53 protein-coding genes, 1 tRNA gene and 1 pseudogene (1 of these 55 only partly in view) are annotated in these 57105 nt (G+C 68.4%); 24 read left to right on the top strand and 31 right to left on the bottom strand.

Translation table 11 applies throughout. From position 1 onward, the window contains the following. The 3 genes from QZZ29_RS02255 to QZZ29_RS02245 form a co-directional block, all read right to left on the bottom strand. Positions 1 to 935 carry the 5' portion of a PilT/PilU family type 4a pilus ATPase gene (locus QZZ29_RS02255; RefSeq protein ID WP_291381042.1) on the bottom strand. 154 nt of this gene lie to the left of the window's left edge, so 935 of the gene's 1089 nt are visible here — the first part of the coding sequence; the start codon lies at positions 933 to 935; its stop codon lies off the left edge, out of view. Positions 936 to 1264: 329 nt separating this feature from the next. Beyond that, complete coding sequence (gene rsrA / locus QZZ29_RS02250; RefSeq protein ID WP_291381041.1) at positions 1265 to 1510, bottom strand: mycothiol system anti-sigma-R factor; 246 nt, start codon at positions 1508 to 1510, stop codon at positions 1265 to 1267. Positions 1511 to 1581: 71 nt separating this feature from the next. Next, a complete protein-coding gene (locus QZZ29_RS02245; RefSeq protein ID WP_291381040.1) occupies positions 1582 to 2160 on the bottom strand; it encodes a sigma-70 family RNA polymerase sigma factor in 579 nt (192 codons plus the stop codon). Between the two features lie 175 nt (positions 2161 to 2335). Here QZZ29_RS02245 and QZZ29_RS02240 point away from each other — a divergent pair, with 175 nt between their 5' ends. Both QZZ29_RS02240 and aroA read left to right on the top strand, forming a co-directional pair. Next, complete coding sequence (locus QZZ29_RS02240; RefSeq protein ID WP_291381039.1) at positions 2336 to 2812, top strand: hypothetical protein; 477 nt, start codon at positions 2336 to 2338, stop codon at positions 2810 to 2812. Beyond that, positions 2809 to 4161, top strand: a complete 1353-nt coding sequence (aroA, locus tag QZZ29_RS02235; RefSeq protein ID WP_291381038.1) for a 3-phosphoshikimate 1-carboxyvinyltransferase — start codon at positions 2809 to 2811, stop codon at positions 4159 to 4161. Before QZZ29_RS02240 ends, aroA begins: the two co-directional genes overlap by 4 nt. Before the next feature lie 30 nt (positions 4162 to 4191). Here the strand turns inward: aroA and QZZ29_RS02230 are convergent, their stop codons facing one another. Next, on the bottom strand, positions 4192 to 5175 hold the full coding sequence (locus tag QZZ29_RS02230; RefSeq protein ID WP_291381037.1) for a Gfo/Idh/MocA family oxidoreductase: 984 nt from the start codon (positions 5173 to 5175) through the stop codon (positions 4192 to 4194). A 93-nt stretch (positions 5176 to 5268) separates the two neighbouring features. Here QZZ29_RS02230 and rsgA point away from each other — a divergent pair, with 93 nt between their 5' ends. After that, entirely contained in the window at positions 5269 to 6288 is a 1020-nt protein-coding gene (gene rsgA, locus QZZ29_RS02225) for a ribosome small subunit-dependent GTPase A (RefSeq protein ID WP_291381036.1), read from the top strand. 95 nt (positions 6289 to 6383) lie between these two features. Further along, the gene (locus QZZ29_RS02220) at positions 6384 to 7202 is read left to right on the top strand and encodes an inositol monophosphatase family protein (protein ID WP_291381035.1); all 819 of its coding nucleotides are present in this window, start codon (positions 6384 to 6386) and stop codon (positions 7200 to 7202) included. Between the two features lie 103 nt (positions 7203 to 7305). Here the strand turns inward: QZZ29_RS02220 and QZZ29_RS02215 are convergent, their stop codons facing one another. Genes QZZ29_RS02215 through QZZ29_RS02205 form a run of 3 tightly spaced genes read right to left on the bottom strand, consistent with a single transcriptional unit; the run spans position 7306 to position 9618 of the window. Further along, complete coding sequence (locus QZZ29_RS02215) at positions 7306 to 7737, bottom strand: hypothetical protein (RefSeq protein WP_291381034.1); 432 nt, start codon at positions 7735 to 7737, stop codon at positions 7306 to 7308. Between the two features lie 49 nt (positions 7738 to 7786). Next, positions 7787 to 9001, bottom strand: coding sequence for a hypothetical protein (locus tag QZZ29_RS02210; protein WP_291381033.1), 1215 nt, complete (start codon positions 8999 to 9001; stop codon positions 7787 to 7789). Then, positions 8998 to 9618: a hypothetical protein gene (locus tag QZZ29_RS02205; RefSeq protein ID WP_291381032.1), complete on the bottom strand. Its 621-nt coding sequence runs from the start codon at positions 9616 to 9618 to the stop codon at positions 8998 to 9000. Before QZZ29_RS02205 ends, QZZ29_RS02210 begins: the two co-directional genes overlap by 4 nt. A 111-nt stretch (positions 9619 to 9729) precedes the next feature. Between QZZ29_RS02205 and QZZ29_RS02200 the strand changes: the two genes are divergently transcribed. Then, positions 9730 to 9945 (top strand): helix-turn-helix domain-containing protein, encoded by a 216-nt coding sequence (locus QZZ29_RS02200; RefSeq protein WP_291381031.1) that lies wholly within the window; start codon positions 9730 to 9732, stop codon positions 9943 to 9945. Between the two features lie 4 nt (positions 9946 to 9949). On the opposite strand, the gene QZZ29_RS02195 is transcribed toward QZZ29_RS02200, so the two are convergent. Continuing rightward, positions 9950 to 10465, bottom strand: a complete 516-nt coding sequence (locus QZZ29_RS02195; protein ID WP_291381030.1) for a hypothetical protein — start codon at positions 10463 to 10465, stop codon at positions 9950 to 9952. A 128-nt stretch (positions 10466 to 10593) separates the two neighbouring features. On the opposite strand from QZZ29_RS02195, the gene QZZ29_RS02190 reads away from it, so the two are divergent. Then, positions 10594 to 11391, top strand: a complete 798-nt coding sequence (locus tag QZZ29_RS02190; RefSeq protein WP_291381028.1) for a LysM peptidoglycan-binding domain-containing protein — start codon at positions 10594 to 10596, stop codon at positions 11389 to 11391. Beyond that, the gene (locus QZZ29_RS02185) at positions 11388 to 11825 is read left to right on the top strand and encodes an Rv3235 family protein (RefSeq protein WP_291381027.1); all 438 of its coding nucleotides are present in this window, start codon (positions 11388 to 11390) and stop codon (positions 11823 to 11825) included. Before QZZ29_RS02190 ends, QZZ29_RS02185 begins: the two co-directional genes overlap by 4 nt. Positions 11826 to 11831: 6 nt before the next feature. Here QZZ29_RS02185 and secA read toward each other — a convergent pair whose 3' ends face one another. The 6 genes from secA to mtrA all read right to left on the bottom strand — a co-directional run bounded on the left by secA (position 11832) and on the right by mtrA (position 20585). Next, the gene (gene secA / locus QZZ29_RS02180) at positions 11832 to 14723 is read right to left on the bottom strand and encodes a preprotein translocase subunit SecA (RefSeq protein WP_291381026.1); all 2892 of its coding nucleotides are present in this window, start codon (positions 14721 to 14723) and stop codon (positions 11832 to 11834) included. A gap of 210 nt (positions 14724 to 14933) precedes the next feature. Continuing rightward, positions 14934 to 15578 (bottom strand): ribosome-associated translation inhibitor RaiA, encoded by a 645-nt coding sequence (gene raiA, locus QZZ29_RS02175; protein WP_291381025.1) that lies wholly within the window; start codon positions 15576 to 15578, stop codon positions 14934 to 14936. Between the two features lie 130 nt (positions 15579 to 15708). Further along, entirely contained in the window at positions 15709 to 16389 is a 681-nt protein-coding gene (locus QZZ29_RS02170) for a ComF family protein (protein WP_291381024.1), read from the bottom strand. 184 nt (positions 16390 to 16573) lie between these two features. Further along, a complete protein-coding gene (locus QZZ29_RS02165) occupies positions 16574 to 18283 on the bottom strand; it encodes an LpqB family beta-propeller domain-containing protein (RefSeq protein WP_291381023.1) in 1710 nt (569 codons plus the stop codon). Next, positions 18280 to 19827 (bottom strand): MtrAB system histidine kinase MtrB, encoded by a 1548-nt coding sequence (mtrB, locus tag QZZ29_RS02160; RefSeq protein WP_291381022.1) that lies wholly within the window; start codon positions 19825 to 19827, stop codon positions 18280 to 18282. Before mtrB ends, QZZ29_RS02165 begins: the two co-directional genes overlap by 4 nt. A 74-nt stretch (positions 19828 to 19901) precedes the next feature. Next, positions 19902 to 20585, bottom strand: coding sequence for an MtrAB system response regulator MtrA (mtrA, locus tag QZZ29_RS02155; protein ID WP_291381021.1), 684 nt, complete (start codon positions 20583 to 20585; stop codon positions 19902 to 19904). 99 nt (positions 20586 to 20684) lie between these two features. On the opposite strand from mtrA, the gene QZZ29_RS02150 reads away from it, so the two are divergent. The 5 genes from QZZ29_RS02150 (at position 20685) to QZZ29_RS02130 (ending at position 26022) form a co-directional block, all read left to right on the top strand. Then, complete coding sequence (locus tag QZZ29_RS02150; protein ID WP_291381019.1) at positions 20685 to 21815, top strand: glycerophosphoryl diester phosphodiesterase membrane domain-containing protein; 1131 nt, start codon at positions 20685 to 20687, stop codon at positions 21813 to 21815. Further along, the gene (locus QZZ29_RS02145; protein WP_291381018.1) at positions 21816 to 22445 is read left to right on the top strand and encodes a DUF4129 domain-containing protein; all 630 of its coding nucleotides are present in this window, start codon (positions 21816 to 21818) and stop codon (positions 22443 to 22445) included. It abuts the gene before it with no gap. After that, on the top strand, positions 22442 to 23641 hold the full coding sequence (locus QZZ29_RS02140) for a DUF4350 domain-containing protein (protein ID WP_291381016.1): 1200 nt from the start codon (positions 22442 to 22444) through the stop codon (positions 23639 to 23641). The genes QZZ29_RS02145 and QZZ29_RS02140 overlap by 4 nt, the downstream gene beginning before the upstream one ends. A gap of 110 nt (positions 23642 to 23751) precedes the next feature. Then, positions 23752 to 24726 (top strand): MoxR family ATPase, encoded by a 975-nt coding sequence (locus tag QZZ29_RS02135; protein WP_291381045.1) that lies wholly within the window; start codon positions 23752 to 23754, stop codon positions 24724 to 24726. 3 nt (positions 24727 to 24729) lie between these two features. Continuing rightward, positions 24730 to 26022: a DUF58 domain-containing protein gene (locus QZZ29_RS02130; protein ID WP_291381014.1), complete on the top strand. Its 1293-nt coding sequence runs from the start codon at positions 24730 to 24732 to the stop codon at positions 26020 to 26022. A gap of 7 nt (positions 26023 to 26029) precedes the next feature. Here QZZ29_RS02130 and QZZ29_RS02125 read toward each other — a convergent pair whose 3' ends face one another. Further along, positions 26030 to 27025, bottom strand: coding sequence for a stage II sporulation protein M (locus QZZ29_RS02125; RefSeq protein ID WP_291381013.1), 996 nt, complete (start codon positions 27023 to 27025; stop codon positions 26030 to 26032). Positions 27026 to 27059: 34 nt separating this feature from the next. Between QZZ29_RS02125 and QZZ29_RS02120 the strand changes: the two genes are divergently transcribed. Next, on the top strand, positions 27060 to 27887 hold the full coding sequence (locus QZZ29_RS02120; RefSeq protein WP_291381011.1) for an RDD family protein: 828 nt from the start codon (positions 27060 to 27062) through the stop codon (positions 27885 to 27887). A 13-nt stretch (positions 27888 to 27900) separates the two neighbouring features. Here QZZ29_RS02120 and ahcY read toward each other — a convergent pair whose 3' ends face one another. The 3 genes from ahcY to QZZ29_RS02105 form a co-directional block, all read right to left on the bottom strand. Next, a complete protein-coding gene (ahcY, locus tag QZZ29_RS02115; protein WP_291381009.1) occupies positions 27901 to 29340 on the bottom strand; it encodes an adenosylhomocysteinase in 1440 nt (479 codons plus the stop codon). A 123-nt stretch (positions 29341 to 29463) separates the two neighbouring features. Next, positions 29464 to 30882: a phosphomannomutase/phosphoglucomutase gene (locus QZZ29_RS02110; protein ID WP_291381008.1), complete on the bottom strand. Its 1419-nt coding sequence runs from the start codon at positions 30880 to 30882 to the stop codon at positions 29464 to 29466. A gap of 41 nt (positions 30883 to 30923) precedes the next feature. Beyond that, a complete protein-coding gene (locus tag QZZ29_RS02105) occupies positions 30924 to 31283 on the bottom strand; it encodes a DUF3499 domain-containing protein (RefSeq protein WP_291381007.1) in 360 nt (119 codons plus the stop codon). A gap of 93 nt (positions 31284 to 31376) precedes the next feature. Here QZZ29_RS02105 and QZZ29_RS02100 point away from each other — a divergent pair, with 93 nt between their 5' ends. The 4 genes from QZZ29_RS02100 to QZZ29_RS02085 all read left to right on the top strand — a co-directional run bounded on the left by QZZ29_RS02100 (position 31377) and on the right by QZZ29_RS02085 (position 35567). Further along, positions 31377 to 31778, top strand: coding sequence for a metallopeptidase family protein (locus QZZ29_RS02100; protein WP_291381006.1), 402 nt, complete (start codon positions 31377 to 31379; stop codon positions 31776 to 31778). Between the two features lie 242 nt (positions 31779 to 32020). Then, a complete protein-coding gene (locus QZZ29_RS02095) occupies positions 32021 to 33025 on the top strand; it encodes a glycosyltransferase (protein ID WP_291381005.1) in 1005 nt (334 codons plus the stop codon). Next, positions 33022 to 34092, top strand: a complete 1071-nt coding sequence (locus QZZ29_RS02090) for a glycosyltransferase (RefSeq protein WP_291381004.1) — start codon at positions 33022 to 33024, stop codon at positions 34090 to 34092. The genes QZZ29_RS02095 and QZZ29_RS02090 overlap by 4 nt, the downstream gene beginning before the upstream one ends. Beyond that, positions 34089 to 35567 carry a glycoside hydrolase family 130 protein gene (locus tag QZZ29_RS02085; protein ID WP_291381003.1) on the top strand — a complete coding sequence of 493 codons (1479 nt, stop codon included), beginning with the start codon at positions 34089 to 34091 and terminating at the stop codon, positions 35565 to 35567. Before QZZ29_RS02090 ends, QZZ29_RS02085 begins: the two co-directional genes overlap by 4 nt. On the opposite strand, the gene QZZ29_RS02080 is transcribed toward QZZ29_RS02085, so the two are convergent. The 3 genes from QZZ29_RS02080 to QZZ29_RS02070 are packed head-to-tail and all read right to left on the bottom strand — an operon-like array spanning position 35564 to position 40407. Then, positions 35564 to 36985 carry a DUF5719 family protein gene (locus QZZ29_RS02080; RefSeq protein WP_291381002.1) on the bottom strand — a complete coding sequence of 474 codons (1422 nt, stop codon included), beginning with the start codon at positions 36983 to 36985 and terminating at the stop codon, positions 35564 to 35566. The two genes, QZZ29_RS02085 and QZZ29_RS02080, sit on opposite strands and share 4 nt — an antisense overlap. Then, positions 36982 to 40065 (bottom strand): glycosyltransferase, encoded by a 3084-nt coding sequence (locus QZZ29_RS02075; protein WP_291381001.1) that lies wholly within the window; start codon positions 40063 to 40065, stop codon positions 36982 to 36984. Before QZZ29_RS02075 ends, QZZ29_RS02080 begins: the two co-directional genes overlap by 4 nt. A gap of 27 nt (positions 40066 to 40092) precedes the next feature. Next, positions 40093 to 40407, bottom strand: a complete 315-nt coding sequence (locus QZZ29_RS02070) for a WhiB family transcriptional regulator (protein WP_291380999.1) — start codon at positions 40405 to 40407, stop codon at positions 40093 to 40095. A 191-nt stretch (positions 40408 to 40598) separates the two neighbouring features. Here QZZ29_RS02070 and QZZ29_RS02065 point away from each other — a divergent pair, with 191 nt between their 5' ends. Further along, positions 40599 to 41801, top strand: a complete 1203-nt coding sequence (locus tag QZZ29_RS02065; RefSeq protein ID WP_291380998.1) for an LCP family protein — start codon at positions 40599 to 40601, stop codon at positions 41799 to 41801. A gap of 46 nt (positions 41802 to 41847) precedes the next feature. Here QZZ29_RS02065 and purE read toward each other — a convergent pair whose 3' ends face one another. Together purE and QZZ29_RS02055 are read right to left on the bottom strand one after the other, a co-directional pair. Beyond that, positions 41848 to 42324, bottom strand: coding sequence for a 5-(carboxyamino)imidazole ribonucleotide mutase (purE, locus tag QZZ29_RS02060; protein ID WP_291381044.1), 477 nt, complete (start codon positions 42322 to 42324; stop codon positions 41848 to 41850). Between the two features lie 20 nt (positions 42325 to 42344). After that, the gene (locus QZZ29_RS02055; protein ID WP_291380997.1) at positions 42345 to 43484 is read right to left on the bottom strand and encodes a 5-(carboxyamino)imidazole ribonucleotide synthase; all 1140 of its coding nucleotides are present in this window, start codon (positions 43482 to 43484) and stop codon (positions 42345 to 42347) included. 34 nt (positions 43485 to 43518) lie between these two features. Between QZZ29_RS02055 and QZZ29_RS02050 the strand changes: the two genes are divergently transcribed. Then, positions 43519 to 44016, top strand: a complete 498-nt coding sequence (locus QZZ29_RS02050; RefSeq protein WP_291380995.1) for a GtrA family protein — start codon at positions 43519 to 43521, stop codon at positions 44014 to 44016. Here the strand turns inward: QZZ29_RS02050 and QZZ29_RS02045 are convergent. Continuing rightward, positions 44013 to 45335 carry an ATP-binding protein gene (locus QZZ29_RS02045; RefSeq protein WP_291380993.1) on the bottom strand — a complete coding sequence of 441 codons (1323 nt, stop codon included), beginning with the start codon at positions 45333 to 45335 and terminating at the stop codon, positions 44013 to 44015. The two genes, QZZ29_RS02050 and QZZ29_RS02045, sit on opposite strands and share 4 nt — an antisense overlap. 3 nt (positions 45336 to 45338) lie before the next feature. Then, positions 45339 to 46013 (bottom strand): response regulator transcription factor, encoded by a 675-nt coding sequence (locus QZZ29_RS02040; protein WP_291380992.1) that lies wholly within the window; start codon positions 46011 to 46013, stop codon positions 45339 to 45341. Positions 46014 to 46097: 84 nt separating this feature from the next. On the opposite strand from QZZ29_RS02040, the gene QZZ29_RS02035 reads away from it, so the two are divergent. Both QZZ29_RS02035 and QZZ29_RS02030 read left to right on the top strand, forming a co-directional pair. Continuing rightward, entirely contained in the window at positions 46098 to 48215 is a 2118-nt protein-coding gene (locus QZZ29_RS02035; RefSeq protein WP_291380991.1) for a hypothetical protein, read from the top strand. Between the two features lie 67 nt (positions 48216 to 48282). After that, positions 48283 to 50145 carry an FtsK/SpoIIIE domain-containing protein gene (locus QZZ29_RS02030; protein ID WP_291380989.1) on the top strand — a complete coding sequence of 621 codons (1863 nt, stop codon included), beginning with the start codon at positions 48283 to 48285 and terminating at the stop codon, positions 50143 to 50145. Here the strand turns inward: QZZ29_RS02030 and QZZ29_RS02025 are convergent. Further along, a complete protein-coding gene (locus QZZ29_RS02025; protein WP_291380988.1) occupies positions 50112 to 50447 on the bottom strand; it encodes a hypothetical protein in 336 nt (111 codons plus the stop codon). The genes QZZ29_RS02030 and QZZ29_RS02025 overlap by 34 nt on opposite strands. 217 nt (positions 50448 to 50664) lie before the next feature. Between QZZ29_RS02025 and QZZ29_RS02020 the strand changes: the two genes are divergently transcribed. Next, positions 50665 to 50919, top strand: coding sequence for a WhiB family transcriptional regulator (locus QZZ29_RS02020; RefSeq protein WP_291380987.1), 255 nt, complete (start codon positions 50665 to 50667; stop codon positions 50917 to 50919). Positions 50920 to 50935: 16 nt separating this feature from the next. Here the strand turns inward: QZZ29_RS02020 and QZZ29_RS02015 are convergent, their stop codons facing one another. Further along, positions 50936 to 52381, bottom strand: a complete 1446-nt coding sequence (locus QZZ29_RS02015) for a PAS domain-containing sensor histidine kinase (RefSeq protein WP_291380985.1) — start codon at positions 52379 to 52381, stop codon at positions 50936 to 50938. A 69-nt stretch (positions 52382 to 52450) separates the two neighbouring features. Between QZZ29_RS02015 and QZZ29_RS02010 the strand changes: the two genes are divergently transcribed. After that, positions 52451 to 52960: a DUF2505 domain-containing protein gene (locus QZZ29_RS02010; protein WP_291380984.1), complete on the top strand. Its 510-nt coding sequence runs from the start codon at positions 52451 to 52453 to the stop codon at positions 52958 to 52960. Positions 52961 to 53014: 54 nt separating this feature from the next. On the opposite strand, the pseudogene QZZ29_RS02005 reads toward QZZ29_RS02010, so the two are convergent. The 4 genes and pseudogenes from QZZ29_RS02005 to QZZ29_RS01990 all read right to left on the bottom strand — a co-directional run. Then, positions 53015 to 53149, bottom strand: a pseudogene (locus tag QZZ29_RS02005) (DUF427 domain-containing protein); the annotation flags it as partial. Positions 53150 to 53215: 66 nt separating this feature from the next. Next, entirely contained in the window at positions 53216 to 54475 is a 1260-nt protein-coding gene (locus QZZ29_RS02000; protein ID WP_291380983.1) for an APC family permease, read from the bottom strand. 9 nt (positions 54476 to 54484) lie between these two features. Then, positions 54485 to 55903, bottom strand: a complete 1419-nt coding sequence (locus QZZ29_RS01995) for an amino acid permease (protein ID WP_291380982.1) — start codon at positions 55901 to 55903, stop codon at positions 54485 to 54487. Between the two features lie 171 nt (positions 55904 to 56074). Beyond that, positions 56075 to 56148: transfer RNA gene (locus QZZ29_RS01990), tRNA-Met, on the bottom strand. A 146-nt stretch (positions 56149 to 56294) separates the two neighbouring features. Here QZZ29_RS01990 and QZZ29_RS01985 point away from each other — a divergent pair. After that, positions 56295 to 57035, top strand: coding sequence for a DUF4328 domain-containing protein (locus QZZ29_RS01985; RefSeq protein WP_291380981.1), 741 nt, complete (start codon positions 56295 to 56297; stop codon positions 57033 to 57035). Positions 57036 to 57105: the final 70 nt, after the last annotated feature.

Here is a 57105-nt window from a genome sequence, read left to right as displayed (position 1 = left end):
ATCAGGTCCAGGATGGGCGGCTGACTCGACGGGTCGACGATCGCCTCGGCGATGCGGCCGTTGTTGATCATGACCTCGGCCACCAGGGCCCGGCCCGAACCGTCCATCTTGCGCACGAGTCGCTGCGACACGATGCCGCGCAGCGTCTGCGCCAGCGTGGCACGCACTTGCGTCTGCTCGTGAGGAGTGAAGAAGTCGACGATGCGATTGATGGTGTCCTGTGCGTCCACCGTGTGGAGCGTCGCGAGTACCAGGTGCCCGGTCTCCGCCGCAGACAATGCGGCCCGTACGGTCTCGATGTCGCGCATCTCACCCACGAGGATCACGTCGGGATCTTGACGCATCGCTCCGCGCAGCGCGTTCATGAAGTCCAGGGTGTCAGAGCGCACCTCGCGCTGGCTGATGATCGCCTTCTTGTCGCTGTGGAGCACCTCGATGGGGTCCTCGACCGTGATGATGTTGACCTCACGGACCGTGTTGATGAGGTCAACCATCGACGCGAGGGTGGTGGTCTTTCCGGAACCCGTGGGCCCGGTCACCAGCACGAGTCCGCGCGGCTCGAGCGCGAGGTCCGCCACGACCGCCGGAATTCCGAGCTCATGCATAGGCTGGGCGCCCACGGCGACGCGACGGAACACCAGGCAGTCCGTTCCGCGCGCCACGTACGCGTTGACGCGGAACCGTCCCACCCCGGACAGGGAGAAAGCGAAGTCCGCCTCGTGGATGTCGCGGAACTGCGCCACCAGGTCCTCTGGCAGCACCTGGGCCACCATGTTTCGCGTGTCTTCAGCCGTCAGCGGCGGCACCTGCAGCTTGCGCAGACGGCCATCGACGCGGATACGCGGCGCGGACCCCACCTTGCAGTGAAGGTCGGAGCCTCCCGTGGACGCGAGGGCGTGCAGGAGGGGGATAACGGAAACGGGCTGATCGCTCACGATTGCTCCATCGGCATCACGGGACCTTGACTTGAGAAGGCTAACGCGTTGCGTGCGACGGTGCGTCCGCGACGCCGATTCGGGGCGGGCGGTGTGGTTTCGCTGTCGATGTGGAATGATGGAGGGTCGCCCGAACGAACCCCAAGGAGTCACCATGAGCAAGCGTGGTCGCAAGCGCAAGACGCGCGCCAAGTCCGGCGCCAATCACGGCAAGCGTCCCAACGCTTGATTCGTGCAGGGCTGTTAGCCCTGAGATGAGCAAAGCCCGCGTCCGTCGACGCGGGCTTTGTTTGTGATGCTCGCGCCCCAGCGCAACAACAACAGTCCTGCTACTTGTACTCGTCGCGAGCCATCTGCAGGGTGCTCAGCACCCGTTCGCGCAACTGGTGGGGAGCCTTGTCTCCGTGCGCTTGGGACACCAGCAACCGGATCTTCTCGTTGATGCGGTGCTCGGCCTCGCACGGCGGACAGTCCTTCAGGTGCGCGCCGATGCGCAGTAGCTCCTCGTCCGACAACTCGCCGTCGATGAACTCGAACAGTTTGTCCAAGGCCTCTTCGCATTGCCGCTTAATCACGGTGCACCTCCTCGACTGACGCACCCCCGGCGCAATGACGCGCGCTCGTCTCCCACTGATTCTTCATGGTGTCACGACCCCGCCCTGTGGTCGTAGATTCCGCGTTCGGCCGCGTATTCGCGCAGTTTCTCGCGGAGCATCCGGCGGCCGCGGTGCAGCCGGGACATCACGGTTCCCACCGGGGTGTCCATGATCTCGGCGATTTCCTTGTAGGCGAAGCCCTCGACGTCGCTGAGGAACACCGCCATCCGGAAGTCGTCGGACAGTTCCGCGAGCGCATTGCGCACGTCGTCGTCGCCGATGCTGTCCAAAGCGAGTTGCTCGGCCGATGCCAGCCCGGAGGACTGGTGCTCGGCTGCGGCCGCCAACTGCCAGTCCTCGACGTTGTCGGCATCGGTGCGCTTCGGTTCGCGCTGCTTCTTGCGGTAGGTGTTGATGAACGCGTTGGTCTGGATACGGTACAGCCAGGCCTTGAGGTTGGTGCCGGGAGTGAACTTGTCCTGGCCCGCGAAGGCCTTGGCATAGGTTTCCTGCACCAGATCCTCTGCGTCCGCACCGTTGCGCGTCATTCTGAGCGCGGCGGCATACAGCTGGTCCATGAAGGACAGGGCATCGGTCTCGAAGTCGAAACCGTCGGCGTGAGTGGTCATTGCGACCGAGCCTACCGGGCCACGCGACCACCCGAGGGTGACGTCCGGCGCACAGACCTGAGTCCCGCGCGTCGTGGTCCTTTCGGCCAGCAGGGTCATGCCTCTCAGAACGCCAGATGACGGGTCCTCATTCCCCACCGTGTACAACGGCCTGCGCGTGGGTAGGCTGGGAGACATGATGCGTTCACTAGCCCGTCCCTTGTTGGCCTCCTGGTTTGTCTACGGGGGTGTCCGCGATGCGCTGGAGCCGCAGGCCCGGGCGGCCGCGGCCGAACCCGTCGTGGGCCCACTCCTGAAGGACGCCGGCGTGGAGGTGCCCATGGAGACCCTCGTCAGGGTCCACGGCGCCGCCACTGCCGCCACAGCCGCCATTCTGGCGATCTCCAAGACCCCCCGCACCGCCGGGGTGGCACTCACCGGCCTTGCCGCCGTCACGGTGGCTACGGGAGCGCCGTTCTGGCGCCTGCCGGAGGGCGAGGCGCGCGATGCCGCCCTTGACCAGTTCATGAAGAGCTTGTCCCTGCTGGGCGGCGCCATGCTGGCCGCCACCGCTGGACACAGCGCAGGGCACATCAAGCGCAAGAAGGCCCACAAGGCCAAGTCAAGGGCGAAGGCCGCGGAGAAGGCCAAGTCCGAACGCAAGGGCAAGTGAGCGGTGTGCTCCGGCCGGGCACTGGTCCCGGCGAGGTGTGGGACGCCCCCACACATTCCGTGCGCCACGGCCACGCACCACTTGATGCGACCGTCGAGGTACCGGGCTCCAAGTCGCTGACCAACCGCTTTCTGGTGCTCGCCGCCCTCGCCGAGGCCCCGGTGACGATGCGCGGGGGGCTGGTGTCGCGGGATTCCGCGCTCATGATCGAGGCGCTGCGCTCACTTGGCGTCTCGGTAGACGTGGGCGCGGATGCGTGGACGATCACGCCGGGTCCATGGCGCGGTGGCGTATCGATCGACTGCGGCCTCGCGGGCACCGTCATGCGCTTTGTGCCGCCGCTGGCCCTCCTGGCCGGACTTGGCGGAGACATCAGACCCATCACCTTTGACGGAGACGCCGGGGCTCGCGTGAGACCCATGGACGCGCTCATTGATAGCCTGCGCTCCCTGGGCGCTGCCGTGGAAGACGGCGGCCGCGGCACCCTGCCCTTCACGGTGACGCCGCCGACCGCCGTTCCCGGCTCCGTGGACGTGGACGCCTCGGCGTCGTCGCAATTTGTGACGGCCTTGCTGCTGGTGGCCCCCAGACTGCCGGGCGGGCTGACCGTGAGGCACGTGGGCAAGGCACTGCCGAGCCTGCCGCACATCGACATGACGTGCCAGACGCTGCGCTCCGCGGGGGTGCGCGTGGACCAGCCCGACGAACGCACGTGGGTGGTCCACCCCGGCGCCCTGTCCCTGGGCGACGTGCGGGTGGAACCCGACCTGTCCAACGCCGGCCCCTTCATGGCGGCGGCGTTGGCGGCGGGGGGCACGGTGCGAATTCCCGGCTGGCCCGCGGTCACGACACAGCCCGGGGTGCTCTATCCGGAGCTGCTGGAGCGCATGGGGGGTCGCTGCAGCCTGGATGGCACCGTCATGACCGTCACCGGCACGGGGGATGTTCGCGGCATTGCCGCGGACCTCGCCCCCGCCGGCGAGCTCACCCCCACCATCGCGGCGCTGTGCGCCATCGCGTCGGGCCGCTCCGAGCTGACCGGCATCGGGCACTTGCGCGGCCACGAGACGGATCGGCTCGCCGCGATCGCGACCGAGGTGGAGCGCGTGGGCGGCGTGTGCCTTGCCGGAGATGACTCCCTCACGTTCGGCGGAGCGCCGAGCCCGGACGATGCCGCTGGCGGGCTTTCGGGCGCCGTCTTGGAGACGTATCACGACCACCGGATGGCCACCTTCGCGGCCATCGTGGGGATTGTTGTCCCTGGTATTCAGGTCATCAATGTGGGCGCCACCGCCAAGACGATGCCGGACTTCCCGCGCCTGTGGGCGCAACTGCTCGGCGGCACATAGGCGCCTGCGCCCATCCCTCGGGGCGCGCTCCTAGACGTCGACTCGAACGCCCTTCTCGAAGGACTCGATGATCCCCATCGCCACCGCGAGTGCGCGGCGACCCTCACGGGCGTGGACCGGCGGCTGCTGGCCCGCACGGAACGCGGTCAACACCGCGTCCATGTGCCGGTCAAACGTGTACTCGAAGGTACGGGCCTCGTCATTGAAGTACCCCGGCTCCCACACCCGTCGGGTCTCGTCACCCGCGGCCGACACCGTCAGCCGCTTGACGGTGTCCTCGATGATGAGCCGCCCCGTGGTGCCATTGACCTCGACCAGGTGGGCGTCGGGGTAGGCATACGAAGAGTCGTAGGACCCGACCAGGGAGCCCACGGCACCTGAGGCGAACTGCAGCGCCACCGCGAGCGTGGTGTAGGTCCCGGCCCGCGTCATGTCGGTCATCTGGGCGGCGACCGAACCAATGGGGCCGCACAGTTGCTCAAGCATGTCGAGCCCGTGCACTTGGGTCTCGATCAGGTTGGCGTGCGGACTATCACCGTAGTTCGGCTCGCCGCCAAAGCGCCACGTGGCGAACACGATGTCGCCGAGCTCGCCCGCATCGATCGCCGCCTTGGCGCGCATCACCGGTTCCGCGAAGCGGTGGTTGAGGTTGATCGCGAAGAACAGGCCTTGGCGCTCGGCCTCGGCGAGCAGCGCATCGGCCTCTTTCAGGTCGAATACCAGGGGCTTCTCAACCAGCAGCGGCACGCCGCGCTCGAGTAGGTGCAGGGTGGGGGCGAAGTGTGCCTCGTTGGGCAGGCAGACCGTGACGAGGTCGGGGCGCGCCTCGTCGAGCATCGTGTCGAGGTCGGTGAAGGGCGCCGTGTCGAACGTGGCCGCGCGCGCCGCCGTGCGGTCCGGGTCGCGCCCCACGATGCCCACCAGTGCGGTATCACGACGTCGTGAGACGATGCGCGCGTGCTGGGCGCCCCACGCTCCGGCGCCCACCACGGCGATCCTCAGTGCATCGTCCATCGTCACACCCTCCGTCTCATTCGCACGAACACTCCTCACACTATCCGGCTGGGCTCGGTAGTCTCGGAGCATGACGGAATCCCCGGCGGTCGCGTGACGGACTGGAGCCACTACGACGAGTCCGACGCGAAGGTGCGTCCCTCGCGCAGCTCGCGGCCTCGCTCCAAGCGTCGACCCGCGCACAACGACGCGATCGACGGCACGGTGGTGATTGTGGACCGCGGCCGATACACGGTGTTGACGGATGCGGGTCCGATCGTGATGGCGGTCAAGGCGCGCGAATTGGGCCGCCGCGGGCTGGTGGTGGGCGACCGGATCGGCCTGGTGGGTGACGCCTCGGGAACCCCCGACACGTTGGCGCGCATCGTGCGCCGCGACGAGCGGGTCAATTCCCTGCGTCGCACGGCCGACGACACCGACGCCGCCGAGCGCGTGGTGGTCGCCAACGCGGACCAGCTGGCGATCATCGCGGCCGTGGCCGATCCTGAGCCGAACCCGCGCATCATCGACCGGTGCCTGGTGGCCGCGTTCGACGCGCGCATGCGGGCGCTGCTGGTGCTGACCAAGGCGGACCTGACCACGGCCGACGCCATGCGCGCTTTGTACGAGCCGCTGGGCGTCACGGTGATCGAGACGTCCGTGAAGCGCGCGGGAGGGCCCGAGGCGGACCCCGGCTTTCACCTGCTGCGCACGGAGCTGGTCGACTCCAAGACGGTCTTTGTGGGCCCGTCCGGGGTGGGCAAGTCGACGCTGGTGAACGCCCTGGCACCCGCCGCGGGCAGGGCCGTGGGGCGCGTCAACGACGTCACGGGGCGCGGTCGCCACACGTCCACCTCGTCGCTCATGCTCGAGGTGCCCAGCGGCGGTTGGATCATCGACACCCCTGGTATTCGCTCTTTCGGACTGGCCCATGTGGATCCGGAGCACATGATGAGCGCCTTCCCCGACGTGGCCGACTACGAGGCAGAGCACTGCCCGCGCGGCTGCACACACCTGAGCGCGGAGGACGGCTGCAAGCTGGACGACTGGGTGGGAGACAACCCCGACCGCGCAATCAAGCTGGACTCGATCCGGCGGCTGCTGATTTCGCGCGCATCGGGCGATGGCTACTAAGTCCTCGCAGGACCCGAACGGCTCGTTCAACGGGAACGGCGGGTGAACGGTTGTCGACTCGCGACCGCCAACGCGCCGTCCACTACCCTGTCCCCATGACCTACGCCGACGATCTCGCGTTGGCCCTCGCCATTTCCGACGAGGTCGACGCCCTCACGATCGCGGGCTCCCTGAGCGACTTTGCGGTCGAGACCAAGAACGACGACACCCCTGTCACCGCGATCGACCGCGCCGCCGAGCACCTGGTCCGCGATCGCCTCACCGCCGCACGTCCGAACGACGCGATCGTCGGCGAGGAGTTCGGCGCCTCTCGCGGCGCACTGGACCCCGTCGGCGGAAAGTCCTTCGCGCGCCGGTGGGTGGTCGACCCGATTGACGGAACCAAGAACTTTGTGCGCGGCGTTCCCGCCTGGGCCACCCTGATCGGCCTCGTGGACGGCGACGAGGCCGTAGTGGGCGTGGTGAGCGCACCCGCTTTGGGCCGACGCTGGTACGCGGCGCTCGGAAGCGGCGCGTGGGGCGTCACCCACGTCCACGGTTTTCCCACCGCGCCGCGGCGCCTCCAGGTGTCGACCGTGACCAACCTGTCCGAAGCGTCGGTGTCCTTCAGCTCCCTGTCCGGCTGGGAGGAGCGCGGCATGCTCGGCCCGTTCCTCGACCTCACCCGTGCGGCCCGGCGCGTGCGTGCCTTTGGCGACTTCTGGAGCTACATGATGGTGGCGGAGGGCCAGGTAGATGTGGCATGCGAGCCTGAGCTCGCACTCCACGACATGGTCGCACTGGCGCCGATTGTCACGGAGGCCGGCGGTCGCTTCACGTCGCTCGGCGGCGAGTCTGGGCCGTTCGGTGGCGACGCCCTTGCCTCCAACGGCGCGCTCCACTCGGCAGTGCTCGCGACCCTCACCGCGGCGTAGATCACAGCCATCGTGCGCGCGGAGCGGTCGAGACGCGCACGCGTGATGAGGTGACAGCATTGACCGCCCAAACGCACGTGGGTACTGCCGACGAACGAAAGCTCTAGCCCCCCATCACCTCGGCCAGGTCATACCAGAGCAAGGTACGGTCGGCGAGGCGCTCGGCGGCGTCGTCGTCGCCTTCGAGGGCGGCCCGAGCATCGACCGCCGCCTCTTCCTCGTCCACAAAGACGCACGCGATCGACGCGGGGTCGAGCCTGCCCGCAATGCGTACCGCGGCGGGATGCCTGGCGCCGTCCGCGACGGCGTCGGCGCGAGATACGTCGGCGGCCACCACGGCGCGCAGCCGCGAGCCCAGTTCGAGCGCCGAGGCCATGCCTGCTGCGTCGATAGCGAACTCCGCCAGTTCATCCTCGTCGAGGGCGGGCATGGCGTCCCTCAACACGTCAGAGACGGCGTATGCCCGTTGCGGCTCCCATTGGCCCGAGGTCTGCAGGGCAAGCTCGTCGATGGTGGCGGGGATGTATACCCTCATGCCCCCAGTGTGACCCTCAGCGGCCGTGGCGCGCAGGATGACGCGCCTGCTACGCCCGGGTGGTCACCACAGCCGCACCGCGAGCGGCCGCGGCGACGGCTTGAATCCCTCTGCGTGCCGTGGATCTCGGCGCACGCTCCCCAAGTGCCTGACCCGCAAGCGCGGCGGCGTCACATGCACGCGGGTCCCAACCGACGGTCCACACCTCCTCGACGGCGCTGTACCTCCGCAACGCGTCCGCCACGGCCTCGCGCGGACGCTGGCCCGCCACGGACCCTCTCACGCGGTTCACTACCACGAGCCGTGGAGTCGTCTCCACGGGGACTACCGCGTCGAGCTCCGCGAGCGCATGCACCATCCGTTGGATTCCCAGCGGTTCCGCGCTGCCCACGGCCACTACCACGTCGGCCGCCGCCAGCGCGGACAGGGTCGCGCCGTTGCGCTGCGGGGCGTGGGTGTCGTACTGGAGTTCCTCGTCGCGCTCCAGCGAGAATCCGCAGTCCACCACCGTGACCGCCGCTTGCCCGCGCAACAGTTCCCACACCGGTTCCAGTGCTGACGCCGAGAGCTCCGTCCAGCGGTCTGCGCGAGTCACTCCCGACAGCACCCGGAGTCCGGGCGCCGCCTGGAGGGCATGGCGGTTCACGGTGTCCTCGCTGAGGGAGCCTTGCAAGGAGGCCCGGGCCAGCGCCGCGATGCCGGGTGCCTCATCCAACAGTCCCAGTGCCTGCGCCACCGCGCCACCGTACGTGTCGACGTCCACCAGAACCGTCGGTTCCTTGAGTGCGAGGTCATAGGCCATGGACACGGCGAGCGTGGTGCGCCCCGGTGCGCCCGTGGGACCCCACACCGCGATGATGACACCGCGCCCCACGCTTTCTCGCTCGGGAGGGTCGTCGGCTCGCTCGGTCGACGCGACACGGCTCGACGCCGCACTCACGGATGCGAGGACCGCCGCCGCGTCGGCGTCGGCTGGCAGAAGTTGATCGATGCCCAGGCTCCGGAGGTGATCCTCCGCATCCTGACTCGACGGAACTCCCACCACGGCGAGACCCGCGGCCGTGAAGTCGGCCACCACCCCACGATGCAGTTGCGACTGCTCGGACACCAGCACCACGGAGCCGACGCCCGCACGGGCGGCCGCGAGCGCCTCCGTGAGGTCGGCGCATCGGCGCGCCACGCTGAGTCCCGGCGCGACACCGACCGCGGCGGCGACTGCGCTCTCGCGCGGGCCACGGACCGCGATCAGCACCCCGACGGTCACGCGGCACCGCCCGGTGGGCCCACCACCGAGATGTCCCCCTTGGTCGCGAGCGCGTCCAGGAATCGCTCGACGTCCCGCCGCGGGACAACCACGTACACGGTTTCGACGGACCCGGCCGAGAATGACCCCGCATCGTGGTCGACCGCCTCGACCACCAGGCCGGACGCCACCAGCTCGGTGCGCGGCTCATCGGCGTCTGTGCGGGTCAGGTAGATGTCCACGGTGGAACCGCGCTCCACGCCGTCCGCGAGGGGAAGGTTGGTCCGCACCGCGATGGGTCGACCGTCGAAGTCCTGCGGGTCTGCGAGAGAGTCGTGTGGCACCAGTTCGCCGTCTCCGATGACTCGCGTCACCACCTGACCCCACGGCTGCTGGCCGGGCGCGGCATAGACGCCTTCGGGGATCCGAACGTGGACTACGACCACGTCGGACATCCTGAGGATGGTTCCCGGCGTCAGGGTGTGTCTGGCCGCGTAATAGGGAACGGTCGTGTCGGCCGACCGGACGATGCCCGTGACGGCGATCACGGCCACGGAGATCAGCAGCAGGCCCACCACCAGGCGCGGATCGCGCCACCCCGGCCGCCTCAGCCGACCGGCCACAGGCGTGTCACTCATGCGAGACCCCCTCTCTCGTTCTGGGCCTCATCTTGCCCGAGGACGTCATTGCGCGCCACCGCACTGTGGAAAACGCGCCCGCGCCGAACATCGAGTGCCACAATGAGGGGCATGGCCCCACGGTTCCTCACACTCGCCGACGTTCAGGAGGTTCTGAACATCTCCTCGCCCCAGGCATACGCCTTGGTCCGTTCGGGGCAGTTACCCGCGATTCAGGTGGGCGGCCGCGGCCAGTGGCGCGTCGAATCGGTGGAACTCGAGAACTACATCGCCCGCCAATACCAGGCCACGCGAGACAAGGTTCAGGCCGGCGGCGCAGAGGACTGACGGCTCATGACATCGCCGAACGCACGCGCATGATCGCGTCGATCGGCACCGCGGACATGGCGCCCACCGAGGTGGACACCTCTACGTAGTCGGCGCCCACGATGGCGATGAGGCCCGTCACCTCTCCCACCCCAAAGTCGACAATCACGCGCGCGCGATCACGTGCCAACGCGCGCAACGCATGCCCGATGCCCAGGCGGCGCTCCACCTCGGTGACGTGGGATGTGCGCGGCGGCAACCCGGAGACCAGCGCCACCGCACGCATCGGCACCAGCGTCTGCGGTCCGCCTGCCTCCAACAGCAACCATTGCACGGCCGCGTCCACCACCACCCCCCGCACCATCTCGCCGTCGCGCAACGTCAACGCCACGGACTGACCGCGTGCGGTCAGCAGGCGTTCGGCCAGCTCGATCGATGCCCGCTCCGACCGGGTCAGGTCGGAGACATCGGCCTGGAACTGCGCGTCCTGTGCCGCACTCAGCTGCGCCTCGAGGTCCGAAAACAGGTCATCCCATCGCATGGGGAACACCGTAGCGACCCCACATATCCACAGGAACGGTCGACACGCTCGTCACGCTCGTGTATACCTAACATCATCAAACCGCATTAAACGCAGTCATACGATGCTTGGGAGGGGTAATGCGCATCATGAGCAGAATTGCCGCATGGATCGCCGTGCTGGGATTGCCGGCGGTGGCGTGGGCACTGGCACGCACCGCGTGGGCACTGTGGGAGGGTCGTGGGACCGCGGCTGCGGTGGACAACCTCGTGGCGATGGGCGCCGCGGGCATCGGAGCTGTTGCGGCCGGGTATCTTGCCATCACCGGGTGGGCAATGCTGCTGGGTGCCGTTCTCCATGGCGGTCGGGCCGTGCCGCGGTTCGTGGCGGCGCTCGCGCCGCCGTCGTGGCAGCGCGTCACGGCCACCGCTTTGGGTATTTCCATGACCGCCGGCGTTGCCGGCCCGGCCCTGGCCTCCTCGTCGACGACGCCGCACGTGGGATGGGGCGAGCCCGTCCCGCCGTCGGCCGCGGCACCCGCACCGGCGCATTCCCCGACCGTTGCCACGTCAGTCGGTTGGACGCCTCCCAGCACCACACCGCCCTCCGCCGGCGGCGGCGCGCTGGCGGTCGGCTTCGTGGCCGCGCCTCCCGAACCAGCACCCTTGCCATCGGCTCGTCACCAACCGCCTGCCCACGCCGCGCCGGAAGGCACAAGCGCGGCAGGGGCCGACGACGGGCCCGCGCACCCCTGTACTTACACCGTGGAGCACGGCGACTCCTTGTGGCGCATCACGGCGGCTTTGTTGGGACCTGGGGCGAGCGATGCCTCCATCAACCGGGCGTGGCCTCAGCTGTATGCCGCGAACGCCGACGCCGTCGGCGCGGATCCGGCCCTCATTCACCCTGGGCTTGTACTCACCGTTCCCACGGGATTCCAGCCATGACCGCCGTCGCCGCTGCGGCGCTCGAGTCGAGTTCCACCTTCGCCCGGCAACCCATGCCAGCGGCCGCGCCGCCATCCATTGTCCCCACGGCGTATCGGAAGCGGCGCGCTCTCGGCGACCCGACGCCCTTGGCGTGCACGGTAGCTCGCACGGCACTGGACGTCGCCCTGGGAGCACACGGAATCGACACCCTGACGCGGTGGATCACCCCCACCCTGCGCACGTCGCTTCTCAAGCAACACTCGCTCGCCCGCCGGGCTCGCTACGTGACCCGCGGAGACATCGTGGTCGCACGCATTCGGGTGTGCCGCGTGAGCGCCACCGCCGTCGAGGCCGGCCTCGTTGTCATGGAGGGCGACGTGGCACACCCGATGGCCATGCGGCTGGAAGCGTGCGCGGGCCGGTGGCTCACCACCGCCCTCGATGTCGGCTAGCGCGCGCTACTCATTCTTCCCGTGGCACATCTTGTACTTCTTGCCAGATCCGCACGGGCACTGAGCATTCTTCGCCGTGCCGGGGAACGTGCCGCCGTCCGCTTCTGACTTCTTGGCGGCCTTCGCCTTGGTCGTGGACGCCTTGCCGGAGCCGTCGTCGGACGGACCGGAATACGTGAGTGCGCCCATCGACGACGTCACCGGGCCGCCGCCGGTCATGGTGGAACCGGGGACCTGCCTTCGCGACTGCGCGCCGTCACCCTTGGGACCGGACGCGGCAGGGGCATCTCCCATGGCCTTGGGAGCCGTGCGAGCCGTCGTGGCCGCGCTCGCCGCGTCCACCGTCGCGGCCGGCTGAGGCGCCTGTTCGCGCTTCTCCACGCGGTACAGGACCTGGAGCGCCTGCTCCTTGACCGCGTCGGACATGGCGCTGAACATCTGGTGGGCCTCGCGCTGGTACTCAATGAGCGGATCGCGCTGACCCATCGCCCGCAGTCCGATTCCCTCCTTGAGGTAATCCATCTCGTAGAGGTGCTCGCGCCACTTCAGGTCGATCACCTGCAGAAGCACCTGACGCTCCACCTGACGCATCAGGTCGGGGGTGATCCGCTCCTCCACGGCGTCATACGCGATGCGCGCATCGGCCGTGAGCTCGCGCTCCAGGAAGCTCTGAGTAAGGTAGCGCAAGCCACCCGCCTCCTCCACCACCTCGTCCACCGTGAGAGACACCGGGTAGATGGCTCGCAGGTCAACCCACAGAGCCTCCAGGTCCCAGTCATCGGACGCGCCCACCATGGTCTCCGCCCGCACCGTCGAGCCGACGACGTCGTCCACGAAACCGCGAACCTCGTCGTGCAGGTTCTCACCGTTGAGAATGCGGCGGCGCTCGCCGTAGATGATGGAACGCTGCGACGACGCGACGTCGTCGTACTTCAGGATGTTCTTGCGGATCTCCGCGTTGCGTCCCTCGATCTGGGCCTGCGCGCTACGCACTCCGCGCGTCAACATCTTCGACTCGATCGGCAGGTCGTCTGGAAGCGCGCTCGAGTTCATCATCGTGGCCGCAAGGCCCGACTGGAACATCCGCATCAGGTCGTCTTCCAACGACAGGTAGAACCGGGACTCGCCCGGGTCTCCCTGACGACCGGAACGCCCACGCAACTGGTTGTCGATGCGACGAGACTCGTGGCGTTCCGTGCCCAGGACGTACAGTCCGCCGGCCGCCAACACCTCTTCGTGTTCAGCGGCCACATCCTTGGTGGCCTGCTTGAACACGCCATCCCACACGCGCTCGTACTCGTCCGGCTGGTCATGCGGGTCAATGCCGCGGCTGTGCATCTCTTGCACCGCCCGGAACTCCGGGTTGCCGCCCAGCATGATGTCGGTCCCACGACCGGCCATGTTGGTGGCAACGGTGACCGCGCCCTTGCGACCCGCCTCGGCCACCACGGCCGCCTCGGCATCGTGCTGCTTGGCGTTCAACACCTTGTGCTGGATGCCGTGCCTGCGCAGTTCCTTGCTCAGCTGTTCGGACTTCTCGACCGAGACGGTACCGATGAGCATCGGCTGGCCGTTGTGGTGACGCTCCACAACGTCCTCGATGATCGCATCGTACTTGGCCTGTTCAGACTTGAACAGCAGGTCCGACTGGTCCAGGCGGATCATCGGCTTGTGGGTGGGGATCGAAATGACGTTCATGCCGTACGTCGCGTTGAGTTCAGCGGCTTCGGTCTGTGCAGTACCCGTCATGCCCGAGAGCTTGTCGTACTGGCGGAAGTAGTTCTGAAGCGTGATCGAGGCATACGTTTGGTTCTCGGCCTTGATCTGCACGCCTTCCTTGGCCTCGATCGCCTGGTGTAGGCCCTCCGAGTAACGGCGCCCCGACAGGAGCCGGCCCGTGTGCTCGTCGACGATGTGGACTTCACCCTGCTGGACCACGTACTCGCGGTCGCGGCGGAACAGTTCCTTCGCCTTGATGGCGTTGTTCAGGAATCCGATCAGCGGCGTGTTCGCGGGGTCATACAGGTTCTCTATGTTGAGCGCGTTCTCGACCTTGTCGATGCCGGGCTCAAGGATTCCGACGGCGCGCTGCTTCTCCTCGACCTCGTAGTCCTCTTCGGCCCTCAGGTCCCGCACGAGTCGCGCGAACCGCACGTACCACTCAAGATTGTCGCCCGCGGCGGGACCGGAAATGATGAGCGGGGTACGGGCCTCATCGATGAGGATCGAGTCCACCTCGTCAATGATCACGTAGTGGTAGCCGCGGTGCACCAGCTGCGACGGGTCCATCGCCATGTTGTCGCGCAGGTGATCGAAGCCGAACTCGTTGTTGGTTCCGTACGTAATATCCGCGTAGTACTGGCGCTTGCGCGCGGCGGGGTCCTGGCCCGAGACGATGCAGCCGGTTTCCAGCCCTAAGAACCGGAACACACGCCCCATGAGCTCGGACTGGTAGCTGGCGAGATAGTCGTTCACCGTGACCACGTGCACACCCTGGCCCTCGAGGGCGTTGAGGTATGCGGGCAGTGTCGCCACGAGGGTCTTGCCTTCGCCGGTCTTCATCTCGGCGATGTTGCCGCCGTGCAGGGCCGCGCCGCCCATGATCTGAACGTCAAAGTGGCGCAGTCCGAGCGTGCGCTTGGAGGCCTCCCGCACCGCCGCAAATGCCTCGGGCATCAGCGAGTCCAAGCTTTCGCCCGCCGCGACTCGGCCCTTGAAGTCTGCGGTGAGTCCGCGCAACTCCTCGTCCGTCAGGTCGACGTACACCTCTTCGAGCGCGTTCGTGAGGGCGACTACCTTCTCAAGGCGGCGCAACTGGCGCCCCTCGCCCATGCGAATGATCCGATCAAGTACTGCCACGGTGTGATGTCCCGCCTTCCTGCGTGGGCCACCGTCCATCCTAGGCGGTCGCCAACTGAGGTTCGATTCTGCGTGGGCGCAACGACACAGCGGCCACACCCAGCGTGCCGCACCGACCCTACCGTCTGGCCCGCGCTGTCAGACGCTAGAACGAACGGCCGCGCCGTTTTGAGCCCCGAGTGGGGCGCCGCACCAGACGCCCGTCGGGGGCGCGGTCGCCGGGTGCGGCGCCCGGAGGTGTTGCCGCGGTTAGGCGGACTTACGCTCCTCCGTGTCGACGTCAACCGGGTCGATGTGGATGACGCCGTACGTCCACCCGCGCCGGCGATAGACGGCGCTGGGCAGGTGGCTGTCACTGTCGAGGAATAAGTAGAAGTCGTGCCCTACGAGTTCCATCTGGTCGATCGCTTCTGAGACGGACATCGGCTCGGCGGTGTGCGTCTTCGAGCGGATCACGATGGGGGTGCCGTCGAGCGGGATTTCCCTCACCGAGTCTCCGGGTGCTCCCTCCCACGTTTCGACACTTTTCACGCGCGAGTCGGATGCGGCGGCGTCGGCTTTGACCACCTCGCGAATGGCGGGAGCTCCCTGGTGGCGATGCGCACGGCGTTCGTGCAACTTGCGAAGGCGGTCGCCGATGCGGGCCGACGCAAGCTCCAGCGCGGCCACGCGGTCGTCGGCCGAGGCTTCGACGCGGATCACTCCGCGATCGTGAAGCGTGATCTCGACCCGCTCCGCGTCGGCCGCCAATCGGGGGTTACGTTCATGGACCACGTGAATCTCGACACGAGTTGCCTTCGGGGCAAGCGCCGCGATCTTTTCCATCTTCGCGTTGATGCGCTCGCGCATGTCGTCGGTGACTCGGGTGTGGCGACCCACAATGGCAATGTCCATGGCAACTGCTCCTTCGAGTGGTGCCGCACGTTGGCGCGGCGGGACGGGACGTGATGAGGGCGCCTCTTCGCGCCGTTCGCATCACCCCCTTCCGACTCAGAAGGTGTGACCAGATGGTCGTCGTTGTGGATCACGATACTTCCCCTGAGCCACGCGCGCCAGACGCCGGCGCCGAGGCGAGGCAAAACCCTGCGCTCACCGTGAGGAAAGTCACCTCAAGCGCCCTCGCAGCGGCCACGATGGTCGCCCCCGTCGTCACGACGTCGTCCACCAAGAGAGCCCGGCCGGACACGCTGAGGTGCGGCACTGCGCGCACGCTCGACGCTTGCCGCCAGCGTTCGCGAGCACTGGCCCCACGCTGCTCACCAGACCCGATCGTCAGCGCCTTGGTGACCCGGGCGTCGACTCCCGCGTCGGACAACCCCGCCGCCGTCGCCTCCGCAAGCAGCATCGGCAAGTCGATGCCACGGCGCCGGGTACTGCGGCGACGAGCAGGCACCGGTACCACGGCGATCTGGGGGCCCACGGCGCTCGCGATGTCCTGGGCCCCGCGTCGGGCCGCACGAGCGAAGAAGACATCGAGGTCACGCCTGCCCGAGTCTTTCCAGGCCGACACCATGCCGTGGTTGGTGCCGACGAGCGAGGCAATGGCCCACACGGGCAACGCCGGTTGGCCCGGTACGTCGAGCCGCGGAGCGGCCGATTCGGAACGCAGCGGCGATTCCCACCAGGGGGCCTCGCACTCCTCACACCAGAGCACGTCGCGCTGTCCGCAACCGGGACACTGCACGGGCACCACAGCCCGTGCCACGTCCTGCAGACCCCGCACCCACCATGCGGGGTGGCGCGATGGCCACGGACGCGGAGCTGGTGCCCCCAGCGTCCGACCACAGGCTGTGTCCACCACGGCAGGGTGCCTCGCTCGCGGGCCGCCACGCTGTGGTTGCGCCGCGATGACAGGAGAGTCGACGAGATTCGCGACTGGGGACGACGGGTCAGCCCGAGTATGCGACGTCCCTCACGCCCGACAACCTCGGGGCCCAGCCATTGCCAGACCTGGCCACCAACTCGCCGGTGGACGCCACCGCGAGCAAGGTGCGCAACCCGTTGCGAGCCGTCACAGCCGTGGCTCCCGTGTAGGAGGTGAAGTCGGTGGTCCAGCCGCCGATCTGGGCCAACGACATTTCGCCGGACTCTTTGCCTAGCGCTACCACCGAGATGTCATCGACCCATTCCAGATCGATGGACGGCCTGACAGTGGGCCCGAACGCCAGCGGTGTGCCTGCCGCGAGCGGGCGTCCGTCCGGGTCGCGTGCGATCGCCACCACCTCAAGGACCTGTTCCACACCCGACCGGCTGAGGACCGCCATCCGCGCACCGTCGCGGGACACGGCCACGGACTGAATGGAAGATCCGGCGAGCCAGGGTGCCTCGATCTGCACCGCGTCGTGGCCCGGCGCGGAGGCGATCAGCACGCCGTCAGACGCTACCTCACCGCTCCAGACCCAGCCGTAGACGTCGAACGACGGCGCCACCATCGCCGAACCCGGAATCAGTTCCGTGAACTCCGCCACGGCATCGGGCGTGGGCGCCGCCGCCTGGTCAATCGGGATCAGACTCGCTTCCGGCGCCAGGGCGGTGCTGATCTGCACCGAACCTCCCAGGACAAAGGCCACGGTGGTGCCGTCATAGCCGAGCGCAAAGCCGTGCGATTGCGCGGGCACCGCGCCCGAGTCGGCGGGCGTCACCACCAACGTTGCTCCGTCCCAGAGGGCGAGCCGATCGTCGGCCACCACCAGCGCACGCTCCCCCGGAAGCACCGCCGGCGAAAGCGTCACGGAGTCGTCGCCTCCCAGCGGCACCGTCCCCACCGTGGTGACCACGTCCTGAACTGTCGGCAATTGCGTGAGCGTCTTCAGCATCTGCTGCTGGGCGAGGGAACGCTGAGCGGGGTCTCCCGCGGAGCCCAAGGCGAGCGCCACACTCGCCACTCCCTCGGTGACCACGACCGAGTCGACGCCCAGTGCCGAGCCGGGCGGGAAACCCGTGGTCACTCCGCCAGCCAGCCACGGCGAGGGGCCGGCGACGAGTTCCCGTGCGGTCGCGGTCGCGATCTGGTCGTTGTCGGCAAACCACCGCAACTCCGGCACCATGGTGGTGCCATCCTCCGCGGCAAAGTACAGGCTCACGGGCCGTAGGAAGCGGTCGAAGTCCGCCGCCGACATCACGATGCCGTCATCGAGTGCGGTGATGCGATATCGACCGAACTCGTCGGTGCCGACCTGAAACTCAAAGTCCTTGCGCACGTCGACGGATGCCGCCACCATCACTCCGGAAGGGTCCACCTCCGCAGCGACGGGCACGGAGTACGTGAAGATGCCCGTCTCCTCGTTATACGACGGCACCACCTGACGCGAATCGAACACGGTGACCTTCGCGAGGGGGTCCCAGTCGATGGCGGCCGGGCCGGTCAGAAACTCGCGCGCCACATCGAAGCCAAGGAACGAACCGCCAGCCGATGCGGTGATGAAACCCTGCACGATCGAGCGGGGAGTCGCGGCGGGTGCCGGGCCCAGCAGGAGCGGCAAGAGAGGACCCGCCTGCTCCACGTCGGGGTCCCCCGCCTTCACGCCGCCGCTCGTAGGGATCGACGTGCACGCCGCAAGCGCGAGACACGCGGCCAACACCAGCAGTGCGCGCCTCACAGTTCCGCCTCCGCCGCGAGCACCACGCGCGGCCCCACCTCCGGGAAGTCGGACTCGACCATGTCGAGGGGCAATGGCTCGCGAAGCCCGAGGCCGCGAGAGCCGCTCGGAAGCATCAGCCGGAACGACGCGCCCTCGCCTGGCCGCCCGGACACCTCCAGGACGCCATCGTGCAGCAGCGCGTCTTCGCGGGCGATCGACAACCCGAGGCCTGTGCCGCCCATGGTGCGCGCTCGAGCCGGATCGCCGCGCCAGAACCGGTCAAAGACCCGTTGCACTTGCGAGGCCGACAGGCCGACGCCGTAATCGCGGACCACCACCGCGACGGTGCGCGCGGTGGAGGCCACCGCGATGTCGACCGGTCCCTCTTGCGCGTGCTCGATCGCGTTGGACAGCAAATTGCGCACGATGCGCCCCACGCGCGGAGAGTCCATTGACGCGATGTGGGGGCCCTCCTCCATCCACAGCCTCAGTTCGACACCTTGCTCCGAGGCCAGGAGGGCGAGGGTCTCGACCTGATCCCTCACCACGTCGCCAAGGTCGTGGTCCTTGAAGTCCAGTTGGGCAGCCCCAGCGTCGATGCGGGAGATCTCCAGGAGGTCCGCGAGTAGCGCCTCGAAGCGGTCCAACTGCGTGGCCAGGAGCTCCGCGGAGCGCGCGACAGACGGCGCGAAGTCGGCGCGCGCCTCGTGCAACACGTCCGACGCCATCCGCACCGTGGTCAGCGGCGTCCGCAGTTCGTGGGAAACGTCCGAGACGAATCGCCGCTGCAGCCGGGACAGGTCCTCCATACGGGTGATCTGACGCTGCAATGACGTGGCCATGTCATTGAACGTCGTGGCGAGGGTTGCCATCTCGTCGTTGCCTTTGACGCGCATGCGTTCGGACAGGTGGCCGTCGGCCAGCCTCGCGGCCACGCGGGCGGCAGCTCGGATGGGCCGCACGGCCTGCAACGTCACGGTCCAGGTCATGAACACCACGAGCACCACCAGCACGGTGGCGCCGAACGCGAGCACCCGTTGAATGAGTTCCAACGTGGCCTCCTCGTCGGCGAGCGAGTAGACAAAGTACATCTCGTAATTGCCGGCGGATCTCAAGGTGAGGGACGCGCCGACCACCACGGCGGGCCCGCCGCCGTCCGGCTCTGCGGCATGTTGCCAGTACTGGCTTTCTCCGGTGGCCACCTTTGAACGCAGATCGGGGGTGATGATCGACAGCAACGCCCCTTCGCCCGACGGTGTGAGGAACACGTCGGAGTCATTCCCCGGTGCGCGCACCAGGAGTATGTCGCGGGATTCGCCCCCCAGCTTGCTGAGGGCTGCCACCTGGTCGTTCACGAGTTGCTGGAGTTCGCCTGGGGTCTCCGCTGGCGACGCCTCGAACGTCTGCTGAGTGGTGTCGACATCTCTCGCCGACTCCACGAGGATGCGCTCCACGCGCTTCTCCACGAGGCCGTCACGGATTTGAGTGGTCACGTACGCGCCCAATACCGCCACCGCAGCAAGGCCCACCACCAGCGTCGAGGTGATGACCCGCAGCAGCATGGACCGCGTCCACCGCCGCCAAAGTTTCTGAGCCGGCGCGAGCAGCATCGTGCCTACCGCACGCGCGCTGAAGTTCACGACGTGTGGCCGCCAGCTTTGTAGCCCACCCCGCGCACCGTGAGCACAATTTCGGGATTCTCGGGATCACGTTCGATCTTGGCGCGAAGCCGCTGGATGTGAACATTCACCAGCCGGGTATCCGCGGCGTGGCGGTAGCCCCACACGTCCTCGAGCAGCACCTCACGCGTAAACACCTGGCCGGGGGCCCTCGCCAAGGTGACCAGCACGTCGAATTCGAGAGGTGTCAACTGGACCACCTCACCGGCCCGGGTGACACGGTGGCCGGTCACGTCGATCTCAAGGTCGCCGATGCGCACCACGCCAGGCGACACGTTGTCATTGCGACGCAAGCGGGCACGCACTCGTGCGATCAGTTCGCGCGGCTTGAACGGCTTCGGAATGTAATCGTCTGCGCCGGACTCCAAGCCAAGCACCACATCCACCGTGTCCGACTTTGCGGTCAACATGATGATCGGCACACCCGACTCTGCGCGAATCTCCCGGCAAATATCGATGCCCGACTTTCCGGGCAGCATGAGGTCGAGCAAGATCACGTCAGGCTGCTCGGCCCGAAAGATCCCCACCGCGCGGTCGCCGTGGTCACAAAACACGGGGTCGAAGCCGTCGGCACGAAGCACGATGCCCGTCATCTCGGCGACGGCGGGATCGTCGTCGACCACCAGGATCTTTGCAGTCATATCGCCATGATGCCACGCCCCACGAATTGCCGTGAGTACACGCCTTGGGACAGTGGACCTAGCATGGCAAGATGGGCGACACATAGTCGAGGAGGGGTCGTGACGGACGACAACACGTCGGGCAACGGCGGCTGGGCCCCTCCCGACGGCGCGCCGCAGGGCTGGACGCCTCCCGAACCGCCCAGCGGCGGCGCCCCCGCAGCACCGACTCCTGGCAGCGGCGGTTGGCCCGTGCCCGACGCTCTTCGCCCAGCTCCGGCGGCCCCGGGGGTCTCCACCGCCCCCTCCGCAGCGAACACCGCCACCGACGCGTACGCGCGGTACAAGCCGGGGATCATCGTGCTACGGCCCCTCAGCTTTGGCCAGCTTCTTGACGGCGGCATCAAGGCGCTTCGCCACAACCCCAAGGTGATGATCGGCCTCAATGGCGCGGTCGCCTTGGGTGCGACTGCGGCGATGTTCGGACTCGGCTACGAGTACTTCAGCAGCACTCTGTCCTTTGACCCCAACGCCAACGAACAGGCGTTCTCCGCCGGGTCAATCGTGGGACTCGCGCTAGGAACACTGGTCGCGACCTTCCTGTTGACCATGGTCACGGTCATCAGTTCGGTATCAGTCGGACGCTCCGTCATTGGTGAGGTCATCGGTGCTCGCGAGGCCTGGACGCGGGCCCTGAGGCGCATGCCCACGGTGATCGCCATCACCCTGCTCATGACGCTCGCGCTCGTTCTCGGCTACGGCGTCGTGATCGGCGTGATCGTCCTGTCCGCGCTCGTCGCCCCGGTGCTTGCGGTCATCGTGGGCGTCATTGTGGGCCTGGGGTCTGTGGTCCTGGTGGCGTGGCTTGCCATCAGGTTGTGCATCACGCTGCCTGCCGCGGCGTTGGAACGGCTCGGACCGATCGCGTCGATGCGGCGCTCGTGGCGTCTCACCACTGGCCGGTTCTGGATGATTCTCTCCGTGCTGCTGGTCGCCACCATCATCACCAGCGTCATCCAAAACGTGATCTCCGCGCCCGTGGGCGTGCTCATGCCGCTTGCTTTCCTCAACTCCGACTCGCCACCCACCGGTCTGATGATTCTCCTGCTGGCCGTCGCGTCCTACGTCGGCTTGCTGCTGTCCACCGTGTACGTCGCGTCGGTGACGGCCGTGGTCTACACCGATCAGCGGATGCGGCGCGAGGGCTTCGACCTCGTGCTGGCTCAGGCCGCAGCGCGTTCGGGTGTGTAGATGCGCCTTTCTATCCCGGTGACGCCGGATCCTGACACGGCGCGAAGGTGGGCCGACGACGAGTTGTCCAAGTCGATCTATCACCGTGGGGAGTCTCTTGCGGACCGGCTCGGGCGTTGGCTTTCGGACCTCGTGGCCAGGTTGTTCGATGCTGGCACCGGAACGTCGATACCCCCGGCGGGCTACCTCCTCGGCGCGCTCGTGGTGGTCGCACTGATCGTGATCGCCACGCGGGTGGCTATTCCTGCGGCGCGGCAGCGGCGGCGCCGCAGCGCCGCCGTCCTTCTGGGAGACGACGCGCGGACGGCGGAGCACATCCGGGACGCCGCGCACGCGGCCGCCCGGGTCGGCGACCACACGTCCGCGACGCTTGAGCACTTTCGCGCCCTCGTTCGCGGCTGCGAAGAGCGCCTCATCATCGACGATCGCGCCGGCCGCACGGCTCGCGAGGCGGCCAGAGACATCGCCGCCGCCGTCCGCCCGCATGCCGTCGAACTTCGCCACGCCGCGACGACGTTCGACGCGCTGTGCTACGGCCACCGCGAGGCGACCGCGCAAGACTCGTCCCGCATGGAGACCCTGGAGTCCGAGGTGCGCAGGGCCCGCTCCATACCGCAGGTGACCTCGTGACGCTGCATGCGCTGCCTCCCGGTTTTGTGGTGGGAGATGGCTCGACAGCAGGCGCGACGGTCCGCACCGGGTGGAGGCGATTTGGATGGGTCATCGCCCTCGTCACGGTGTCGTTGGTGGTGCTCGCGATCCTGGTCTTCACCCGGGCGCCGTCCTCCACGGCGCCGCTGAGCATCAACAACGCCCAGCCCGAAGGCGCACGAGCGGTCGCGGAGATTCTGCGCCAGCAAGGCGTCGACGTGACAGAGTCCGCGACCTTGTCAGGTGCCCACAGCGCGCTGGGTGCGGACGGCACGCTGGTGATCGCAAGCTACTCCTACCTGGACCGCGATCAGATCGACTCGATCCTGGCGTGGCCCGGACCCATCGTGTGGCTCGCGCCCGACGGCTCCGACGTTGAATACATCCACGGCAGCCTCGCCTATGGCGGTGCGGAAGGAGAGTCCCCGGTCTTAGCGCGGTGCGACCTGCCGGCGGCGCAGAACGCTGGGACAGTCGTGGCGCCAGGGTCCCGAATCACCCTGCAATGGAGAACGGCGACCGTGTCGGCCTGCTTCGTGAACGACGCCTCCGCGAGCGTTCTGGCGCGCGTCACGCGCACGTCAGCGGAACCGATGTCCGTCATCGCGGCTCCGTCGCTGGTGACCAACGCGTGGCTCACGCACGCGGGAAATGCCGCGTTCGCCCTGCACCTGCTCGGCACGACTGACAAGGTTGCCTGGTATATGGGCACTCCCTACGACTTCTCGACCTTGGGCAGCGACAGCCAGGGAGGCGTCGTGCTCCGAGCGCCCGCATGGGTCAATGCGGCCGCGCTTGCGGCGGCTCTTGTCTTCCTCATGGCCGGCCTGTGGCGGGGTCGACGTGTGGGACCCCTGATGACTGAGCCGCTTCCCGTGGTGGTGCCGGCTTCCGAAGCCACCAGGGGGCGGGCGCGGCTGTACCGGCGCGGGCGTGCGTTGGGGCATGCCGCCGCCGCGCTGCGCGCCGGCTCTGCCAGGAGGCTCGCCCAGCGACTGGGCCTCGGCCCCCACGCCGACCGCGCCGCGCTCACGTCCGCGGTGGCGGCGTCCACACTGGAGGAGACCACCGCCGTCGACGCCCTGCTCTTTGGTCCGCCGCCACGCGACGAGGCCTCCATGCTTGAGTTGGTACGGCGCCTAGACGCCCTGGAAAGTGAGGTTGATCCCACGTGAGCGATACACCCGAGACCCCGTGGCACGACGGCGAGGCAGCCCCTGCATCGCATCCTGGCCCTCCGGTTCCTGAACCGGAGGGCACACCGCCGGATGCTCCGGGCCCGGCGGTGTCCGAGCCCGAGGTGCCGCACTACTCGGAGCTGGTGGGCACCCTGGCCAGCATCCGCACGGAGGTGGGCAGGGCCGTCGTGGGCCAGGACGCCGCGGTGACGGGCCTCGTCATCGCGCTGCTGTGCCGCGGCCACGTCCTGCTCGAGGGCGTGCCGGGCGTTGCCAAGACGCTCCTGGTGCGGGCGCTGGCGCAATCGCTGTCGCTGGACACCAAGCGCATCCAATTCACACCGGACCTCATGCCCGGGGACATCACGGGATCGCTCGTGTACGACGCGCGCACGGCGGAGTTCCACTTCCGCGAGGGCCCCATCTTCACCAACCTGCTCCTGGGTGACGAGATCAACCGCACTCCTCCCAAGTCGCAGTCTGCGCTGCTTGAGGCGATGGAAGAGCGGCAGGCCACGGTCGACGGGGTGCCCCGGCCGCTGCCGGACCCCTTCATGGTGATCGCCACCCAGAACCCGGTCGAATACGAGGGCACCTATCCCCTTCCCGAGGCTCAACTCGACCGGTTCCTCCTCAAGATCGACCTGCCGATTCCGCCTCGCGACATTGAGGTGCAGGTGCTTCGTCGCCACGCCGATGGGTTCAACCCGCGCGACCTCGCCGCCGCCGGGGTGCACCCAGTCGCGAGCGGCCAAGACCTCGCCGCCGCCCGCGCGGAGGTGGAGAAGGTGCACGTGGACGACGCGGTGCTCGGCTACATCGCCGACGTATGCCGGGCGACCCGGTCCGCTCCGTCAACCTCGCTTGGGGTCTCGCCGCGTGGCGCGACCGCTCTGGTGGCCACCGCGCGCGCATGGGCCTGGCTGTCGGGCCGCACCTTCGTGACCCCCGACGACGTCAAGACCCTGGCCGTGTCGACATTGCGCCATCGGATTCAGTTGCGAGCGGAGGCGGAACTCGAGGGCGTCACCACCACCAGCGTGCTGGACGGCGTGCTCGCGTCCGTTCCCGTGCCCCGGTAGCCGATGTTCCTGTCCTGGCCGTCGGTCGCGCTCATGGCGGGCGCCGTGCCACTCGCCGTGGTCACTGCGCGCCCCGAAACGGTGTGGGCGTGGCTCATCCTGGTGCTCGCGGCCGTCCTGCTCGACGTGGCGCTGACGCCGTCGCCCCGCCGACTCGGCGCTCGGCGGACGCTTGAGGGGTCCGTGCGTCGCCTCGAAGCCACCACGAGCACGGTCTATGTCGCGAACCCCACCGGCAGGCACGTGCGCGGCCTCGTCCGGGACGCGTGGCAGCCCTCCGCCGAGGCCACAGGGGACCGCCACGCACTCGACCTGCCGCCTGGCGAAATGCGGCGCATGCGCACGCCGCTCGTGCCCTCGCGCCGCGGCGACCTCCACGCGGGTCCGGTGGTGGTGCGCGTCAACGGTCCGCTCCACCTCGCGGGCCGCCAACTGTCGATTCCCGTGCCAGCCACCCTGCGAGTGCTCCCCGAGTTTGCTTCGCGGCGTCACCTGCCGTCGCGGCTTGCGCGACTGCGCGAACTCGACGGGCGCAGCGCGGTACGGGTGCGAGGCGCCGGCTCCGAGTTCGACTCCCTGCGTGAATACGTGATCGGCGACGACGTCCGCTCCATTGACTGGCGCGCGAGCGCCAGGCGGTCTGACGTGGTGGTGCGGACGTGGCGTCCAGAGCGCGACCGACGGGTCCTCATCGTGGTTGACACCTCCCGTCACGCGGCCGCGCGGGTGGGCGACCAGCCCCGCCTGGACACATCGATCGAGGCGACGTTGCTGCTCGCCGCACTCGCGTCCAAGGCCGGCGACCGTGTCGAGGTCATCGCCTTCGACCGCACCGTCCGCTCTCGCGTGCGGGGACTGTCGGGACCCGCGATGATGGCCGCTCTCGCCACACAGTTAGCGCCCCTGGAGCCCCGGCTCATCGAGGCGGACTGGTCCGCGGCGGCGTCGGTGGTGGATGAAGCCCTCGGCCAGCGCGCTCTTGTGGTGGTGCTCACCAGCATCGACCCGGCGGCGGTCGAGTCAGGCATGCTGCGCGCACTGGCTCCCGTGGCCCGCAAGCATCAGATGGTGGTGGCGTCGGTGGACGACCCGGACGTGGTCGCCATGATGTCGCTCCGTGAGGACGCGCTCGACGTGTATGGCGCGGCGGCTGCGACCCGTTTCGACCTCGAACGCAAAGGCATCTCGGAGCGCCTACGCAAGAGCGGAATCGACGTGGTCTCCGGCGGACCGGAAGAGATCGCGCCGCGGCTCGCTGACCGCTATCTCGAACTCAAGGCCGCGGGGCGGCTCTGAGCCCGCACTAGCCGCTCGTCGCGGCGATGGCCTCCCGTGAGTCCTCGCCCACGTCACCCGTGAAACCCGCGCGCCACGCCCGTCGGCCCGCGACAAGCACGTACACCCAGAAGCCGGCAAGAGCGGTCACTCCTATCGCGATCTTGACGGCCCACGGCAACGCGGAGCCGGTCACGAAACCCTCGATGACGCCCGAGACAAGCAGAATCACCACGAGGCCCAGCGCGACGCCGAACATCGCGCGGCCCTCCTCGGCCATCGCCCTCAAGCGCGACCGCGGGCCGGGCGCGAGGATCGTCCAGAACAGTTTGAAGGCGGCTCCCCCGGCGACCCACACCGCAGTGAGTTCGAGAAGCCCGTGAGGCGCGATGAGCTGGAAGAAGATGTCGAGATAGCCGAATTCGTGCATGATCGCGCCGGCGCCGCCCACACTCACCGCGTTCTGGTATTGCACATACAGCGGCACCACGCCGGTGAAGGAGCCCGCGATGGTGAACGCTGCCACCCAGGCGTTGTTGGTCCAGACGCGGCTGAAGAATGACAGCGAGGGGCTCTCGGAGTAGTACGACGCGAAGGCCGTCTGAGCGTACTGCTGGCGATCCGCCTCCGAACCCATCTGCGCCAGCACCTCGGGGTGGCCCGCCGTGTAGAAGCCCACGGCGATAGCGACCACCAAGAACCCCGCCATGGTGGCCACCGTCCACCACCGCAGGCGATATAGGGCTGCGGGGAACCTGAACGCAAGGAAGCGGGCTAACTCGCGCCACACCGGTTCCCTCGCGCCCGCGAGCGAGGCGCGCGAGCCCGCAAGCAACACGGACAGTCGCGACACGATCGCGGGGTCGGGCGCACTCGACCGGACGATGGCGAGGTCCGTCGCGGTGTGCTGGTAGAGCCGCGTGAACTCGTCCGCTTCAGCGCCCGTGAGACGCCTCATCGAACCGAGTTTCTTGAGTCTGCGCCACCGCGGCTCGCGCACCGCGGAGAACGCGTCGAGATCCATGTGCCTACCTTGCCACAGGCATTAGGGTGCAAAGGTGGCATCTTCAGACGAGACGATCATCGGCGAGGGCGTCGCCCTCGACACTGCGGCGGCGTCCCTCGGCTCGAGGGCGGCATCGGCCCTCCTCGACGCGCTCGTGTTGGGCGCGGCCTATTTCGGCATCATGATGCTCGTAACCGTGGCACTGCCGGGCTCGCTCGATTTTGCCGCCATCTCCGCGATCTACCTCACCACGGCGATCGGCACCTTCGTCGGCGTTCCGGTCGTGTTCGAAACTCTGACCCGTGGGAGGAGCGTCGGCCGCTACGCGCTCGGCCTGCGCATCGTGCGAGACGACGGCGGGCCCATCGCCATGCGCCAGGCCCTGGTTCGGGCGCTCGTCGGCGTGATCGAACTGTGGCTGTCCGCAGGATCAATCGCCTTGGTCGCGTCGGCGGCCAACTCCCGTGGCAAGCGAGTGGGCGACATGCTCGCCGGCACGTACGCCCTGCAAACACGCGCGTCGAGTGCACAGCACCTGCCCCTGACGGTGCCGTTTTCGTTGGGTGATTGGGCGCGCGTGGTGGACATCCGACGGCTTCCCGATGGGCTCGCACTTGAGGCCAGGCAGTTCCTGACCCGTGCCGCCGCCCTGCACCCGGCGTCCCGGCGGCGACTCGGCGAGAGCCTGTCGGCCAGGATCGCGCCGCACGTGTCCCCGCTGCCGCCGCAAGGCACCCATCCGGAGACCTTCTTGACGGCGGTGCTCGCGGTGCGCCGGGATCGCGAGTACGCGCTCGAGGTGCAACGGCTTCATGCCGACTCTGCACAGGCGTTGGCGGTGCACCGGCTACCGCACGGCGTGCCCGACGTCGAAAACTAGTCGGAACCGGACGCTAGTACCGGTAGTGGTCGGCCTTGTACGGCCCCGCGACCGGCACTCCCAGGTAATCGGATTGCGACCGGCTGAGTGCAGTGAGGCGCACTCCCAACGCATCCAGGTGCAATCTGGCCACCTTCTCGTCCAGCTCCTTGGGGAGCCGGTGCACGCCCAGCGGGTAGGCGTCCGGGCGGGTCCAGAGCTCTATCTGGGCAAGAACCTGGTTGGCAAAGGACGTCGACATCACAAAGCTGGGGTGGCCGGTCGCGTTTCCCAAGTTCATCAGCCGACCCTCGCTCAGCACGATGACGGAGTGGCCATCGCCGAACGTCCACTCGTCGACTTGCGGCTTGATGGGCTCTCGCTTGGCGCCGGAGCGGGCGAGCCCGGCCATGTCGATCTCGTTGTCAAAGTGGCCCACGTTGGCGACGATCGCCTTGTCCTTCATCGCGGCCATGTGCTCCACGCGGATGATGTCTCTGTTGCCGGTGGTGGTGATGAAGAAGTCCGCGCGGTCCACGTAGTCCTCGACACGCGCGACTTCGTAGCCGTCCATCGCAGCCTGCAATGCACAGATCGGGTCGACTTCTGACACCACGACGCGAGCACCCTGGCCGCGTAGCGCCTCCGTGGCTCCTTTGCCCACGTCGCCGTAGCCACACACGAACGCGATCTTGCCGCCCATGAGGACGTCGGTTGCGCGATTGAGGCCGTCGGGCAGCGAGTGACGGATCCCGTACTTGTTGTCGAACTTGGACTTCGTCACCGAGTCATTCACGTTGATGGCGGGGAACAGCAGCTCACCGCGGGCAAACATCTGGTCAAGGCGGTGCACACCCGTGGTGGTTTCCTCGCTCGCGCCGACGATCCCAGCGGCCATGCGCGTGAAGCGCGTCGGGTCCGCGGCCAACGAGCGGCGCAGCACCGCCCGCATGGCCTCCGCCTCGGCGTTGTAGGCCGGGTCTTCCTCTTCCAGCGGGAAGGGCACGGAGCCCGCCTTCTCGGCCTTCACGCCCTCGTGCACCAGCAGCGTCGCGTCGCCGCCGTCGTCAAGAATGAGAGTGGGGCCGTCGAAGCCCTCCCACGTGAGGATCTGGTCGGTGTACTCCCAATACTCCTGGATCGTCTCGCCCTTGACGGCGAACACCGGCACCCCACCCGGCGCGCTGTACGTCCCGGGGCCGACCACGATCGCGGCCGCGGCGTCGTCTTGAGTCGAGAAGATGTTGCACGACGCCCAGCGCACCTCGGCCCCGAGCGCCGTCAGCGTCTCGATCAGCACCGCGGTCTGCGTGGTCATGTGAAGCGATCCGGCGATGCGGGCGCCCTTGAGCGGCTGCGCCTGTCCAAACTCCTCTCGAAGCGCCATCAACCCCGGCATCTCGACGTGCGCGAGGCGTATCTGGTGGCGACCGGATTCTGCGAGCGCCAGATCGGCGACGATGTAGTCGGTCACGTTACTCCTCGGTAGTAGTGGTCTTGCGAGCCATTGCGCCTTCGTGTCGCACGTCCGGCTCGCGGTAGATCAGTCGCGCAGCGGGAACCGCGGCGCGGATGCGTGTCCCCGCAGCGCGGACACTCAGCCCTCCCGAATGACAGCGAGCACGCGGTCGCGCACCCGTTCCATCACGTCCCGTTCGGCCGCCTCGACATTGAGCCTCAGCAGCGGTTCCGTGTTGGAACCACGCACGTTGAACCACCACAGCTCGCCTGCCGAGCCCCAGTGCGTGAACGTCAGGCCATCGAAGTCGTCGACCTCGACGCCCTCTCCCGAGAATGCCGCTCGCACGCGCCCGAGGGCGCCGGGCACGGAGTCGACGCGCGAATTGATCTCGCCCGACGCCGGGTAGGGATCATACGTGGCCAGCAGGGTGGACAGGGGGGCGTCCGACTCGCCCAACGCCGCCAGCACGTGCATCGCCGCGAGCATGCCCGAGTCGGCGTAGTAGAAGTCCCTGAAATAGAAGTGCGCAGAGTGTTCTCCGCCAAAGACGGCGTTCACCTCCGCCATCTGCGCCTTGATGTTGGAGTGACCCACCTTGGAGCGCACGGGCTCTGCGCCGGCCGCCGACAGCTGCTCCGGCACCGCTCGCGAGGAGATGAGGTTGTAAATCACCTTCGCGGTGCGCCCTGTAGCGGCCTCCCTGGCCGTCTCGCGAAGTCCCACCAGGCAGGTGATGGCGGAGGCGCGAACAATGTCGCCGCGCTCGTCGATGACGAAGCAGCGATCCGCATCACCGTCGAAGGCAAGGCCAATGTCGGCGCCGTGTTCCTTGACCGCCGCCTGGAGATCGCGCAGGTTCTCCTCCTCGAGCGGGTTGGCCTCGTGGTGGGGGAACGTGCCGTCGAGCTCGAAGTACAGCGGCACGATGTCGAGCGGCAGCTCCGGCAGCCCGGCGGCGGTCCCGAGGACGGCGGGAACCGTGTAGCCCCCCATGGCGTTGGCGGCGTCCACCACCACCTTGAGGCGGCGACCGTTCTCCAGCGGAACCAGGCTCCGCAGGAATCCGGCGTAGTCGGCAAGCATGTCGCGCTCCATGGCCACCCCCGCGGCGTCGGCCGCAGGCGGAGCGTCGACCAGGTAGCGGGAGGCAAGCGTGCGCACCAGACCGAGGCCGGTGTTCTCGCCCACGGCGCGCGCCCGCGACCGGCACATCTTCATGCCGTTGTACTCGGCGGGGTTGTGGCTCGCGGTGATCATGATGCCTGGCAGATCAAGCTTTCCGGAGGCGAAGTAGAGGCCATCCGTGGAGCACAGGCCGATGCGCGTGACGTTGACTCCCCGCCCCGTGAGGCCCTCGGTGACCGCGTCCGCCAACACGGGCGAGCTGTCGCGCATGTCGTAGCCGATCACGACGGTCTCCCCGCCCTCCGGCAACACCATCGCGTCGGCAAAGGCCGCGCCGATCGCCCGCGCCACGTCGAGGGTGAGGTCTTTGCCCACCACTCCGCGCACGTCGTAGGACTTGATGAGGCCGCTCAGGTCTGGTGGGTTCACGCAGGCAAGCCTACCGAGCGTCGGGCGTGCGCCGGGCCGCGCTAGACGTCCGATGCCACCACGCGCAGGTGACCGCGACGCGGCTCGGATGCCAAGGGCGGGCGCGGATCAGCAGACGCCGGCACCACCGGGCGGCCCGCCTCGCGCACTGCCTTCGCCAAGGCGTCGAGATCGTCGGGCGAAGGCCCGGGGTCGTCGTAGTCCTGTTGAATGTGGACCACGTTCCAGCCGCGCGGTGCGGTGAAACGCTCCGCGTGCGCCGCGCACAGGTCGTAACTGTGGGGCTCAGCCTCCGTCGCCAGCTGACCCACCACCACGGTGGAGTCCTCGTAGACGTAGGTGAGCGTCGCGACGGCAGGGCGAGCACACGCCGTCTTGGTGCACTGCCGGGTCGCCATCACAGCAGTGACGCTACCTCCCTGCGACGCGCCCGGGCCGTCACCACGCCGAGCGCGGCCGCGTCGGCGTGCGCCGACACGCGTTAAGGTCACCCCATGAGGCGAGACGCGCACGGACGCGGCCCCCGACGGCCGCTCCTGCCCTCCACGCTGCCTGGCTACCGCACACGCTCCGAAGTGTTCGACGAACTCGCGGCCGATGGATCGGAACGCCTCGCCAGGCGCTGGTCCGCACAGTGGGGTCGCGTCGAGTTTGGCGTCGAGGACGTGCCTCCCTCGGACCCCGCCCCGTGGGAGCAGGGCGTGCCACTCGGACGTGTGTTTCCCGGAGAATATGGGGCACCCACGCGGGTGGTGCTCTATCGACGTCCGCTCGAGCAACGAGCGTCGGCGGAGGAGTTGCCGGGACTGGTGCGTGACATCCTCGCCGAACAGGTCGGCCATCTGCTGTCGATGCGGCCCGACGAGGTCGATCCGGAGTACGGGGCGGTCGACTAGGCGAGTGCGTGTCGCCACCCGGCGGCGGGACCTTGCGGCAATACGTGCCGCCTGCACTGGACGTACAATGGCACAAGGTCCCCTGAGCAGTAGCGCGCTTGAGGCAAAGCGAAGCTGGAGAAATGGCGACCTTTGGTTTTCTGAGTTCCCTGCCACCGACACGATGCGGTCTGGCTACCTTCACTGACGCCCTGGCGGGCGCTATGGCTACGCGCTCTGACAACGCCATTGGAGTCAGAGTCGTGGACGCCCCCCAAGCCGACCTGCCGAACGCCGCACACGTCACGGTCGTGGCCACACTCGTCAACGGCGATCCTGCGAGCGTCGCTGCCGCAGCCACCTGCCTCAACGCCGCAGACGTCGCGGTCGTCCAACACGAATACGGAATCTACGGCGGTCCGGATGGCGACGAGGTGTTGGACCTCATGGCCCAGTTGCACGTGCCCATCATCGCCGTGCTGCACACCGTGCTCGACCGCCCCCACGCCCACCAGAAGCACGTGATTGAGGAGGTCATGCGGCGCGCCGATGTTTCGGTCGTCATGTCGCAGGCGGGCCTGGACCTCATCCGCGACACTTACGACGCCGACATCTCCCGGGTCGTGTTGATTCCGCACGGAGTAGCTCCCGTCACCGGGGTGCTCGAGACCAGCGAGGACGCCCCGATCGTTCTCACGTGGGGCATCATTGGCCCCGGTAAGGGCATCGAGTGGGGCATCAAGGCCATGGCCCACTTGTCGGACTTGTCCGCGCGTCCCACGTACCGAGTCGTGGGGAGCACCCACCCCAAGGTGCTGGCCCACGCAGGAGAGACCTATCGCACGAGCTTGATCGAAGGGGCCCGTCGGCTCGGCGTCGAAGGTACGGTCGAGTTCTACGGGGAGTACCTGACCCGGGAAGAGCTCTCCCGGCACGTTCGCGCCGCCTCGCTCGTGCTCCTCCCGTACGACTCCACCACGCAGGTCACGTCCGGCGTGCTCGCCGAGGCCGTCGCCAGCGGCATCCCGGTGGTTGCCACTGCCTTCCCGCATGCCGTCGAGTTGCTCGCCAACGGTGCGGGGATCGTGGTGCCGCACCGCGACCCGGTGGCGATGGCGAGGGCGATCCGTTGGATCCTCGCGCACCCAGACGATGCGCAAGAGATGTCCCGCGTCGGTATGGCATGGGGCGCTCAGACTCACTGGCCGGCCGTCGGCGCCCGCTATCGCGCGATCGCGAGCAAGATCGCCAAGGTGGCCGCGGCATGACGGCGGCCCCGCCCAAGAACAGCCTTGACGCACCCATACCGGTGTTACCGCCGAGCCATCTTGTCTACCTCAGCGACGCACGGGGAGTCTTCGAGCACGCGCAGGAAACCGAGCCGCGCGCCGAGCACGGCTATTGCCTCGACGACGTGGCCCGGGCGCTGTCTTTCGTGATCCGCGAGGTCGCGTGGGCGACCGAGCCCGCACCTCATCTCACGGGCCTTATCGACACCTATCTGAGTTTCATCGAGCACGCCATCACCAAGGGCGGCGCAGCGCACAATCGACTAGACACCCAGGGACAGTGGACGGACACCGCCGGCGGCGGCGACTGGTGGGGCCGAGCCGTCGGCGCGCTGGGCACCACTGCACACCTCTCGAAGGATCCGACTACCGTGGCCCGCGCCGTGCGCGTCTTTCGCAGGGCGGCCGCGTGGGAGACTCCGGACCTACACGCGCAGCTTTTCGCCGCGGTGGGCGCAAGCGACGCCCTCGCGGCAGGCATCGACAGCGTGGCGGGAGTGTCCACCCGACTGACCAGACGTGCGGGCACCATGGTGGGACCCGCCGTCGACGCGGCCTGGCCGTGGCCCGAGCGGCGCCTGCGCTATGCCAACGGCGTCGTGCCCGAGGCGCTGATCGCCGGCGGGTGGGCTCTTCATGACGACACGATGTTCGAACGTGGGCTAACGCTGCTGAGTTTCTTGCTCGACACGTACACGGAAACCGGGCACCTGTCCCTGACGGGTGCTGCGGGCTGGGAGCCCGGAGAGCCCCGGCCACAGTTCGACCAGCAGCCCATCGAGGCCGCCATGTTCGCCGAAGCGTGCGCTCGAGCCTGGCAACTGACCGGCGACGACATCTGGCGTGAGGGCGTCAGGTCGGCATGGCGATGGTTCCTGGGGGACAACGACTCCTCGACGCCGATGGTCGACCTTGAGACTGGTGCTGGCTTCGATGGGCTGACACCCACGGGGCGCAACTCCAACCGGGGCGCGGAATCCACGCTGGCAGCGCTCACCACCCACCAGCTGGCTCGCCAGGTGGGGCTCGCCGAGGACATCCCGTGACCGTGACCGTCACCGACGCCGGCACCCAACTTGATCCAGACCCGTCTCGCCTGGCCCTGCGCCTGTTCCTTCCCGGCGAGGACACTCACGAGGAGTCCTCCCGGGTGGCGGATATCGGCCGGCGTATTTTGGCCATCGAGGAGGTGGCCGCGCGGGTCGCGGCCGCGCGCATCCTCAACTCGTTTACGGCCGGGGTGGACCGCCTGACCGATGTGCTGAACTCCCACGCCGACTCGGTGGCCTTCTCCACCTTCAGCGGCGACGAGCTGAGCCCAGCACGCAAGATCCTTCTGGGCGCCGCATTCACCGCCGAGTACGCAATCGAAGGTGCGGCACTGTGCAACCCGAGCGCGATGCCGCACCCCGATCAGTCGGGCCTCGATCCGGGACAGTTTCGTGTTGCGGTCGCGTTGCGCGGCATCGGCGAGGGTCACATCTCGTCGATCGAGTTCATCACGGCCGTCATCGGCCCAGGCGTGACGTGGCGGTTCGGGGAGCGGGACCTGCCAGTCGTCGTGGGCGCCACCTCGCCGCCCGTGTGGGTGAGAGAGCACTTCGTGATCGCCGTCGAGTCTGAGATGCGGGGACACGTGGTGGAACTTGCGCACGCCCTGGCGCGCCTGCTTCCCGAAAACTTCACGATGCGGGACTTCGAGAGTGCGATGGGCCAATTACCCGCTGTACTCGTGCATCGCAGCCAGGCCACGCACCATCTGGAGAGACTTCACGCCGTGGTCGAGAGCGCCTACCGGTCGACGTTCCCGGCGGATACGGAACTGTCCCAGCGGGTACTCATGCCGGCAAGTCGCGACGAGTCGAACGGAATGGAGGACGCGCGCTTCGTGCTGTGCGATCACCCCGACGGCAGCCAGGACTACCGCGCGACCTATACGGCGTACGACGGTAGCAACATTGCGCCTCGGTTGATCATCACCAAGGACTTCGTGACCTTCGACATCCACCGATTGTCCGGAGCGGCGGCCCGCAACAAGGGGATGGCGCTCTTCCCGCGCCACGTGGGCGGCAGGCTTCTCGCCCTGACACGCTCCGACGGCGAGACCCTTGGTGTAGCCCACTCGGAGCACGGCCGTGTGTGGGGTGAACCGCAACCCCTGCATCGTCCAGCCCACATGTGGGAGATCATCCAGACCGGCAACTGCGGATCGCCGCTCGAGACGGAGCACGGGTGGCTTGTGCTCACCCACGGCGTCGGCCCCATGCGGGAATACTGCATCGGCGCCATCCTGCTCGACCTGGAGAACCCGACCCGCGTGATCGCCGCTCTCGCGGAGCCGCTCATTACGCCCGACGATCGTGCCGGATACGTGCCGAACGTCGTCTACTCATGCGGTGGGATCATCCACGACGGCACGCTGTGGATTCCGCACGGCGTAGGAGACAACCGGATCCGGGTCGCCTCCGTCCCGGTCGGCGATCTCATCGCGTCCATGACTCCGAACGGGGCTCCGAACTAGCCTCCGGCGGACGGCGGGTACGTGCGCGGTATGACCGTCGCGGTCACCGACGCGCTGCTGATGTCCACGGGCGCAACCGACGCGAGGTATCCGCGATCGGACGTCATGCCAAACGCCCACGCGAACACGCCTGTCACATGAACCCGCGAGCCCGCTGCGGCCGAAATCGGCACCCACTGGACCGTGCGCGCGGTCAGGTCCGCGGATCCCACCACCTCGCCGGCGTCATTGAGGACATCTACTCGCTTCGCGGCCGGGGAGTACACGGCCAGGCGTGCGCCATCGGACGGGACCACGGCGGACAGGGCGGTGGACGTGCGCACATCCATGGCCGGGACCCATGCGTGGTCGTACGCCACGTCGCCCGCGAGGCCCTCCTGCGGGGCGCGGGCGACCACGGTGCGCGCGGCGGCGACCACGGGCGCGTCCGAGCGGACCTCGATGGCGCCCAGCGCGCCGGTGGGCACGTCGACATCGGTGACCACACCGGCGTCGAGAGCGATCGGCTGACCCACCGACCACGACTCCACGCCTTGCGACGACACCAGCGCCAACTCCACGTTCGCGCCGTCGGGAGCCATCAGTCGCACGGTGACGGTGGTTGCCGGCACGTCGAGCACCGGCGGTGCGGGATCGGCGGAACCAGGGTTGGGAAGCTCCGCGCCCGCACCCTGATCGGCGGCGGCCGTGCCGCCGACAGGCCGAGCGTCGGCGTTGACGAGCGGAATGGCCAGATCCGTCGCCGGGACGCTTCCGCCCACCCAAGCCGTGCCGGCCGGTTGGAAGCCTTCCAGGCGCGAATCCTGGAGATAGGCCACCACCCCCGGCCCGGTGGCCTGGACGCGCACCACCATCGCGCTCATCTCGGCGGCGACTCCCTCGATGAGCCTTTGCACTGCTCCGCCGGGAGCCACCGGCACGATCAACGGGTCGGCCTGAGCGCCCAACGGGCCGTAGATCGTCACCGTGACCTCGGTCGAGGCGGCACTGGGGTTCGACAGCACCAAGCGGGCGCTCGAGCCGAGCGTGGTGGCGCCGCCGACGAGCCACTGGTCAAACGACGGCTGGGTGCACGTGACCGCCGCCCAGCCCTCGATGTCGCCGTCGCCGATGCGCTCCGTCTGAACCGCAATGGAGTCGTCCGCACCCTGCCCGAACCCCACCTCCCGCGTCGCCTCCGGGCCCAAGACGTCGAGCGTGCGCACCGTCGGCTCCGACGCAAGGTCACCGCCGGCGCCCACGTCACCCACCGGCACGGTCTGGGCTCCTGGACAGGCGACGATGGGCGCGGGCGGTGCGATCTGGAACGACTTTGGTGTGGCGTGATCGAGGGTGGGCGCGGCCACGGTCACCGTCATGGCAGCCGATGCCGCCACCAAGGCGACGGCTCCTGTGGCGACGACGATGCGGCGGATCATTCGGCCACCTCCTTGGAGCGCCTGAGAGGAACGGAACCGATAAGTGCCCACGCGATGGCGACCACACTCGCCCACCACCACCATCGTTGTGCGGGATCGCGATAGTCGTACGTCACGATGCCGCCCCCGGCGGGCACCTCGAAGGCGACGCGACCAAGCGCATCGTCGATGCGGGCGAGCGGCTGGCCGTTCAGCTGGGCTGTCCACCCGCTTGCCGAAGGAACGGCAATGACCAAGGTGCCCCCTGCAACCGGGGTGGCTGCGGGCCCGCCCGACGTCGCCGTGGACGTCACCGGAATGGATCCGGCCGCTGTCGCGATCCACGCACGCGAGACGTCGCCGTTGGCGAGCCGATACGTCGTGCCGATCTCCGATCCGCCGACGAGCGTCACGGCGCTATTTTGGTCGAGTGCCCCCTGAATGCGATTGCCACCCGGCGCGACGACGACCACTCCGATTCCCCAATCCTGGAGGGCCGACACGTCGGCCGCGCCGGACTTGGTCGCGGCCGCGACCGTTCTGGCGATCGTGTCGACTCCGACCGTGTCGTTTCCAGAGCCTCCAAGCGGGACACCATCAGGGCCCAGCTCCGACCTCCCTATCGCGTATGTCGAGCCGTCGTGGGACAGCACGGAATAGGCCACTGATTCGTCGTCCTGAGCGGTCAGAACCAGAGCTCGCTGCCGATACGGCCCGTCCTGATCGAGCGGCACCGCGAGAGGCAACACGTGGGCGCTGACCGTGGTGGCGGAGCCGGGCTGGGAACCCGGCCACGCGATGAAGGCGACCACCGCCACGGACGCACCGGCGGCGACCATGGCAAGGGCGGCCGAGGTCACCCGTCCCACCGCGAAGCGGGAACCCTCGCCAGCGAGCAGCGCGCCGTGCGTGGAGGCAGCCGCCACGAGTGCCCCGAGCGCCACGAGCGAAGAACCGGTTCCCGGCCAACCCGAGATCGCGTCGGAGCCCGCACCGTCGGGCCACGCCACGGTCGCCTGTGTCGACCATGCCGCCACCGCGCCGCCGGCCGCCACCAACGCCAAGCCGAGCGAGGCTGGCTTCCATGACCGTCGCGACGCGACCGCGGCAATGGCGCAAGCGATCACCACGAGGCCACCGATCGCGCCGATCGGCCAGGCCTCTCCCAGGCTCGAAGGCCACCGAGAGGGGTCGGCGATTCCCGCTGCGACGCGCCACGCGCTCCCGGTGAATCCCGCTCCGGGTCCCGGCTCGCGCGCAAGAACGGACGTCACCGCGCCGGCGTCGGGCGCGAGCTTGACCGCCGCGACGATGCCGGGAAGGCCCACCACGATCGGGACCACGGCAATCGCCCAGACTCGCCACCTGAGACGCCCGGCCATGGCCCCCAGAATCCCCAGCATGATCGCGAGCGGTAGCAGCAGCACCGGCTGTGCGACGGTGGCGACGGTCACGGCGAGCGCGGCGGCGAGCGCGGCGGACGGCGACGGAGCCGGAGCGGACGACTCGATGCGTCCAGCCACCATTTCTCCCCTGCGCCAACCCGCCGCGCGCGAGATCGCCACGGCCGCCGCCACCAGGGCGACGTGGGCGAGCACCGCTCCCACGCGGGCGTCGGCCACTGCCGCCAGGAAAGGCGGCCACAGGCCGAACACCAACGCGACGGCGGCCCGGATCCACGGCCCGCGGGTGGCATGTCCAGCGGCCCACCAGGCAAGCAAGGACGCCAGGAACGGCGCGGCGATCAGGAGCGCTCCCACTCCCACGCGCAAACCGCCGGGGACGGCCGCAAGCGGAGCCATCAGTCCCGCGTAGGCGCCGTCAATACCTGCCGAGCCAAGCCCGATGTCGGCCCAACCGGTCCGCGCCCGCGACCAGACTGTTTCGAAGGTCAGGTCGGTGGATCCGATTCCGGGACCGGCCACCATCCTGCCGGCCGCGAGTCCACGAATGTAGTCGAGTCCCACGGCGGCAGCGGCAACAGCGGACAGTCCGATGGTGGTGACGAGGCTCAGTCGCTGGCGAGCAGCCGCGGCGTCGAGTTCCGCCCTCACCATCTCGCTGGGTGCGCGGGAGGCGCGCGAACGCTCAAAGGTGCCCAACTCGCGGTGCCGCACGGCGTCGACCACCTGCCGGGTGCTCGCGAACAGTCGGTCCTCGATCGGGCCGGTCGCTCCCACCTTCCGGTGGGCCGCGGCCGTTCGCGCGATGGCTGGCGCGCGCGCGACGAGCAAGAACGGCACCGCGAGTTCCGCCAGCGCCCGCCGCGGAACGTTCTGCGCAACGCGGGCCACCACTCTCGCGCCGACGCTCAACGGAATGAGCAGCACCAGCGGCGGGATCGCCCACCAGCGGGTCCACGCGAACGCGTGGTGCCATTCGCTCACGCGTCGGCGGGCATGGGTGGCGCCCCTGCCGGGCCGTCGAGCGTGCGTGCCATAGAGTCCGGCCTGGGCGTGCCTCACGCGCGCCCGCGGTTCGATCACCACGTCGCGACCCGAGGCCCACGCCCGCCTGCACCATTCGAGGCTGTCGCCAAAGCCCTGATAGCCCCTGTCGAGCCTGCCAAGTGCATCGAACGCGTCCCTGCGCACCAGCGCGGCGGCGAGGGACACCGCCATCACGTCTTCGCGCCAATCGTGCTGGCCCTGGTTGATGTCGTCCTCGACAACGAGCGCCACGCGCCGCGCCCCCAGCTTGGACACTGTGGTTCCGAGGTTGACCAGCCGGGAGGCATCGTTCCAGCGCACGTGCGCCGCGCCGACGACGGCCGCACGAGGGCGCTTGGTCGCCGTGGCCACGAGCCGTGTCAGGGTGTCGACGTGAGGCGCGGTGTCGTCGTGCAGCAGCCACAGCAACTCGCCGTCGCGTGTGCCCACGTCGTCGAGCAGGCTACTCACCGCCTCCGCATACGTGGAGGCTTCACTTCTGCGAAAGTCGGCTGCCAGGGACTCGGGGATGTCGACAGCGGCTTCACTTGTCACGACGACGTGCAGGATCGACGGCTGCTCCTTGAGTGCGGCGATCGCGGCGAGGGTGGCGGAGAGATGCTCGGATTGCCCATCGGTGACGAGCACGGCCCTGACGTAGGGCGTGCTCATAAGGTCCCGCAGCGACGGGGGCGCGCGTCAGACCGCGCGGCGCTTAAGCTTGCGACGCTCACGCTCTGAAAGGCCGCCCCAGATGCCGAACCGTTCGTCGTGGGCCAGTGCGTAGTCGAGGCACTCCGAACGCACTTCACACGACGTGCACACCTTCTTGGCCTCACGAGTCGACCCTCCCTTTTCGGGGAAGAATGCCTCCGGGTCCGTCTGCGCACACAGCGCACGGTCCTGCCATGACAGCGGTCCGTCCGCCTCGGCGCCAAAGATGTCCACCACCGGGGCTAAGCCCGGCGTGGTGCCCGCATCCGTCGGCAGGGAGCCGGTATACAGATTCCACATTGCCCGTCCTCCGATCGACACCCACTCGAAGAGAATTACACCCTTGTAATCTCTCTCCGTCAAGTCGAATGTAGCGCACTGTGACAGATCCCGCAGGGGAACGGGGCGCACGCCTGCGGCGTTGATGCTCCGTAGCACCATCGCCGCGAGGACCTAGACTGTGAACCTCGCGCCTAGTTGGGGGATTTTCCATGAGTTCGTCCGAGTTGGTTCGGGTCCGTCACGCGACGAAGACCGGTCGGCACCGTGTGCTGACGGGCTTCGTGTGGACCCTCGCCGCCGTCGCCGGGTTTGGCCTGGTATTCGCCCAGACGTTTAAGTCGAAGGTGGAAGCCGAGTTCGTCACCCGGGACATCACGCCGCTGCTCGGCCCCGACCGTCCCGCCGCACCGAAGAACCCGGTCGACGGCGCCTCCGGCGTTCCGGTCACCATCCTGCTCATGGGATCGGATGACCGCAGCGGAGAGAACGGGGTCATCGGCGGCCAGGAAGCCGGCAAGCGTAACGACACCACCCTCATCATGCACATTTCCGCCGACCGCTCGCGCATCGACGTCGTGTCGATTCCGCGCGACACCGTGGTGCGCATCGCCGACTGCGACCGCTCCGACGGCACCTCGCAGCGCGGCTGGACCGGGCTGTTCAACATCGCGTTTGCCAACGGAGCGGAGAACGGATCCAACGCCGACGGGGCCGCCTGCGCCATCAAGACGGTCGAATCGCTGACCGACATCTTCGTCGACCACTTTGTGGTGGTTGACTTCGTCGGTTTTCGGGACATGGTCAACGCCGTGGGCGGCGTTCCCATGTGCATCCCGAACGACGTCGAGGACGCGTATTCCCAGACAAACCTCTCCGCAGGACCTCAGGTACTCAACGGTAGCCAGGCGCTCGCCTACGCCCGCATGCGCCACGGCACGGGCCTCAGCGGTTCGGACCTCGACCGGATTGACCGTCAACAAGAGCTACTCAAGAACCTCGCGAGCAAGGTGCTGAGCGCCGAGATGCTGTATCGGCCGCAGGACCTCACCAACTTCGTGAAGGCCGTAGCGGGCTCGATGACCATGGATGAGGCCTTCGGCGACTTCAATACTCTGACGGGGCTCGCATTCTCCATGAGAAGCATCAACCCCAACACCGACATCACCTTCGCCACCGCGCCCGTCCAGGGCGACCCGACCAACCCGAACCACGTCATCTTCAGCTCGAAGGCCGACGCGGTGTGGCAGGCGATCATCGACGATCAACCCATCGCTCCGCTGCTCGATGCTCAGTCGAGCGCGCCTGTCAACGACTCCACGATCTCCACCGGCACCGATCCCGCTGGGGCTCCCGCAGGCGGCTCCACGGCGCCGTCGCAGGAGGACATCCTGAACGCCTGCACGACCGGCTAACTGGCGGAAGAACCCCCGCACCGCGTGTGTGTGGCGCGGGCCGCGACTACCCCTCGCGCAGTCGCGCGCCCTTGACCTCAGCGGTTGCGCGCAACTGATCCTGGAACGCGCGCATGCGCTCGCGCAGCGCGACCGCTTCCGGGCCGTCCCCCGCGCCGAGGATGCGCGCGGCCAACAGTCCCGCATTGCGGGCGCCACCGATCGACACTGTCGCGACAGGCACGCCCGCGGGCATCTGCACGATGCTCAGCAGCGAGTCCATGCCGTCGAGGTACTTGAGGGGCACGGGAACACCGATCACAGGGAGCGCCGTCACAGCGGCGAGCATGCCGGGCAAGTGCGCGGCCCCTCCCGCCCCGGCGATGATGACGCGCAGGCCCCGTTCCTCGGCGGTGCGGCCGTACTCGATCATCTGTTCCGGCATGCGGTGCGCGGAGACCACATCCTTCTCGTACTCAATCCCAAACTCGTCCAGGACCGCGACGGCTTCGCCCATGACGGGCCAATCCGAATCCGAACCCATGACCACTCCGACGCGTACGCTCACGATTGCTCTCCATCCCTGACCGTGGCCGCGACGCGCGCCGCCCGTTTCCTGACATCGTCCAGGTGTGCGCCCATGACCGTCACGTGTCCCACCTTGCGACCCGGGCGCACACCCTTGCCGTACAAGTGCACCTTGGCGCCGGGGTCGGTCACCTCGGGCCACGCGGATTCCAAGACCTCACGCGAGCCGCCCAGCACATTCGCCATCACGGTCACGGGCGCGATCGCCGCGGTGTCGCCCAGCGGCCAATCGAGCACCGCACGCAGGTGTTGCTCAAACTGGCTGGTGACGGAGCCCTCGATGCTCCAGTGCCCCGAGTTGTGCGGGCGCATGGCGAGTTCGTTGATGACCAGCCTGCCGTCCACCTCAAACATCTCGACCGCGAGCACCCCGGTCACGTCCAGCGCCTCGGCGATGGTGCGGCCGATCGATTCCGCCTCGGCCTGTTCCGCGGGCGTCAGCCGCGGTGCTGGCGCAATCACCTCGGAGCACACCCCGTCGCGCTGCATGGACTCGACGAGCGGCCATGCCCTCACCTCACCGGAGGGGCGGCGCGCCACCTGAATCGCCAACTCGCGAGCGTAGGGCACCAGCTGCTCGATCAGCAGCGGCGGACCCCCGTCGGCGGCCGCCGCGAGCCAATCGTCGGCGTCCGCGGGATGGCGGACCATGCGCACGCCCTTGCCGTCGTAACCACCTCGCGACGTCTTGAGTACGCCCACGCCACCGTGGACGGCCAGGAACGCCTCGACGTCGTCCTCGGTCTCGACGGGTCGCCACGCGGGCATGGGCAGGCCAAGCTCCCCGAGGCGCCCCCTCATGGCGATCTTGTCGCGGGCAAAGAGCAACGCGTCGCGTCCCGGCCTCGCGGGGACGCCCATCTGCGTCGCCAACTCGAACACGGCGTCGGGAATGTGCTCGTGCTCCCACGTCACCACGTCCGGGCGAGGTTCCGCCAGGAGTCGCCGCACCGCGTCGGCGTCGCTGGGTAACCCTACGACCGTCTCGTGCGCCGCGAGCGCCGCGGATGCCTCCGGCGACTCGACGAGCACCCGCAGGGTCACCCCCATCGCGGTCGCGGCCGGAGCCATCATTCGGGCGAGCTGCCCGCCACCCACCACTGCCACGCGCGTCATGCGACTAACCTACCGGCCACTACGCTCGTGCCTCATGAGCCCCAGCCTCCGAACGGCCTTGGCGCGTCCGATGAAGTGGGTGCGCGAGCGCGCTGGCGTCCTCGCGCGGTTCGGCGTCGTCGGCGTCGCCGGCATCGTCGTGAACCTGGGAGTGTTCAACGCCCTGCGCCTCGGGCCGCTAGGGCCCGACGACTCCGTCGGCGGCAACGACGACCGCGTCGTCACGGCCAAGGTCATTGCCACGGTCGTCTCGATCCTGTTCGCATGGGTTGCCCATCGCGGCTGGACGTTCAAGGGCCAGCGACGCCATCGTCCCGCCACGGAACTGACACTGTTCGGAGCGGTCAACGCCGTCGCCATCGTCGTGGAGGCAGGATTGGTGGCACTCACCCACCACGGGTTCGGGTGGACGTCACTGCTGGCAGACAACGCCTCATCGCTCGTGGGAATCGGGCTGGGCACTGTCGTCCGCTACTTCGGTTTCACCGTGTTCGTGTTCCCTGGCGGCGGCCGGGAAGACCCCTCCGCCTAGGATTCGCGGCGGCCGCGGCGGCCGCGGCGGGATCGCGAGCGCCGATGCGGGACCACCGTGTCAAGGTCGACCATCTGGGGAACGCCCTGCAAGAACACCGAGAACACGGCTGGCGTGCGCTGCGACAACTCCAGTCGCCCTCCATCCGCGGCGACGAGGTCGCGTGCCAGCGCAAGGCCCAAGCCTGTGCCCTTCCCGGAGGTCACCGACCTTTCAAAGATGCGTGGCGCCAGGTCCTCCGGCACCCCGTCGCCCTCATCCCGCACCTCAAGCACGATCGAGTGATTCGGCCCAGATTCGCGGGCGACCACCGCGGTGGTGCCACCGCCATGGTGCAGCGAGTTCTCGATGAGGGTCGCAAGTACTTGCGAAAGTCCCCCGGGCGTGGCGAAGACGGTGGCGTCCGTGGGGGCGATGTCAAGCTTCCTGCCGGCCTTGGCAAAGGCGGACTCCCACTCGGCGCGCTGTTGGGTGAGAACATCCTCCAGTGCCACCAGCTCGGTGCCCGAGCCCATCGCCCTGCGAGTGCGCCCCAGCAACTCGTCCACCACTCCCACGAGGCGATCGATCTGTTCCAGCGAGGCCTCCGCCTCTACCCGCACCTCGTCTTGCGTAGTGGCGGCGGCAATCTCCTCTATCCGCATCGTCAACGCGGTCAGCGGCGTCCGCAATTGGTGGGAAGCGTCGGCGGCAAATTGGCGCTCGGCAGACAGCCGCGCCGCCATCCGGTCTGCGCTGCGCACCAGTTCCTCGGCGACAAGGTCGATCTCCTCCACGCCGCTCAATTCAATGCGCGGGCGCGTCTGACCCGAACCGATCTGCTCGGCGGACGCGGCCAAGTACACCAGCGGCGCGGCCAGTCGGTTGGCCTGCCACGACGCCATCACAGCGCCCGCGAGTACCGCGACGCCTCCGACGACGAGCACCAAGCCGACCGACCTGGCGGCCTCCCAGAACACGTCGGCTTGGGCGACGGAGAGCAACACAATGATGTCGGATTCCGTGACGGCGCTCCCGCGAAACGACGGCTGGGGCTCTTCTCCGGCCGTGATCTCGGTCTGGTCCGGCAGGCGCACGGCAATGTGGCGTGGCGCCCCGGACGCCGTGCCGAGAAAATTCTTGAGAATGGACTCGTCGATCACCTCGCCCGAGCTGTAGCGCGCCTCGATGGCGCGGGCAGCCGTGGCGGTTCGAGAATCAAGGTCTCGTATGGCGTCATCCCGGACGAGTTGAAAGGCGAATACCCCCAAGGGGATGCCCAGCAGCACCATGGCCACCGCCAAGGCGGAGAGCGTGGCTCCTAAGACGCGGCGGCGCACCGCTCAGTCGTTCTCGAAACGGAAGCCCATGCCCCGCACCGTGGTGATGAAGCGCGGCTTCGCGGCATCGTCGCCCAGCTTGCGGCGGAGCCAGGACACATGCATGTCGAGAGTCTTCGACGGGGCATGTGGGTCCGCGTCCCACACCTCGCGCATGAGGTGCTCCCGGGACACGACCGATCCGGCGTGCGCGACGAGCACCTGAAGAAGGTCGAACTCCTTGCCGCTGAGCTGGAGCTCCTTGTCGTCGAGATACGCGCGGTGTCCCGCGACATCCACCCGGACGCCCCCCGCGGTCACCTCTCCCCCGAGCTCGGCGTCGGCACTGCGGCGCAGGAGCGCGCGCACGCGGGCGAGCAGTTCAGCAAGGCGGAAGGGCTTGGTGACGTAATCGTCGGCGCCTGCGTCGAGGCCGACCACCAGGTCTACCTCGTCCGCTCGCGCAGTCAGCATCAGGATCGGGACGGTGAGGCCCTGGTCCCTGATGCGCCTAGCAACATCCACGCCATCGATGTCGGGAAGACCCAAGTCGAGAATCACCAGGTCGGCCGAATGGGCGGCCCCCACCCCGCCTTGACCGGTGCCGTGCCACTCGACTTCATAGCCCTCGCGCCCCAAAGCCCGGGTCAAGGGTTCTGAAATGGTCGGGTCATCTTCGACCAAGACAATTCTCGCCATGGGGCAACATTACCTGCGCGGGCCAACTTTGCAACGCGCCGGACTACCCGACATGCGCCGCCTCCCGATTGATAGTGTCCGGACGTGAAGACTGTGCCCCACGCCTCGCGTCGACAACTGCGGTCTATTGTCGACCCGCGGATGCGGCTGGGATGGAGCCGAACCCCCGAATTCGTGGTCGTCGCGCTGGTCGCCCTCGCCCTCGCCGCCGCCACCACCGCCTCGCTGGGAATACACCACCCTTACACGACCTTGCCGCTGGCGGCGGTATTCGCCTGGGCGTCATGGCTTGCCGTCCGGCCACGCGCCACGCACGACTCCGCGTCAGCGCGACTGGCCAGCACGTGGGCGCTCGTGGGGGTCGGGCTCTGGATCGTGGTCGGCATCGTGCTTTCGGGCGAGTACCTCATCGTCACCCGCGACCCGGGCTTCCTCACCCTGACCGGGGCGTGGCTCACCGACCACGCCTCGTCGGACATCCCCACGCTCGGTGCCATCCAGGTCGCCGACCTGCAACAGAACCTCCTCGCCGATGCCTGGCAGGCCTGGAATTTGCGGGGCGACGTGGTGCAACCCCAGGGGGCGAGGGCCCTGCCCGCCCTCATCTCCGTGGGCGGGTGGATCGCAGGAATGCCCGGCGTCTTGGCAGCGAACGTTGTGGTCGGTGGCGTCGGCGTGTTGGCCGTCTACAACCTCGCTCGTCGATTCCTCAGCCCGTTGGCGGCGCTCGCCCCCGCTGCGACGCTCGCGCTGACGGTGTCCCACCTTGCACTGTCGCGCTCCGCGTACTCCGAGCCCCTGACGCTGCTGCTCGTCGTGGCGGCGATCCACTGGGCATGGCATGGTCTCGAGCACGGACGGCCGTGGGCGCTCGTCGTCGCCGGCGTGGCATCGGGCGCCACCGCGCTCGTGCGCATCGACGGGGGTGCCTACGCGCTCGGTGTGCTTGCCGGAGTCGCCGTTGCGGCGGCGTTGATGGGGCCGCAGGCACGCGCCGGGCTCGTGGCGTTCGGCGTAGCACAGGGCGCGATGGTCGGGGCGGGCTACGCCTCCTTGGCGCGCTGGAGCACCGCCTACCTCGACCGCCTGGGAGATGAGGCGCGCCTTGTCGGCGCCGTGTACGCGGCCGTCTTGATCCTGCTGATCGTGTGGTCCATGACGTGGTCCAGCTCGGCGGCGAGCCAACTGCGCGCGGGGGTGGACGCGCGCCGGACCTCCGTGGCGCGCGGTGCCGCGGGCGTGGTGGTTGCCGCGAGCGTCGCGCTCGCATCGCGGCCGTTCTGGATGACGGCGCACCGCGGAGACACCGCCGAGACCGACAAGTTCACGAACGATGTGGTCGGGTCGTTTCAGCAGGCGGAGGGATACGCAATCGAACCGACCCGCACCTACGCGGAACACACCGTCACGTGGCTCAGCTACTACCTCACGTGGCCCCTCCTGGCGCTCGCCGCCGTCGGCTTGGCCGTGCTCACCTACCGGGCCGTCGCGGCACGGGCCGAGTCGTGGGTCTTCCTCGGAGCCGTCCTCGCTCCGAGCTTGCTGTACCTGGTGCGCCCACAGATCGTGCCGGACCAGCTGTGGGCCATACGGAGGTTGGAGCCGGCGACGCTCCCAGGCCTGGCGCTCGCTGCCGGCGTAGGCGCCTGGTGGCTTGCACACCGACTGTCACGGCGGTGGCCAAACAGTGGCCGCCGGTTCATCGCGACGGCTGCGGCCGTCATGGTGGTCGCGCCCATCACCACCTATGTGAACATTCGGCCCTCCGACGAGCAACCCGTGGTCGCCTCCGTGTACACCTACGTGAGGGAACAGGAAGGCGCGCGCGCACAAATCGATGCGCTGTGCACGGTCGCGAGCGGCCGGCCGATCATTCTCGCGGGCACGTCATCCCACTTTGGCTCCCTGCGCGTCATGTGCGACGTTCCCGTGGTCCTCGCTCTCGAGGCCCCGTCGGCCGAGACGCTACGGCAGGCGACCGAGATCTGGGGCGAGGCGCCCGTCGTCCTCACCCAGGACAGTGAGTGGTTCTGGGACAGTGCGCCGACGCCGGTCGTCATGTCGACGATGGTCCAGGGCGAGTACGCGCTCCAACACATGCCGCTCTCGGCGTCTTCGCGCAACTTCACCTGGTATGCAGGCATCGTCAACCCCGACGGCAGCCTCACAACGCTCAACCCCGATGGTTCGGTCGCGGGATAGGCCGCGGTTATCCACAGATTCGGTGCAAGGGCGGCGCGAGGCGCCCGTACCGTGACATGGTGCGACGGTGCTCCTCACGATCGCTCGCTCGCTGACCGACACTCACGATGTCGAGATCGAGGCGGCGGTGGGGGCACGCCTATCTGAGGTGCTCGATGGGACCACGGCGAAGCGCGCGTGGTGTGGCCCTGCTCTCCTAGAGCCTTCTCACCGCGCAGGCACGTACCCGCTCCTGCACGGTGCCCTCCTCCGCGACGGTCCGGGGCCGCACACCGCGACTCCGCCCGGGCTCCACCTCGCGACGATCGCGGGTCCCGACGCCGGAATCCTCATCGACGTGGATGACCCCGTCACGCTGGGGTCGGCGCCGGGCCGCCACCAGATCCGGGACGATGCGCTGGACCCGACCCACGTCGTGGTCAGGCGTGCGGCGAGCGAGTCAGTTTCGTTTACCGATCTGGGTTCGACTAACGGCACCGGGCGGTGGCGCCACGACGGCCAGCGCTGGCGATGGTCGGGGCGGCGGCGGCGTTTCACCGCCCGCGAGGGTGACGTGATCACGGTGGGAAACACGGCTGTGCAGGTGCGCGGCGCCGCACTCGCCGTTCCCCGAAGTGGCCTCTGGCGGCTGCCCCTGCTTCCGCTACGGCCGCTGGCCGGACTGCCGTGGTCATCAGTTCCCCCGTGGTCCGGATTGCCAGACCCGACCGCTGCTGCGGGGTGGACAGGGTCAGTGCTGATCACGGGACCCGGCGCCCGGGAGGCGGCACGCGCGGTGATCTTGGCACGCGGAAGACGCCCACCGCCCCCAGCGCCGTTCTTCGAGGAGTGGCTCCGGTGGCTTCCAGAGGCGCTTCACTCCGACGGTCCCGTGCGATGCGACCCGTCCGGGAAAGCACCCGCGGAGGCGACTCTCGAGGCGCACGCCAGCCACTGTCGCGTCGCAGGGTCGTCAGACACGGCTGAACGTCTGCCTATGGCGGTGTCACAGGACACCGCCGACACTCTTGCGCGTGCGCTCGCGGGAGCCGCGGCGATCCCGTTTCCGCGCAACGTGCGATGGGCCGATATCGACCAGACCCACGTGTACTCCCCACACTCGAGCCCCCTGAGTGTCGCGGCGGGCGCCACCTGTTCAGCCGGTCAGGAGCCGTGGATCGTCGTCCTCGACGATCGCGCCCCGCATCTGTTGGCCGCGGGGGCGCACGGTTCCGGCACCTCGACACTGCTGGCGACACTGGTCGGCGGGTTGGCCCACCGCTACGACTCGCGTCGCCTGCGCATCGTCCTGATCGGAACCGGGGCGGACGGGCCGCTCCAGCCGTGTGCGAGCCTCCCTCACGTCACCAGTTCAACCGGGAACGCTCGCGGCGACGACGCCGTGCGCGTCTTGGACGCACTGGCGCGGGAGGCACGGCAGCGCCGGGATGGCCTCCGGGACTCGGGGACGCCTGATTGGCGAACCTGGGAGGCATCGGGTGGCGCGCCCGAGCGACTCCTGGTGGTCGTTGACGACTTCGACCTCGCTGCCGGTCACTCCCGCACCGCCTCCGACGCGATCGACGCCTTGACCGCGTCGTCTGTGTTTGTCGGCGTGCACGTTGCGCTGGCGACGCACCGCCCCGCCGGAGCCATCACGCCTTCGCTGAGAGCATCCTGCGGGCACATCGTGGCTCTGCACTGCGCGTCGGACTCCGATTCCCTCTGCGTGATCGGCGTGCCCGATGCGGCGGCCTTAGGCGACATTCCGGGGCGAGCAGTGGCGAGCGTCGCCGGGGCACGGACGCTGGTCCAGGTGGCGTTGCCGCTGGCCGAGGCGTCGCCGCGAGTGCGCCGCACGCATGTGGAGTTCGCGCACGCGCCCCATCTCGCCACAGCGGTCGTCGCGCGGGGACGTCAGGAGGAATCTGACGCACCCGTTGCCCCGTAGGCGGACTGCCTGCGCACCACCGCGATGGTGACGATGGCCGCCAGAATGATCAGCACCGCCCCCACGAGCGGCCACACCGTGATCAGCCATACACCGACGCTGGCCTGCATCAGCTGCCATGCGAGGGCTCCGCTGAGAGCGAACCGTCGCCGCTTGGCGAAGCCCCAGGAGAAGGCACCCACCCCGATGGCGAACATGGCCATCACGGCGCCAAGCGCCGCAGCCACTCCCGGGCGTTGGCTGTCTAGCAGGGCGTATATTCCGTAGCCGACCGCAGCGAACGCGGTCGCGACGGTCTCCATTACCAAAATCGCGAGCGCGACAGGGTCGAGGACACGCGCAACTCGCGGCGATATGTGCATAGTCTCCAACCTCTCTGCGGAAATTGTGAGGTACTTCACGGGGTTCAACTCTTGTTATCTGTTGTTAACAATGCAAACATGGTCAGCAGTGAACCGCGACGATGCGGCGAATCTACCCGTGAGTAGGTCGCCGCCTTTTTCTTTGTGAGGAGACCTCATGGATTGGCGCGACCGCGCAGGATGTCTTGACGTCGACGATCCGGAACTGTTTTTCCCGGTGGGAAATACTGGGCCAGCGCTCGTACAGATTGAGAAGGCTAAGACCGTGTGCAACTCGTGCACGGTCCGCGAGATGTGCCTGCAGTGGGCGATGGAGCACAACCAGGACTCCGGCGTGTGGGGCGGCCTGTCGGAAGACGAACGCCGTTCTCTCAAGCGCCGCGCGGCCCGCGCTCGCCGCGCCGCCAAGTAACCGCATCCCACGTGACCTAGTCGCCGCCCACGGTGACGGTGAGGTCGACGCTCGAGCCACCCCTCATTGAGCGCCATTCGATCGCACCGTGAAGTTCGTTCGTGACCAGCGTGCGGACAATCTGTGAGCCGAGCCCACTGGGTTCCGCCGCGATCCCCTTGCCGTCGTCGGCGATCCGCGCGTGCAACGTCGAGCCTTCCCGTTCCGCAAAGATCGTGATGGAGCCGTGTTCTCTGCCTTCGAAGCCATGCTGGACGGCGTTGGTCACGAGTTCGGTGAGGATCAAGGCAAGCGACGACGCATATTGCGCCGGGATCATGCCAAAGTCGCCTTCGCGCACGATCTTGACCTGAACGCCGGGGGATGCGACGTCGGCCGCCATGCGGGCCGAGCGCGCCACGAGGTCATCGAAGTGCACCTGCTCGTCCAGGGTGCCCGAGAGCGTCTCGTGCACCATCGCGATGGTGGCGACGCGGCGCATCGCCTCGGAGAGCGCCTCCTTCGCCTCCGGAGCCGCGACGCGACGGGACTGCAGCCTCAGCAACGCGGCCACCGTCTGCAGGTTGTTCTTCACACGATGGTGGATCTCGCGAATCGTCGCGTCCTTCGTAATGAGTTCGCGTTCGCGCCGTCGCAAGTCGCTCACGTCGCGACACAGCAGCACGGCGCCCACGCGGTTGCCGTTGTCGGTGACGGGGATGGCTCGCAACGACAGTGCCGCTCCGTTCGCCTCCACGTCCGTGCGCCAGGCCGCCCGGCCCGCCGTGACCATGGCGAGGGTCTCATCCACTTGCCCTCGTTCGGAGACCATGGAGCTCACGACGCGTGGCAACGCCCGGTGAAGCAAGGACCCCGTCACCCCAAGACGGTGAAAGCAGGACAGCGCGTTGGGACTGGCGTAGGTGACGATTCCTTGGGAATCGAGTCTCATCACGCCGTCGCCCACACGGGGCGCACCCCGCCGGGGACCCGTCACGGACGTTCGGACGGGGAACTCGCCGCGCGTGATCATCCGCAGCAGGTCGTCGGCGGCGCCCTTGTAGTTGATCTCGAGGCGACTTGAGGAACGCAACGCCGCCATCGACGCCTCGCGGGTGAGAACGGCAATCACGCGGCCCCGCATCACCACGGGGAGAGCCTCTTCTCGCACGGCGTACGTCTCGTCCCAGCGCGGCTCCCGAGACACGACGATCTGGCGCTCGGTGAACGCCGTGTCGAGGTGACCGATGCGACCCTCGGCTGCCCTCACCCCCACCACCTCCTCCTGGTGCACGGTGGGACCCGTCGACGGCCGACAGTGACCGATCGCGACGAAGCCCTGGTCGACCTTGCGCCAGAGCACCAAGTCGGCAAACGACAGGTCGGCAATGATCTGCCAGTCGGCCACCAGCTCGGACAGCCAATCGGCCTCGTCCTGGGGCAGGGGTCCGTACTGCTGCGCGATCTCCGACAAAGTGGCCACGGCCCAAGCCTAGAAGGCGCCGCGGGTACTCGGTGCCGCGATACCCTGAGCACAGCGGGAGGAGGCGCCATGAAGATCAGTTACAAGCACCACTTCGATGCGTCGATCGACGATGTGGTCGCCATGTTGAGTGACGAGGAGTTCGTGGCCCAGCGTGCGCGCGCCTCCGGCGCTGCGGGTAGCGACGTGCTCGTCGACAAGGACGATGATGGCTCCTTCACTGTCGTCATTCGACGCACGGTTCCGGCCGACACCATCCCCTCGGAATTCCGCGCACTCGTCGGCTCTCAGGTTCATGTCAGGTACACCGAGGTGTGGGCCGCCCCCGATGACTCGCGGGAAGACGCTGGGCGTGAGGGCACGTTCGCGATGGAGATTCCGGGCACGCCCGGGCATGCGCGCGGCGCCGTCGTGCTGACGCCCGTGGACGGCGGAACCTCGTTCGGCATCGCCGGGCAGGTACAGGCCTCGGTGCCATTGGTGGGGCAGATGGTCGAACGCGCTGTCGCTTCCGCGATCCAGCAAGCTCTTCCCCAGGAGCTGGCGGAGGCCGACAACTGGCTCGCTTCCCGGAAATGACTCGCTTCCAGGCGAGCGCCTCCGCCATGACGGCGTGACCGTGACGCCCTGGCAGTGGCACCTGGACGTCGCATGGGAGTTGAGAAAGTGCTGCGCTCCGATCGAGTCGCGCGGGAAGTAGTGATGGCCGTCAACCACCACGGTGTCGTCGGATGCGGCGATCACCGTCTCGTTCCACACGGCCTTCATCGGACCGCCTTGGGCAACTCCCTGCCGCCCCCCTCACGAAGCTGTGCGGACACGCCGGGGATTCCGTCATCGCCGACGTTTCTTCCCGCGCCGACGACGCACGGCGGCGCGCACGGTCACCGCAAGCACCGCACACCCGACGGCGGTCGCCGTGGGCGCGAGGTCAAGCGAGAGCGCCAGCAGGATGCATAACGCGAAGCCGACTGCCGGGACGCCGCGCCGCAGCCCGCGTGCACCGTCGCCGTCGCGACCCGCTGCGGCGTACGCGGCCGCGTTCGCCACCGCGTAGTACGCCAGCACCGCGACGCTCGACATTGCCAGCGCAAAGCCAAGGCTCCCCCACCACACCAGCCCGATGGACGCCGCCGCCGCTACCGCCTCGGCGCGCTGCGGCACGCCAGCCGTCCCCAAGGTGGCAAGCCCCGGTGGCAGATCCGACTCGCGCGCCATCGCCATCGCCGTGCGCCCCAGACCCGCCATCAGGGCCACCATTGCGCCCGCTGCAGAGACCGCCGCCAGAAGTGCGACACCCGCGGCCCACCCTGCGGCATCAGGCACGGCCAGGGACAGCGGCGCAGAGGAATCGGACAGCGCATCGACGCCCGGGCGTCTCAACAGCGCCGCCCCCAGCGCCAGGTACGCCGCCACGACGATACCGACGGCGATGGCGATGGCGCGGGGAATCGTGCGCCGCGGGTCGCGCACCTCCTCCCCCAAGGTGGCGAGTCGGGCGTAGCCGGCGAACGCGAAGAAGACCAGCGCCGCGGCGGATGCCACCGAGGTCACGGTGATCGAGTCGCGCGGTGCGACGGCTGCTGGCGCTGCTGGCTGGGTGAGGGACGACCCGATCACGATCGCCAGCCCCACCAACACGAGCACCGTGATCGCGGCCGTGGCGCCGGCGGTGCGGGTGACTCCCCTGGCGTTCACGACCCACGCCGCCACGATCACCAGCGTGCCCACAAGGGGCGCGTGAGCGGGCCATGCGTAGGAGCCGATCGCGAGCGCCATGGCGGCGACGGACGCGGTCTTGCCGACCACGAAGCTGATGCCCGCCACAAAGCCCCACCCAGGCCCCAACTCGCTCCTGCCGAACGTGTACGCCCCTCCCGCCACCGGATGACGCGCGGCAAGCAGCGATGTGGACCATGCATTGATGACGGCCACCACGGCGGCGAGAGCGATCGCGACCAGCAACCACGGTCCCGCAGCGCGGGCGGCGGGCCCCCAGACCACAAACACCCCGGCGCCGAGCATCGAACCGACGCCAATACCGACTGCGCCGACGAGTCCGAGTCGCCGCACAGGCGTCGCGTGAGAGCCCACGCGTGAATGCTAGCCGCCCACCACGTCCTCCTCGACGATCTCGGCCTCGGCTGCGGCAACGGCATGGGAGGCGCCGCGCGGGCGACCCGCCTTGACCCACGCGAGGTAGAGTCCGCCGCCCACCAGGGCCGTGGCCGCGAGTGAGCCCATCGCAGCGGGTCGCAGGGCGTTGGCGACCAGCGTGAAGGCGACGGCCACGGCGGCCACCACGTTGAGCACCACCCAGCCGACGCGCCGCTCGCGCCACGCGAAGGTGGCCATGGCCAGCAGTCCCATCAGGAAGCTCACGAACACCGCAACGGCGTAGAACAGCACGAGTCGCTGATCACGCGCGCCGGCGGCGACCACGACGAGCGCTGAGGCGCCATAGAACACCAGCACCCCCACGATCGGCACGTGATGCACGTTGGTGGTGCCGAACACCGACGGCAGCACGCCATGCTTGGAGATGCCACGGCCCTTGTCGCGCGACAGCGCCTTCAGCAGACCCGGCCCCGCCTGAAAAGACGAGCTCGCCGCCGACAGCAGCAAGAGAGCGGTGGCTCCCTGAAACAGGGTGAACACGGCGTGAGAACCGGCCGCCCGCGCCAGTTCGGCGACCAACGTGGTGTCCTCGCCTGGCACCCCGATCCCGAGGCGGACGGCGGCGGCCGCGAGCCCGATGGTGAGTACTCCCACGATGCCGAGCGTGAGCCACAACGCCCATCGTCCGAATGACCTGCGCCCGGCGTCGTCCAATTGCGCCAATTGCGCAATGGCCGATGAGGGGGCCTCGACGCCGGTGGCCAGCGCCATCGCGACCGGGAACGCCAGTGCGACGGTGAGCGGCGCGGAGGACGTCAGCGAGGGTTCGACGACGATCCCGGCGACGGCATCGTCTCCCGCAGATGTCACGAGCACGATCACGGCCATCACCACGAACGCGACAGTCAGAAGTGCAAAGACCGCGCGGCCCAGGTGGCCGAAGCGCATGAGCCCGCCCACGATTGACAGCAGCCCCAAGGCTAGCCAGAGGCGATAGGGGGACAGAGACGGCACGTAGGAGATGATCGCCGACGCGCCAGCGGACACCGAGATCGCGATGGTCAAGACGAAGTCGACCACCAGCGCACCCATCGGCACAAAGGCCACACCCTCACCAAAGGCGCTTCCGGTGGCAGCGGCCGCGCCGCCGCCTTCAGGGAACCGCGCGACGAGCTGATGGTAGGACGCCACCACCAGCCCGACGATGACGAGCACCACGATCATGGCGGGAAGCAACAGGCTCAGCCGACCGTCTAGCGCGCGCAGCGCCGCCTCGATGGCATACGCGACGGAGGATACGGGGTCGGCCATCACCGAGAACGCAAAGGCGATCAGGAGTACGGTGCGTCCGTGCCACCAGCCCGTCCGGGCAGCGCCCACCTGATGGGCGGCCGTGTTGGTCATGAGTCCTCCGGTCGCGGCACGCCGGACCCGCGGCGCGCACGAGGGACTACCTTACTCGCCGCGAAACAACATAGATGCGGGTCATTTCTCCCGATCGCGGCCCGGCGCGCGCCCCGGACGCCTTCCGGAATGCGAGAGGCCCCCGGCCGCATGGCTGGGGGCCTCATCTTGTAGCGGGGACAGGATTTGAACCTGCGACCTCCGGGTTATGAGCCCGGCGAGCTACCGAACTGCTCCACCCCGCGTCAGTAGAAAGGCCACTGTACCTGGCTGCGACGCAAGGTCCAAATCGCCGCTACGGCCGCCGCGCGCCACGGCTCCTCCTCAAGGACGGCTCAACATCGTCCGACCGAAGGATGCACGCACAACTGGGAGTGGATACCGTCGTGTCATGACAACACCCCAAGAACCTCAGGATCCGTTCACGAGCCCCAACGTGCCGTTGCCGCCGCGGGCCCAACAGCCTCCGGGGGCCCACGAGACTCCCCCGCACATCGTGGTGTCCCAGCCGTCGGCCCCCACCACCCTCGCGTTATGGGCCACCATCCTCACCGGCGCCGTCGCGGCGCTGGGCTTAGTCAGCGCGGTCACTGCGCCAGGCCGACTGGAGGAGACCAAAGCGGTGCTTGCCGACCCAGAAAACGCCTCGCCGCTTGCCGGTCAGGACCCTCTCGGCCTCATCTCGGGGCCCCTCCTCATTGCGAGTTTCGTGTTGCTCGCGCTGTGGATGTCCAGGGTGCGTTCGGCCATGACGGCGCGCGGCGAGGTCGCGGGTGGTCCCTCGGCCGTCGAGTGGTGGGGCTGGTTCGTGCCGCTCGGCAACTTCGTGTTGCCCTTCCTGGGTATGCGCGGCATCACCCGCGGCAAGGCGGGCGTCGGCATCGTCCTGGGCTGGTGGATCACCTTCTGCCTGTACTGGGTGGTCTCGTTTGCGAGCGTCTTCCCGACCTTCGCGGCCATTGACTTCTCCACCGGCGAGCTCGCCAATCCGAGCGCCCTTGATGCGACCGTGCCGATCACCTGGGCCAGCGCGCTCGCGCTCGCGGCATCGTGGGCATTCCTCGCGATGGTCATCCGCCAGACAACGGCGGCGGAGAAGGCCGCGGCCACTGCCCACGGATCAGTCTTCTAGACGTAACGCACGACGCATGGCGAGGGGCCGCGGGGATCCCCGCGGCCCCCCGCCATGTCAACTGAACTAC

Source organism: Demequina sp. (assembly GCF_016278765.1).
In the GTDB taxonomy this organism is placed as follows: domain Bacteria; phylum Actinomycetota; class Actinomycetes; order Actinomycetales; family Demequinaceae; genus Demequina.
This window is presented reverse-complemented; position numbering and strand designations above follow the sequence as displayed.

Excerpts from the sequence above, each read along its gene's own strand:
- QZZ29_RS02245 (WP_291381040.1), bottom strand. The coding sequence starts at position 2,160 with ATGACCACTCACGCCGACGGTTTCGACTTCGAGACCGATGCCCTGTCC.
- QZZ29_RS02240 (WP_291381039.1), top strand. The coding sequence starts at position 2,336 with ATGATGCGTTCACTAGCCCGTCCCTTGTTGGCCTCCTGGTTTGTCTAC.
- QZZ29_RS02230 (WP_291381037.1), bottom strand. The coding sequence starts at position 5,175 with ATGGACGATGCACTGAGGATCGCCGTGGTGGGCGCCGGAGCGTGGGGC.
- QZZ29_RS02220 (WP_291381035.1), top strand. The coding sequence starts at position 6,384 with ATGACCTACGCCGACGATCTCGCGTTGGCCCTCGCCATTTCCGACGAG.
- QZZ29_RS02215 (WP_291381034.1), bottom strand. The coding sequence starts at position 7,737 with ATGAGGGTATACATCCCCGCCACCATCGACGAGCTTGCCCTGCAGACC.
- QZZ29_RS02205 (WP_291381032.1), bottom strand. The coding sequence starts at position 9,618 with ATGAGTGACACGCCTGTGGCCGGTCGGCTGAGGCGGCCGGGGTGGCGC.
- QZZ29_RS02200 (WP_291381031.1), top strand. The coding sequence starts at position 9,730 with ATGGCCCCACGGTTCCTCACACTCGCCGACGTTCAGGAGGTTCTGAAC.
- QZZ29_RS02195 (WP_291381030.1), bottom strand. The coding sequence starts at position 10,465 with ATGCGATGGGATGACCTGTTTTCGGACCTCGAGGCGCAGCTGAGTGCG.
- QZZ29_RS02190 (WP_291381028.1), top strand. The coding sequence starts at position 10,594 with ATGAGCAGAATTGCCGCATGGATCGCCGTGCTGGGATTGCCGGCGGTG.
- QZZ29_RS02185 (WP_291381027.1), top strand. The coding sequence starts at position 11,388 with ATGACCGCCGTCGCCGCTGCGGCGCTCGAGTCGAGTTCCACCTTCGCC.
- secA (WP_291381026.1), bottom strand. The coding sequence starts at position 14,723 with ATGGACGGTGGCCCACGCAGGAAGGCGGGACATCACACCGTGGCAGTA.
- raiA (WP_291381025.1), bottom strand. The coding sequence starts at position 15,578 with ATGGACATTGCCATTGTGGGTCGCCACACCCGAGTCACCGACGACATG.
- mtrB (WP_291381022.1), bottom strand. The coding sequence starts at position 19,827 with ATGCTGCTGCGGGTCATCACCTCGACGCTGGTGGTGGGCCTTGCTGCG.
- mtrA (WP_291381021.1), bottom strand. The coding sequence starts at position 20,585 with ATGACTGCAAAGATCCTGGTGGTCGACGACGATCCCGCCGTCGCCGAG.
- QZZ29_RS02145 (WP_291381018.1), top strand. The coding sequence starts at position 21,816 with ATGCGCCTTTCTATCCCGGTGACGCCGGATCCTGACACGGCGCGAAGG.
- QZZ29_RS02130 (WP_291381014.1), top strand. The coding sequence starts at position 24,730 with ATGTTCCTGTCCTGGCCGTCGGTCGCGCTCATGGCGGGCGCCGTGCCA.
- QZZ29_RS02125 (WP_291381013.1), bottom strand. The coding sequence starts at position 27,025 with ATGGATCTCGACGCGTTCTCCGCGGTGCGCGAGCCGCGGTGGCGCAGA.
- QZZ29_RS02100 (WP_291381006.1), top strand. The coding sequence starts at position 31,377 with ATGAGGCGAGACGCGCACGGACGCGGCCCCCGACGGCCGCTCCTGCCC.
- QZZ29_RS02090 (WP_291381004.1), top strand. The coding sequence starts at position 33,022 with ATGACGGCGGCCCCGCCCAAGAACAGCCTTGACGCACCCATACCGGTG.
- QZZ29_RS02080 (WP_291381002.1), bottom strand. The coding sequence starts at position 36,985 with ATGATCCGCCGCATCGTCGTCGCCACAGGAGCCGTCGCCTTGGTGGCG.
- QZZ29_RS02075 (WP_291381001.1), bottom strand. The coding sequence starts at position 40,065 with ATGAGCACGCCCTACGTCAGGGCCGTGCTCGTCACCGATGGGCAATCC.
- QZZ29_RS02070 (WP_291380999.1), bottom strand. The coding sequence starts at position 40,407 with ATGTGGAATCTGTATACCGGCTCCCTGCCGACGGATGCGGGCACCACG.
- QZZ29_RS02065 (WP_291380998.1), top strand. The coding sequence starts at position 40,599 with ATGAGTTCGTCCGAGTTGGTTCGGGTCCGTCACGCGACGAAGACCGGT.
- purE (WP_291381044.1), bottom strand. The coding sequence starts at position 42,324 with ATGGGTTCGGATTCGGATTGGCCCGTCATGGGCGAAGCCGTCGCGGTC.
- QZZ29_RS02055 (WP_291380997.1), bottom strand. The coding sequence starts at position 43,484 with ATGACGCGCGTGGCAGTGGTGGGTGGCGGGCAGCTCGCCCGAATGATG.
- QZZ29_RS02050 (WP_291380995.1), top strand. The coding sequence starts at position 43,519 with ATGAGCCCCAGCCTCCGAACGGCCTTGGCGCGTCCGATGAAGTGGGTG.
- QZZ29_RS02040 (WP_291380992.1), bottom strand. The coding sequence starts at position 46,013 with ATGGCGAGAATTGTCTTGGTCGAAGATGACCCGACCATTTCAGAACCC.
- QZZ29_RS02025 (WP_291380988.1), bottom strand. The coding sequence starts at position 50,447 with ATGGAGACCGTCGCGACCGCGTTCGCTGCGGTCGGCTACGGAATATAC.
- QZZ29_RS02020 (WP_291380987.1), top strand. The coding sequence starts at position 50,665 with ATGGATTGGCGCGACCGCGCAGGATGTCTTGACGTCGACGATCCGGAA.
- QZZ29_RS02010 (WP_291380984.1), top strand. The coding sequence starts at position 52,451 with ATGAAGATCAGTTACAAGCACCACTTCGATGCGTCGATCGACGATGTG.
- QZZ29_RS01995 (WP_291380982.1), bottom strand. The coding sequence starts at position 55,903 with ATGACCAACACGGCCGCCCATCAGGTGGGCGCTGCCCGGACGGGCTGG.
- QZZ29_RS01985 (WP_291380981.1), top strand. The coding sequence starts at position 56,295 with ATGACAACACCCCAAGAACCTCAGGATCCGTTCACGAGCCCCAACGTG.